Origin of the sequence: Chryseobacterium limigenitum, from assembly GCF_900114875.1 — a bacterium.
Taxonomy (GTDB): Bacteria; Bacteroidota; Bacteroidia; order Flavobacteriales; family Weeksellaceae; genus Chryseobacterium; species Chryseobacterium limigenitum.
This window is the reverse complement of record NZ_FPKW01000014.1, coordinates 1-57671: the sequence shown is the minus strand read 5'-3', so window position 1 is coordinate 57671 and position 57671 is coordinate 1. Positions and strand designations below refer to the sequence as shown.

At 33.0% G+C, this 57671-nt stretch carries 52 protein-coding genes and 13 tRNA genes (1 of these 65 running past the window's edge); 9 read left to right on the top strand and 56 right to left on the bottom strand.

All coding sequences use genetic code 11. From position 1 onward, the window contains the following. On the bottom strand, positions 1–1014 hold the 5' portion of the coding sequence (locus BT156_RS15660; RefSeq protein WP_072411424.1) for a terpene synthase family protein. 3 nt of this gene lie to the left of the window's left edge; the window shows 1014 of its 1017 coding nt (coding positions 1–1014); its start codon is at positions 1012–1014; the stop codon falls past the left edge of the window. A gap of 961 nt (positions 1015–1975) precedes the next feature. Here BT156_RS15660 and BT156_RS15655 point away from each other — a divergent pair. After that, positions 1976–3013, top strand: coding sequence for a M23 family metallopeptidase (locus BT156_RS15655; RefSeq protein ID WP_083582372.1), 1038 nt, complete (start codon positions 1976–1978; stop codon positions 3011–3013). A 99-nt stretch (positions 3014–3112) separates the two neighbouring features. Here BT156_RS15655 and BT156_RS15650 read toward each other — a convergent pair whose 3' ends face one another. The 10 genes from BT156_RS15650 to BT156_RS15605 form a co-directional block, all read right to left on the bottom strand. Further along, on the bottom strand, positions 3113–3358 hold the full coding sequence (locus BT156_RS15650; RefSeq protein ID WP_185116586.1) for a hypothetical protein: 246 nt from the start codon (positions 3356–3358) through the stop codon (positions 3113–3115). Positions 3359–3527: 169 nt separating this feature from the next. Then, positions 3528–4151, bottom strand: a complete 624-nt coding sequence (locus BT156_RS15645; protein ID WP_072411422.1) for a TMEM175 family protein — start codon at positions 4149–4151, stop codon at positions 3528–3530. Further along, positions 4138–4299 (bottom strand): hypothetical protein, encoded by a 162-nt coding sequence (locus BT156_RS22190; RefSeq protein ID WP_170857330.1) that lies wholly within the window; start codon positions 4297–4299, stop codon positions 4138–4140. Before BT156_RS22190 ends, BT156_RS15645 begins: the two co-directional genes overlap by 14 nt. A 526-nt stretch (positions 4300–4825) precedes the next feature. Continuing rightward, a complete protein-coding gene (locus BT156_RS15635) occupies positions 4826–5461 on the bottom strand; it encodes a hypothetical protein (RefSeq protein WP_072411420.1) in 636 nt (211 codons plus the stop codon). Between the two features lie 134 nt (positions 5462–5595). Then, positions 5596–6174, bottom strand: a complete 579-nt coding sequence (locus BT156_RS15630) for a Crp/Fnr family transcriptional regulator (protein ID WP_170857329.1) — start codon at positions 6172–6174, stop codon at positions 5596–5598. A gap of 420 nt (positions 6175–6594) precedes the next feature. Beyond that, a complete protein-coding gene (locus tag BT156_RS15625) occupies positions 6595–7752 on the bottom strand; it encodes an MBL fold metallo-hydrolase (protein WP_072411418.1) in 1158 nt (385 codons plus the stop codon). 14 nt (positions 7753–7766) lie between these two features. Next, positions 7767–8420 (bottom strand): NAD(P)-dependent oxidoreductase, encoded by a 654-nt coding sequence (locus tag BT156_RS15620; protein WP_072411416.1) that lies wholly within the window; start codon positions 8418–8420, stop codon positions 7767–7769. 56 nt (positions 8421–8476) lie between these two features. Continuing rightward, positions 8477–8887, bottom strand: a complete 411-nt coding sequence (locus tag BT156_RS15615) for an Rrf2 family transcriptional regulator (protein ID WP_072411415.1) — start codon at positions 8885–8887, stop codon at positions 8477–8479. A gap of 66 nt (positions 8888–8953) precedes the next feature. Beyond that, positions 8954–9904 carry a hypothetical protein gene (locus tag BT156_RS15610; RefSeq protein WP_072411413.1) on the bottom strand — a complete coding sequence of 317 codons (951 nt, stop codon included), beginning with the start codon at positions 9902–9904 and terminating at the stop codon, positions 8954–8956. Between the two features lie 125 nt (positions 9905–10029). Continuing rightward, entirely contained in the window at positions 10030–10464 is a 435-nt protein-coding gene (locus BT156_RS15605; protein ID WP_072411411.1) for an FKBP-type peptidyl-prolyl cis-trans isomerase, read from the bottom strand. A gap of 175 nt (positions 10465–10639) precedes the next feature. On the opposite strand from BT156_RS15605, the gene BT156_RS15600 reads away from it, so the two are divergent. Continuing rightward, positions 10640–11638, top strand: a complete 999-nt coding sequence (locus BT156_RS15600; protein WP_072411409.1) for a catalase family protein — start codon at positions 10640–10642, stop codon at positions 11636–11638. A gap of 106 nt (positions 11639–11744) precedes the next feature. On the opposite strand, the gene BT156_RS15595 is transcribed toward BT156_RS15600, so the two are convergent. From BT156_RS15595 to BT156_RS15565, 7 genes are all read right to left on the bottom strand, one after another. Then, positions 11745–12785 (bottom strand): TerC/Alx family metal homeostasis membrane protein, encoded by a 1041-nt coding sequence (locus tag BT156_RS15595; protein ID WP_072411407.1) that lies wholly within the window; start codon positions 12783–12785, stop codon positions 11745–11747. 85 nt (positions 12786–12870) lie between these two features. Next, complete coding sequence (locus BT156_RS15590; RefSeq protein WP_072411405.1) at positions 12871–13482, bottom strand: TerD family protein; 612 nt, start codon at positions 13480–13482, stop codon at positions 12871–12873. A 65-nt stretch (positions 13483–13547) separates the two neighbouring features. Then, positions 13548–14345, bottom strand: a complete 798-nt coding sequence (locus BT156_RS15585) for a hypothetical protein (RefSeq protein WP_139255497.1) — start codon at positions 14343–14345, stop codon at positions 13548–13550. 166 nt (positions 14346–14511) lie between these two features. After that, positions 14512–15690 carry a toxic anion resistance protein gene (locus BT156_RS15580; RefSeq protein WP_083582370.1) on the bottom strand — a complete coding sequence of 393 codons (1179 nt, stop codon included), beginning with the start codon at positions 15688–15690 and terminating at the stop codon, positions 14512–14514. Positions 15691–15696: 6 nt separating this feature from the next. Continuing rightward, the gene (locus BT156_RS15575) at positions 15697–16251 is read right to left on the bottom strand and encodes a TerD family protein (protein WP_072411402.1); all 555 of its coding nucleotides are present in this window, start codon (positions 16249–16251) and stop codon (positions 15697–15699) included. Then, a complete protein-coding gene (locus BT156_RS15570; protein ID WP_072411400.1) occupies positions 16241–17065 on the bottom strand; it encodes a phosphoribosyltransferase family protein in 825 nt (274 codons plus the stop codon). Before BT156_RS15570 ends, BT156_RS15575 begins: the two co-directional genes overlap by 11 nt. A 5-nt stretch (positions 17066–17070) precedes the next feature. Then, positions 17071–17739: an HAD family hydrolase gene (locus BT156_RS15565; protein WP_072411398.1), complete on the bottom strand. Its 669-nt coding sequence runs from the start codon at positions 17737–17739 to the stop codon at positions 17071–17073. A gap of 680 nt (positions 17740–18419) precedes the next feature. On the opposite strand from BT156_RS15565, the gene fusA reads away from it, so the two are divergent. Then, on the top strand, positions 18420–20486 hold the full coding sequence (gene fusA / locus BT156_RS15560; protein ID WP_072411396.1) for an elongation factor G: 2067 nt from the start codon (positions 18420–18422) through the stop codon (positions 20484–20486). A 222-nt stretch (positions 20487–20708) separates the two neighbouring features. Here the strand turns inward: fusA and BT156_RS15555 are convergent, their stop codons facing one another. Next, positions 20709–22247: a SulP family inorganic anion transporter gene (locus tag BT156_RS15555; RefSeq protein ID WP_072411395.1), complete on the bottom strand. Its 1539-nt coding sequence runs from the start codon at positions 22245–22247 to the stop codon at positions 20709–20711. Positions 22248–22985: 738 nt separating this feature from the next. Between BT156_RS15555 and BT156_RS15550 the strand changes: the two genes are divergently transcribed. From BT156_RS15550 to BT156_RS22500, 4 genes are all read left to right on the top strand, one after another. Further along, on the top strand, positions 22986–23414 hold the full coding sequence (locus BT156_RS15550) for a helix-turn-helix domain-containing protein (RefSeq protein WP_072411393.1): 429 nt from the start codon (positions 22986–22988) through the stop codon (positions 23412–23414). Positions 23415–23423: 9 nt separating this feature from the next. Then, positions 23424–23759 carry a hypothetical protein gene (locus BT156_RS15545; protein ID WP_072411391.1) on the top strand — a complete coding sequence of 112 codons (336 nt, stop codon included), beginning with the start codon at positions 23424–23426 and terminating at the stop codon, positions 23757–23759. 899 nt (positions 23760–24658) lie between these two features. Then, on the top strand, positions 24659–26167 hold the full coding sequence (locus BT156_RS15540) for a tetratricopeptide repeat protein (RefSeq protein ID WP_072411389.1): 1509 nt from the start codon (positions 24659–24661) through the stop codon (positions 26165–26167). A 1604-nt stretch (positions 26168–27771) separates the two neighbouring features. After that, a complete protein-coding gene (locus BT156_RS22500) occupies positions 27772–27897 on the top strand; it encodes a hypothetical protein (RefSeq protein ID WP_262484312.1) in 126 nt (41 codons plus the stop codon). A 647-nt stretch (positions 27898–28544) separates the two neighbouring features. Here the strand turns inward: BT156_RS22500 and BT156_RS15535 are convergent. The 3 genes from BT156_RS15535 to BT156_RS15525 all read right to left on the bottom strand — a co-directional run bounded on the left by BT156_RS15535 (position 28545) and on the right by BT156_RS15525 (position 31672). Next, positions 28545–28772 (bottom strand): phosphate ABC transporter substrate-binding protein, encoded by a 228-nt coding sequence (locus BT156_RS15535; protein ID WP_072411387.1) that lies wholly within the window; start codon positions 28770–28772, stop codon positions 28545–28547. 568 nt (positions 28773–29340) lie between these two features. Further along, a complete protein-coding gene (locus tag BT156_RS15530) occupies positions 29341–29994 on the bottom strand; it encodes a hypothetical protein (protein WP_083582369.1) in 654 nt (217 codons plus the stop codon). 160 nt (positions 29995–30154) lie between these two features. After that, positions 30155–31672 (bottom strand): TROVE domain-containing protein, encoded by a 1518-nt coding sequence (locus BT156_RS15525; RefSeq protein WP_072411385.1) that lies wholly within the window; start codon positions 31670–31672, stop codon positions 30155–30157. 465 nt (positions 31673–32137) lie between these two features. Here BT156_RS15525 and BT156_RS15520 point away from each other — a divergent pair, with 465 nt between their 5' ends. Further along, positions 32138–32584 carry a VOC family protein gene (locus BT156_RS15520; protein ID WP_072411384.1) on the top strand — a complete coding sequence of 149 codons (447 nt, stop codon included), beginning with the start codon at positions 32138–32140 and terminating at the stop codon, positions 32582–32584. 275 nt (positions 32585–32859) lie between these two features. Here the strand turns inward: BT156_RS15520 and BT156_RS15515 are convergent, their stop codons facing one another. The 28 genes from BT156_RS15515 to BT156_RS15390 all read right to left on the bottom strand — a co-directional run bounded on the left by BT156_RS15515 (position 32860) and on the right by BT156_RS15390 (position 51659). Continuing rightward, positions 32860–33960, bottom strand: a complete 1101-nt coding sequence (locus tag BT156_RS15515; protein WP_228430164.1) for a slipin family protein — start codon at positions 33958–33960, stop codon at positions 32860–32862. Positions 33961–35106: 1146 nt separating this feature from the next. Continuing rightward, positions 35107–35658 (bottom strand): 3'-5' exonuclease, encoded by a 552-nt coding sequence (locus BT156_RS15510; RefSeq protein ID WP_072411382.1) that lies wholly within the window; start codon positions 35656–35658, stop codon positions 35107–35109. A 103-nt stretch (positions 35659–35761) separates the two neighbouring features. Continuing rightward, positions 35762–36307, bottom strand: a complete 546-nt coding sequence (locus BT156_RS15505) for a 3'-5' exonuclease (protein WP_072411381.1) — start codon at positions 36305–36307, stop codon at positions 35762–35764. Positions 36308–36384: 77 nt separating this feature from the next. Continuing rightward, entirely contained in the window at positions 36385–36948 is a 564-nt protein-coding gene (locus BT156_RS15500) for a metallophosphoesterase (RefSeq protein WP_072411380.1), read from the bottom strand. Between the two features lie 56 nt (positions 36949–37004). Next, positions 37005–38018, bottom strand: coding sequence for an RNA ligase, Rnl2 family (locus tag BT156_RS15495; protein ID WP_072411379.1), 1014 nt, complete (start codon positions 38016–38018; stop codon positions 37005–37007). Between the two features lie 12 nt (positions 38019–38030). Then, on the bottom strand, positions 38031–38402 hold the full coding sequence (locus tag BT156_RS15490) for a cyclic-phosphate processing receiver domain-containing protein (RefSeq protein WP_083582368.1): 372 nt from the start codon (positions 38400–38402) through the stop codon (positions 38031–38033). A gap of 11 nt (positions 38403–38413) precedes the next feature. Continuing rightward, the gene (locus BT156_RS15485; RefSeq protein ID WP_072411378.1) at positions 38414–39190 is read right to left on the bottom strand and encodes an ATP-grasp domain-containing protein; all 777 of its coding nucleotides are present in this window, start codon (positions 39188–39190) and stop codon (positions 38414–38416) included. Between the two features lie 24 nt (positions 39191–39214). Then, positions 39215–40027 (bottom strand): ATP-grasp domain-containing protein, encoded by an 813-nt coding sequence (locus tag BT156_RS15480; RefSeq protein ID WP_072411377.1) that lies wholly within the window; start codon positions 40025–40027, stop codon positions 39215–39217. Between the two features lie 99 nt (positions 40028–40126). Then, on the bottom strand, positions 40127–40612 hold the full coding sequence (locus BT156_RS15475) for a ribonuclease H-like YkuK family protein (protein ID WP_066751873.1): 486 nt from the start codon (positions 40610–40612) through the stop codon (positions 40127–40129). 120 nt (positions 40613–40732) lie between these two features. Continuing rightward, a tRNA-Gln gene (locus BT156_RS15470) sits at positions 40733–40805 on the bottom strand. 94 nt (positions 40806–40899) lie between these two features. Next, a tRNA-Phe gene (locus BT156_RS15465) sits at positions 40900–40972 on the bottom strand. 85 nt (positions 40973–41057) lie between these two features. Beyond that, positions 41058–41131: transfer RNA gene (locus tag BT156_RS15460), tRNA-Leu, on the bottom strand. A gap of 144 nt (positions 41132–41275) precedes the next feature. Next, positions 41276–41348: transfer RNA gene (locus BT156_RS15455), tRNA-Glu, on the bottom strand. A gap of 168 nt (positions 41349–41516) precedes the next feature. Next, positions 41517–41603 (bottom strand) — tRNA-Tyr (locus tag BT156_RS15450). Between the two features lie 181 nt (positions 41604–41784). Beyond that, positions 41785–41866: transfer RNA gene (locus tag BT156_RS22185), tRNA-Cys, on the bottom strand. A gap of 170 nt (positions 41867–42036) precedes the next feature. Then, positions 42037–42108, bottom strand: a tRNA-Asn gene (locus BT156_RS15445). 100 nt (positions 42109–42208) lie between these two features. Beyond that, positions 42209–42280: transfer RNA gene (locus BT156_RS22180), tRNA-Pro, on the bottom strand. A 68-nt stretch (positions 42281–42348) separates the two neighbouring features. After that, positions 42349–42420 (bottom strand) — tRNA-Asp (locus BT156_RS22175). 7 nt (positions 42421–42427) lie between these two features. After that, a tRNA-Arg gene (locus tag BT156_RS15440) sits at positions 42428–42501 on the bottom strand. Positions 42502–42596: 95 nt separating this feature from the next. Then, positions 42597–42670, bottom strand: a tRNA-Lys gene (locus BT156_RS15435). Positions 42671–42770: 100 nt separating this feature from the next. After that, positions 42771–42844: transfer RNA gene (locus BT156_RS15430), tRNA-Ile, on the bottom strand. Between the two features lie 96 nt (positions 42845–42940). Beyond that, positions 42941–43013: transfer RNA gene (locus BT156_RS15425), tRNA-His, on the bottom strand. A gap of 854 nt (positions 43014–43867) precedes the next feature. Beyond that, positions 43868–44890, bottom strand: a complete 1023-nt coding sequence (locus BT156_RS15415) for a tetratricopeptide repeat protein (RefSeq protein ID WP_072411375.1) — start codon at positions 44888–44890, stop codon at positions 43868–43870. Continuing rightward, on the bottom strand, positions 44883–46598 hold the full coding sequence (locus BT156_RS15410) for a hypothetical protein (RefSeq protein ID WP_072411374.1): 1716 nt from the start codon (positions 46596–46598) through the stop codon (positions 44883–44885). The genes BT156_RS15415 and BT156_RS15410 overlap by 8 nt, the downstream gene beginning before the upstream one ends. After that, positions 46588–48981 carry a hypothetical protein gene (locus BT156_RS15405; RefSeq protein WP_072411373.1) on the bottom strand — a complete coding sequence of 798 codons (2394 nt, stop codon included), beginning with the start codon at positions 48979–48981 and terminating at the stop codon, positions 46588–46590. The genes BT156_RS15410 and BT156_RS15405 overlap by 11 nt, the downstream gene beginning before the upstream one ends. Next, a complete protein-coding gene (locus BT156_RS15400) occupies positions 48972–49715 on the bottom strand; it encodes a hypothetical protein (protein WP_072411372.1) in 744 nt (247 codons plus the stop codon). Before BT156_RS15400 ends, BT156_RS15405 begins: the two co-directional genes overlap by 10 nt. Then, positions 49688–50821: an AAA family ATPase gene (locus BT156_RS15395; protein ID WP_072411371.1), complete on the bottom strand. Its 1134-nt coding sequence runs from the start codon at positions 50819–50821 to the stop codon at positions 49688–49690. Before BT156_RS15395 ends, BT156_RS15400 begins: the two co-directional genes overlap by 28 nt. Before the next feature lie 196 nt (positions 50822–51017). Then, complete coding sequence (locus tag BT156_RS15390; RefSeq protein ID WP_228430161.1) at positions 51018–51659, bottom strand: hypothetical protein; 642 nt, start codon at positions 51657–51659, stop codon at positions 51018–51020. A gap of 406 nt (positions 51660–52065) precedes the next feature. On the opposite strand from BT156_RS15390, the gene deoD reads away from it, so the two are divergent. Continuing rightward, positions 52066–52776 (top strand): purine-nucleoside phosphorylase, encoded by a 711-nt coding sequence (gene deoD / locus BT156_RS15385; RefSeq protein ID WP_072411370.1) that lies wholly within the window; start codon positions 52066–52068, stop codon positions 52774–52776. A 57-nt stretch (positions 52777–52833) separates the two neighbouring features. On the opposite strand, the gene BT156_RS15380 is transcribed toward deoD, so the two are convergent. From BT156_RS15380 to BT156_RS22385, 6 genes are all read right to left on the bottom strand, one after another. Beyond that, positions 52834–53619 carry a TatD family hydrolase gene (locus BT156_RS15380; protein ID WP_072411369.1) on the bottom strand — a complete coding sequence of 262 codons (786 nt, stop codon included), beginning with the start codon at positions 53617–53619 and terminating at the stop codon, positions 52834–52836. Between the two features lie 61 nt (positions 53620–53680). Continuing rightward, the gene (locus BT156_RS15375; protein ID WP_072411368.1) at positions 53681–54331 is read right to left on the bottom strand and encodes a hypothetical protein; all 651 of its coding nucleotides are present in this window, start codon (positions 54329–54331) and stop codon (positions 53681–53683) included. A gap of 1 nt (position 54332) precedes the next feature. Then, entirely contained in the window at positions 54333–55046 is a 714-nt protein-coding gene (locus BT156_RS15370) for a DUF434 domain-containing protein (RefSeq protein WP_072411367.1), read from the bottom strand. 560 nt (positions 55047–55606) lie between these two features. Then, a complete protein-coding gene (locus BT156_RS15360) occupies positions 55607–56617 on the bottom strand; it encodes a DUF2931 family protein (RefSeq protein WP_228430159.1) in 1011 nt (336 codons plus the stop codon). Between the two features lie 70 nt (positions 56618–56687). Continuing rightward, positions 56688–57302 carry a hypothetical protein gene (locus BT156_RS15355; RefSeq protein ID WP_139255496.1) on the bottom strand — a complete coding sequence of 205 codons (615 nt, stop codon included), beginning with the start codon at positions 57300–57302 and terminating at the stop codon, positions 56688–56690. 63 nt (positions 57303–57365) lie between these two features. Beyond that, positions 57366–57671: integrase core domain-containing protein (locus BT156_RS22385; RefSeq protein WP_228430156.1), on the bottom strand; the 306-nt coding region annotated here is incomplete at its 5' end.

Genomic DNA, 57671 nt, shown 5'->3' with positions numbered 1-57671 from the left:
TTGAACCTGATTCAGCTTTGCCTTTAGTTCTGCTGCCTCAGGAAATTCAGCTGCGGTATAACGGTCCAGTTTTGTAGATATATTTTTCCATCCGCTCAAAACCATGCTCATATAATGTACCCAGTTGATCACCGCGTCATGCCAGATCCCAAAATCAGGAAGATTGGCTTGTAGTTCTAAAAATTCTTTCAGATCTTCATTGTGAAGACGTAAATCTTCAATACAAGCTTCTTTGAGTGACATCTGCCGTTCGTGTTGGATCACTTTTACGATATTGTAGTAAATACTGTCAGTTGCTTCATCCTTCAGTACAGATTGTACTTCATTAAAAAAAGTGACCAGATGACAGGCAAGTGTTTGCAGGCGAATGATTACAGGATGCGCGTGAATCTCCGGTGGAAGTACGATTCCCGTTTCTAACTCCGTAAGCTGTAGAAAGGGATAGAGACAGATAGAATTTTCACGCAATGCAATACATTCGCTCACACTGGGATAGGTTTTATTTTTCTTGTATTTTAATTCCGTTTCTAATCCTGTAAAATACCTGCTGATCATTTGCGTAAAACGGGCAACAGATTCCTGTGGGATAAATTCCAAAAGCTCTTCTCTTAAAGAAGCAAGCATAGGTCCTAAAGGTATTCCTGAATCCTTAGTGGCTATTTCACCTTTCAATACCGCAATAGACTGAGTGTGTACATATCCGATATTTTCCGGCTCACTTTCTTCATAAAGATCGTCATTGTACAAAGTCCAAAGCATTAATCTGCAGATGGGTTTGAACCGTTCAGGTGGTGCTGTTGGAAACCATTGGGCTGCAATATGTGCTGTTTTGGTTTTTTTGTACTTTTTCCGAAGGTCGGGGTTCTGCTCATACAACCAAAGATATTCTCCGTCGATCCATTGATTTTCGGTAATCTGTTGTAAGTGTTCGGCATAGGGGTTTTTTAATGTCGGGAACGGGTACCTGAACTGTTGGCGAAGGAGTTCAAGGGTACCAAAATTTTCATTGTCCATATTGTGTGAGTTTGGTTTAGTTTTTCTACACTAATATAAAACTTTATTTAATAATTATTGCAATTTATTTCACACAACTATGATTATTTATGTTAAAATATTTTTAATTTCTATTATATTGAGAATCACAAATAAATTTCGCCCTAAGGATACTTTCAGTGTAAATTCTTTTAAAGACCTCATATTATTGAATTTTATATTTTTATTATGTATTCAACCCATGATCGTTTAACTATCTAAAAATCAAAGAACTTTATTTGATATCTTAATGGACTTTGATCTGAGGTCGATAAGAAAAATAATCCTCTTCATTATTTAATTCTACAAATTTCTTAATGATATTAAAATCATTTATTGATGAATAAATTTCAAAATTCGAAAAGCAATATTGGTACAGATTATATTCTATTAATTTTTTATCACTTAAAAATTGTATCGTACTATGTAAATCTTTTTGCTCTGAAAAAATATTCTTGATCCAAAATAATTATAATTAGATTTTTACTAATAGGAAATATTATTTCAACACCTGCCTCCCAGAAACCTTTATAAAAAGATACTTTTTCTTTATGATGGGGTTTTAAAAGTAATGGCTTGTCTCATGTTAAAATATCATCTTGTGTATAATAAAATAAAGCCAAGGTATTTCTTACAAAAGATTTACCTCTAGAAATAAAAAATGTAATTAAACAATCTGATTGCATTTTTTGTAAAAAGAAGTTATATTAAAATTTTTCTTTAGGTTTGAAAAATTAAAAAAATGAACACTAAAAATGAATATTTATCGTTTTCTTATAAAAATAAATTTGGTAAAGATGGCATCACTAAATATTGCTATTCATAAAATTTAAACAAAATGAACTAAATACAGTGAATATTTGTCAAAAATAACCCTTAAAACTTATTTTTAATTAAATTTGCAAGCTTAAAACCGTTTTTTTAATATACTAAGAGAAGAAATATGAAGAAATTTCTAAGCAGCAAGAAGAACGTAAACATCCTTCTGGGAGGACTTTTATTAGTAGTTTTTGCACAAGGGATTTTCATAGCCAAATTATTTTCTGACAGAGATGATAAAACCTATGAAGTGAACCTTGTAAAAATAAACACTGAAAAAGACAGTGTAGATTACTTAAAAATGAAAACAGATTTAGGTCTTGTAGATCAAACTGTTGCTCAACTCAATTCATTCTTAAAATCAAAAGACATTTCGAATGAAAAGCTAACAACCCTTAGCAAAGACAGTATTTCAAGTTCTGTTTATCTGGCAAAACAATCTAACCGATATAGTCAGTATTTAATGGACTTACAGAAAAAATTAATGCAAGTTCCACTGGGAATGCCTACTGAAGGCCATATCTCATCAAATTTCGGTATCAGAAAAAACCCTATTCCTTTTAAAACTGTTTACGCATCTGTAAGATCGGGTGCGCCTTCAGAATCTAAACCTGCCGCTGTTGTCGCAGCTGCAAAACCTGAAGTAAAGGCAGAACCCGTTGAAAAAACAATCGAATTAACCGACAGCTACGGAAATAAAAGAGAAGTAAAAGTAATGGTGACGCCAAAATCAGCTCCTGTGGCTTTGGCTCCTGCAAGTACTTCTACAAAGTCTATTGCCAGTAATTCAAGTTCAGGATCTAAGGCTCCTGTTGTTGAAAAAAATAATCCGCCTGCTGAGGCTGATCAGATGCAGTTTCACAAAGGGTTGGATATTGGTGTAGCTTTTGGTTCTGATGTTATCGCAACTGCTGCTGGAACTGTAATTTTCTCAGGACAGAAAGGAGGTTACGGAAACTGTGTAATTATTTCTCACGGAAATGGATTGGCTACATTATACGGACATTTATCTCAATTGGTAGCGAAAGTTAATGAAAAAGTAAAAGTGGGTCAGGTAATTGCAAAATCCGGAAATTCGGGACGTTCCACAGGACCGCATCTTCATTATGAAGTACACAAAAACAATACTCCGGTAAATCCGAAATTGTTTATGAATTTATAGAAAAGCTTACTTTTTATAGAGTTTCGGCGGCACCTTTGGTGCCGCCGAAACTTGTTCATATCAATAAGAAAGAATTACTGTAAGATTTTAATTGTTCATTTAAAATGGTCTAATATACTTCCTTATTACTTTTTCTTCTTTAGCTGTCAGTTCTAATTGTCTTTGTAAATACAAAGCACTGGTAATTACTTCTTCTTTTTTATGATGGTTGTAAACTATCACAGATAGTTTCACCATATACTCCTTTTTAAGGGAAAGAACATTTACAAAAGAAATGATATTACTGTTCTCTTTTGTAGTAGCTGTTAAACCCAAGATTAGTGAAAGATTTAGATTCTGTAACATTTCTATACTCAAATCGCTTTGCGTTCGGGAGGGAAATCGAAGCACAATAGCCGATATTATTACTAAAGTTTAATTGAAAAACTGCCGTTGAGTTTTGCACTTCTGCCTGTCTGACGCAAAACCCGTGTTAAGCGTTAGTGTTTTTCTGTTAAGTTTCCATGTTAACAGATTATGCTGTTATGTTTTCCTCTTTAATGCTTATGCTAAGTATAAGCCATATTCCCCATGAAGAAGCAACAATAATAAATGCTGTTAGCGGGAACCAAAAAGAAAGCAAAAAGGCAAATAAATACAAACCAAAGCCCATGCGAGTAGTCATTATTCCAGCTCTTATTTTTTCTATATTAACTGAAGGTTTAAACAATGACTGAGGATGGGTATAGGTATATTGTATAATATTCCATGCGATATTATTTAATAATGAAGCGGCACAGTATAACGTGATGGCAGGTTGAGCAATATCCGTTTGCAAATATTCGGCTATAGCCATTGTTGGAAACGGCAATATTATAATTGCCATGAGCAATAACCCGTTTGCGTAGGTGAATTGCGGTGATGTCTTTCCAAATGATTTTAATGCGTGTGAATGGTTTACCCATGATATCAATATGGTAATGAAGCTAATGAAAAAAGCTAACCAGGATGGCCAGGAATGAGCAAGTGCATCCCATAATTCTATTTTAGTGTGAATGTTTTCGATAGGTGGTATTTTAATTTCTATAATAAGTAAGGTAATGGCAATTGCAAATACTCCATCGCAAAATGCTTCAAGTCGGGAATTAGGATTGTGCATACTGTTTTATAATTTCTGATTTTACTTTATCGATTTCTTTGGCAATGAAATGCCCCATATTTCCTGCCGAAATTTGTTTGCCTTCACTTTTTGGAAAGTAATTTTCTTGAAATAAATAGTTCCCATCGGCATCGCCTTCTACTACCATTGTTGGGCAAATGAAAAAATAATTGATTTCCAAAGATGCAATATTGGTGTAGGCTTCCTAAATCTCTGCGTAAGGTTTTGCTATCGTGTAAAGTAAGCTCAGAACCGCCAACTAAAATTAAACGTTAATTATCATCACAAAAACATTCTCATTCCAAACCATACATTTTGCCGTGTCGTCTAAAAATTGGGGATTGCTACTAAAAACCAATGCAATATAAAAGTCCATAGATTTTTGAAGGTCTTTTACTGCCAAATTGATAAATACTTGTTTGCCATTTTATATCTTTTTCGTTGTCAAATCTAATATCTCGATTTTTGCATGTTGATAAGTGGTACTCTACAATTTCCGCTAACGTTTAGGGGCTTTGCAATGGTGGGGCAACCGAAGCATAAATCTTCAATTTTGTACAAAAGTTCAATTGAAAAGCTACGGTTGAACCTTGTACAAATGCCTAATCGAAGCCGTTCCGCACCGCTTTTGGCAATACCTTGTGAGTTGCCTTCTTAATCTGTTATAAAAGTGATTAAGCAGTCTTTGTTTTTCTACTGTATCGCCATACAAAATACCACGTAACTAAAATTTGAAAAAGAATAATTGTTGGTAGAATAAATGGATATTCTTGAAATGGTTTCAGTGAGTCGCCACCACCTAACATTAATGGCAAATCTGTAATATTAAATATCACAATAACAGCTAATAACGCTTTACTGCCTTTGAAATACCACCAACAAAATAATCCATACAAAAACTCTAATGCAAAATTTAGCCAAGGGTAATCAAGAATTCCCAAACCCCAAACTGGTGTAGCTGAAAACGGAGAAAGTTGAATGTCTTTTTCATGAAAAATCATATCGATAACTATGTGTGATAATACACCAATTGCGATGGCAGCAGCAAGTTTTCGATTTTTGTAGCCCCAATTAATAATAGCAAATGAAATTAATGCCGCCACCACAGCACCAAATACAGAATGCGAATATGGCAAATAATCAAGGTGTACTTTTCCGCCTGAAATGGAATAATATTCCCAACCCAAGTAATTAAATAATACCCAAAATAATTCTATCAACTGTACTGAAACCAGTAATAAAATCATAGGTGCTGTTGGCACTTTTTTTTTAATGAGCAAGGCTGTTGCTGCGTGATTGATTGCATACATAATTGTAAATCTTATAGTTTGTTAGTAATAAATTTCCTTCGTTCCATTTTCATTTTTTCAATTATTAATTGATGGAACAAAAATAAAACTACCTTAACAATCAAAACGATAACAAAAGATAAGAATTAAAAATACTACTTCTTTAAAATCCTATTTCTAATCCTGCTTAATGAGACAGGTGTAATTCCTAGAAATGTAGCAATTTGATGTTGTGGTATTCTGTTTATCAGATCGGGTCTATTATTCAAGAGATTTACATATCTTTCTTCTGGTGTGTCTAAAATTTGTGAAGTGTATAATTCGTGTAATGAAACAAAGCGCTCTTCTAAAACTTTTCTAACAAACTCATTCATTTTTGGTAATTCAGTATAAAGCTCCTGTGAGGCTTTATCCGAAATAGTAAGTATTTGGCAGTCTTCCAATGTTTCAATTGAATGTCTGCTTGGTTTTTTAGAAATGAAACTGTCATAAGCACCAGCAAACATTTTTTCGGTAAAAAAATAAGCAGAAATATCCTTCCCGTCTTTTGTATAAAATAGACGAATACAACCGCTGATAACAAAGTAAATTTCCTTTGCCGTAATGCCTGCTTCCAAAAGTATGGTCTTCTTTTTTATGTTTTTGGGCACAAAGTATTTCATTACTATTCCCAGCTCTTCGTCCGTGAAGCTGGTTAGAAGTTTTATAGAATTGATTATGTTTTGGTCTATCATATTTTTGGTCTGTATCATCAAATAGGGTTGCTGCTAACATTTCGGAGCCTTGCACTCGGGAGGGAAACCCTGCCCGTAGGCAGGGAAGCACAAAAGCTGAATTTATTACTAAATTTCATTTGAAAAACTACCGTTGAATTTTGCAATCAGTCCGCCAACGCAAAACCTGTGTTGAACTAAACCTTCGGTGGTTTTTCGAAATTCGCTATTCTATTATTGTATTTTTAATTTGATTAAAAATACAATAATAATGGTTAAAAAAATTGCAACAACAATTAAGGAGAACAAATTTTTAATATTGGCAACAACTAAAGTTCCATTCAACGGGCTTTTCCAGATACATTATAAGATAGTAATAATTTGTAAGGCTTTTTTGCTATTGTAGTGTAGATGCTGAATTGGACTAAATCCATTCATCATTTACATTTTTAATCTTCCTTTAAGATGCTCTGACGAACCATCTTTTTTCAGAATATTTGAATAGATGATATTTTTATTATAATCCTGAACATTCACAACATTCATACCGATTTTAGGCTCCTTCCAATAGACCATAAAAACATTTTTAGAAACTTCTACTGCAGTATATTCAACCGTATCCGAAATTCCACCTGCTCCGACAAAAGACATGGTTTTATTGTCTTTAAAGTCTAAAACAAATTGAGCGGTTCCAAAGTTCACTTCCACTTTTCGTCCGATGGCAGGATAAGGTGATCTTAAATCCCAATTCATTTCTCCTAAGAAGACTTTCGCTCCCATCGCCAATTCATCTTTTCCAGGAAGACCTGGATATTTATTAACCATAAAATTGACAATAGATTCTGAAGTTTTATTTTCTGTGACTGCTTTTTTATAGTTTTCAAGATAATTTTTAACAAAATCCAACGAGTTTGGAGAAAGAGTCAGTTTTGCAAAATGAGAAGGTACAACCTGTGTAGGATTTAATGCCTTCATGGCATCAATTTGCTCTATCCATTCGTCAATAGCTTTTTGATTCTGTGTATCGGCCATCCAGAGGTGAGAATCTACAGAAACTGAAATTCCGCCGACAACCGTTTTCAAAGAAGGAATCCAAAGAAAACTATGCGCTGAATCATTAACATTTTGTTTGATCTCTATTTTATTTCCTTCCAAATCAGGAATTGAGTTTACTGCTTCCGGAACAATAATTTCTGAAGGTGCATCTTCTTTCAATTGGGGTTTCCAAACTGCCATTTTATCATCTTTTGAAGCTGAAATAAGATAAGCAGTCTGTGCTGTGGAAATTATTTTCACATTTGGAAAAGCTTTTTTGATAACATCCAAACCGAAATAAAAATCAGGATCGCTGTGCGAAATAAAAACTGTTTTCAGATTCTTTCCAGTCGCTTTTATTTCCTTGATAAGCTGTTCAGCATATTGCTTTTGAAACTGAGCATCAATAAGAATTGCATCTTTATCTCCATAAATGATGGTTGAAGTGATCGGAAAAATCGCTTTCGAACCCGGATTATAAACTTTAATCTTCAAATTTCCCGCAAATACAATGCTTACAAAACCCAATAAGACTATTAATGATAATAATTTCTTTCCTAACATAATGATCTTTTTAATTAATAAGCAGCTGTAAAACGTTCACGAATATGGTTATTTTGCTCTAATTCATCAACCAAAACTACCGCAACATCTTCTACAGAAAGGATGCTTCTACCCTCTTCATTCAAAACAGGAGTTTCTAAAGAAGTTCTGTATTTACCCGTTCTTGATCCTACATTTGCCTGATTCATTTCAATAGCAGGGCTAAAGAATGTCCAATCCAATGTGCTGTTTTCTTTGATCTTATTTAAATAGTCTCTTGCCGCTGTCGCACCAGGTTTGTACGCCTCGGGAAAATCCGGAGTGTCTACAATCTGAACGCCATCCGCAATGTAAAGACTTCCAGCTCCGCCTACTGTAATAAATCTTTTAACACCCGCTTTTTCAACTGCTTTTTCGATGTTTTCAGAACCTGTAAGGAAATCGTTATAAAGATTTGGATTCGTCCAACCCGCATTGAATGTGCTGATCACCGCATCACTTCCTTTTAAGGCTTCCGATAGTTCATCTATGTTATTTACATCGATACTTTTTGCAGACACTTTATCATTCTGCTCCACTTTAGATGCATCTCTTACGATAGCTTTTACCGCATATCCTCTGTTTGCTAACTCGTTTACGACTTGAGTTCCTACAAATCCTGTTGCACCAATTACTGCTACTTTTTTCATAATATTTATTTTAAATTAATTGTAATAAAACTTGTTACATTTATGGATAAAAAATTTTAATCGAACTGATCAGTGAATTCTTTCAATGACTTATTTCCTAAAAACTTTACTACTAATTGATCTGTTTCAACAAACAAATCATTCAGATGATTATTGATCTCTCGGCCGACACTGCAAAAGGGATTCGGGTTATTGTTCTTCTTTCCTAACACTTCAGAATTCTTTACTGCTGAATAAATTTCAGAGATTGTAATTGAACCTGCACCTTTTGAAAGCTGACTTCCACCCTCTTTGCCCTGTCTGCTCGTGATTAAACCCGCTTCTCTAAGAACGCTGATCTCTTTACGAACAACCGCCGGATTTATATTGATGCTACCCGCCATCCACTCAGAAGTTAACCACTCCTGCGGGCTTTTGGCCAGTAAGGTCATAATATGTATCGCCGTAGCAAATCTTGTATTGTTCATCTTAATTACATGGCAAAGATAAACAAATTTTCAAATGTAACAAATTTTATTACAGTTAAATTTTTCTTAAAGAATTAATTTATCCAAATCCAACAGCAAGTAATTGATATTTTGATTGATCGTTCTTGTAGCCGACTGCATTTGATTCAGCATTGCAGCCCGATTATGAAGATCATCAGCTCTGTAATAACCTCCATCACTGAAAATAACCGACTGATCTGCTTCCGTTTTACTATCATCAAACTGATAATGCAGCCATCTTTCCTTCATATTCTGAATAATAGAATGAGTTTCTTTATTCGAAAACTTTTTCTCAGTATACATATACCAAATGAATGGCGGAAAATTCGGAGACTCCAGTTTTTCTTTCCAAATATCTCGTAAAAGATTTCTCGTGTGTACAAATTCAACTTTTTTACCTTTCGGATTTAATGTTGCTAAACCAAAACCTGCTCCTAAAGCCCCACCCCCAATGTCAATTGCACTGCTCCATGCATCATCTTTTACAATTCCTCCTGCGATAGATGCGGCAGCTCCTGCGACAATTGAATATAAAATCAGTTTATTATTTTTAGAATCATTAAGATTATCAACATAATTTCCAATTTGAGCGACACGTTCTCCTTCACAGTCGAATTCTGCGGCTACCGCATCTAATTCGGTTAAAGAAATGGTTATTTTACTATTAATCCTTGTTTTAAGCTGTAAAACTTTAACCTGAGAAGCCAGTGATGAATCTTTTTTAAGTTCCATGATTTTATGCACCTCATTCAGATTATCCAACGCATTTAAAATCAAAATACTCTGGTCAGAAAACATGGGCTTAAGGTCTTTATTCGCCAATAAAATTGAGTCTGAATTATATGAAGGTAATTTATTGGAATAATTATATTGAAAAGGAGCCTTGCAATAGCTGTCTTTCAAGGTAAGAATATTCTGCTTTATTGCCTGGTTTTTCTTGGAAACACAGGAAGTTATTAAACTAAAAACAGTGAAAAGGTAAAATATTTTTTTCATCCAGGTTTGTTTTACTTGCCTACAAGCTAGAATTAAACTTTGCTTGATTAACCCAATACGAATATAACAAAATAAAAAAATTTACCCGAAAATCAGGTAAATTTTAATTTATATGTAAGGTAAAATTATTTAATTCCCAACAATTCCACAATGAAGACAAGTGTACTGTTTGGCCCAATTTCTTTGCTTACTTCCTGCTCTCCGTAAGCCAAATGTGGAGGAATAATCAATCTCCATTTGCTTCCTACAGGCATTAGCTGTAATGCTTCCGTCCAACCTTTAATTACTTTATTCAAAGGGAAAGAAGCCGGTGTTCCTCTTTTTACAGAGCTGTCGAAAACTTTTCCGCCAATTGTAGTTCCATGGTAATGGCATTTAACCATAGATTTAGGACCCGGTTTTACACCGTCTCCTTCGGTAATGATCTCATACTGCAAACCGCTTGGTAATTGCACTACGCTTTCTCTTTTACCGTATTCTGCCATATATTCCCTACCATCATTAAGATTTTTCTCAGCTAATTCTTTTTTACGTTTAAATAATAAATCTGCTACTCCCATAATTTAATTTTTTACAAAGATAAGATTTTGAAGCGGGAAGTTTGAAGCTGGAGAATGGAAGTTTTGGAAGCTCGTAATTACCTCAATTCTACACATCTCCAAAAATTCAAATAAGATTAATATTATCGTAACGTATATCTCGAAAGTTGGCGTTATAATTGAATTTTAAAACTAAATGCCAGATCCACTAAAATATAATAAGAAATTTGACCAATTGTCGGACGAGGAAAAAGAACTCCTCGAAATCAATAAAAAAAGCATTGCCGATTTTGTTGAACAGTCTCCATCAGTAAGCGATGTTGATTATGCTACCCGAAATGCTCATGCAAAAACCTACGCCGTTGCAAAGGGACAATTTTTGATTGATCCCAATATTCCCAATGAGCTGAAACAGTTTTTTGATAAGGAAAAATTTGATTTAACGATAAGATTTTCCAATGCTCATTTAAAAGTTAAAAATAGCAAAAAAGATATTCCTGCTTATGGATTTTCCGTGAAGATAAAGGACGAAAACGGTCAATTGCTTGCCAATTTTCCTTTGGTGAATTTTCCTTTATTTCCTATTAATTCTGTAAGTACTTTTTTGAAGTTATTTACTTCAGTTAATCGGTTTTTCATTAAAAAATGGAGCTCATTTTCATTAATGATACAAATACTGAAAGTGATCCCGTCTACTTTTACAGGCTCTTTTTTAAAGAATATCATTAAGCTTTTACTTCATAAAAATGATTTTTTCCTTTCTTTTGATTATCATTCTGTGGGAGCTTACCGATTGGGAGAAAATATGATCAAAATAAAGTTGAGTCCAAGGTCTGTTGATAAGAATTTCGGAAAGAAATTAAGGGCTAAAGATGCTGTTGAAAGTTATTTTACTTCTCACGAATTTGTTGCGGATATTTTAATTCAAATTTGTTATAATTTGGAGGATCAACCCATCAATAAGCTCAATATTGAATGGAAAAATTCACCATTCATTAAAATCGGAGAAGTAAAAATTGAAAAAAAAGCTCTGCTTGATCCTCGTTCATGCGAAAACGAAATGCTTTCATTCAATCCTTTTGAAAGTAAAGTCTTCTTTCAACCTGTCGGAAAAATACAGAAACTTCGGGATGAGGCATATAAAGTTTCGATGCAGACGAGACTAAAGATCAACAAGTTACTGAAATACAAGTAAATCAATTGTCAATTTTGCTTTTCAAATGAATCGTGAATTTTATTCAAATAAAAAAGGCTCTACAATTTGTAAAGCCTTTCTATTTTTAATGATAATTGATATTAATCTATTCTTCAATTTTATCTTTTTCCTCGTCTTTATCAGGGAATATGATTGATAAAAGAACCGAGATTACCAATACTCCACCCACAATTCCTAACGAAACTGGTGATGAAATGTGGATCCACGGTGCAATTAACATTTTAACTCCGATGAAGGATAGGATAATTGCTAAACCATACGGCAATTTGCTGAACATGTGAATGAAATTTGCCAACAGGAAATACAATGATCTAAGACCTAAAATTGCAAAAATATTAGATGTATACAAGATAAACGGGTCATTCGAGATCGCAAAGATCGCAGGAATTGAATCTACTGCGAAAAGAACGTCTGTAAACTCGATAACAGCAACTACAACCAAAAGAGGTGTTGCCATTTTGATTCCGTTTTGAACGGTAAAGAACTTGTCTTTATCGTAGTTATCAGAAACTTTCCAAAAGCTTTTGATCAATTTTGCACCTGCAGAATCGCCAAAATCTTCATCGTCTCCGTCATCTCCGCCACCCCAGGATTTTATTCCTGCGTAAATTAGGAAGATTCCGAACAAGGTCATTACAACATTGATAGTAACTGCTTTACCAAAAATAGTCATCTCAGGTAAATACGTTAAATTGATAAGACCAACTCCCGCAAAAATGAATATCGCTCTGAATATCAATGCTCCGATAATACCCCAAAACAATACTTTATGATGAAGATGCTTTGGAACTTTGAAGAATCCAAAAACAAGGATAAATACAAATAAATTATCTACCGATAAAGCTTTTTCAACCCAATAAGCTGCTTGATATTGTGTGAATTTTTCCACTGCTAATGCGTGACTTCCCGGACCTAAATCTGAATTGTAAACCCAATACACCACTCCTGAGAAGATCATTGATAATGAAATCCACACCACTGACCAGATCGTCGCTTCTTTCGAAGAAACTTCGTGGCTTTTTTTGTTGAAAACTCCTAAATCCAGAAGTAACATGATAACAACCGTTATCGCAAACCCCCACACCAAACCAGGGTGCAGTTCTAAAATACTTTGATGTTGTTCCACTATAGTATGTGTTATTATATGATAAAAGCAATAACTGTATGATGTACAATTATTGCCCGTTATTTATTTTATTGATCTGAATTCCTTACAAATATTTCTGCTGAACAGTTTTAATCGTTTCTTCTAATTTTCTGTCTGCAGTAGGATCTCCGATCGCATTGAATTTCCATTCTCCGTTTCTCTTGTAGAAAACTCCCATTACCATGGCAACGTGACCTTTGAAAGATGCATCATTAGCGATATCATATTTAGCGAAAACTTCTCTGACGTTTGTTGGAGTTCCTTCGTAAATTCTGATCGACGCAAAAGGAATTGTTCCGAAATCCTGCCCTCTATAACTGTTTAAAACCAATGCAACATGCTCTACACTAGCATCCAACTGACTGAAATCAACAGTAATAACTTCGTTATCAAGACCATCATCTCCGTTTACGTCGCCCGTTAAATCATCACCGCTGTGCTTTACAGAACCGTTTTTTGACTTTAGGTTTCCGAAATAAATTACTTCAGTTGCATTTTTATTTGAATCGTATAAAATACAGCTTCCATCTAAATCTACCGCTTCTCTTGTAACTCCTCCGAAGAAACCTTTTTTCTCAATTGCACCCCAGTTGATCCCAACACAAGCCTGCGTAAGAGCTGTACCGTTTTCTTTCGTAAGGTTTATTCTTTGACCTTTTTGTAAGTTAATAGCCATCTTTTTATGTTTAGTTGTTTATTATTTGTTTGGGCAAAATTTGCCTTTTGCTTTTCAGCTTTTTATTAATTATTTAAATTTAAATTCAACATGGCGCGAAGAATATTCGTTTCTTCATTAATGTCGAATATTTTGCTCATAATATCTACACTTTCAAGATTTCGGAGATAGTCTTTCAAAACGTTTGTTACCGCTTCTGGCAATACACGTTTCCTTTCATTGATCGTATCTTCCAGCTGTTCGTTTTTTCTTCTCAACTGATTAATAATTGAGCTTTGATTTGATTCATTGGGCGTAACATCTATCTTTTCAAGTATTTTAGAATCAATCATATACATTTTCTTTTCTTCAATATTAAAAATGAAATGATCATCCGACTGAAAAACCTTAAAAAGTTCATACTCATTACCCGCAACAATGTAACCGCATATAAAACGAACTTTAAACCCCTGTATATTAAGCCTTCCGAGCAGTTTTCTTTCGATTGAATAATCCAAATACTGATACGATGGAACTGCATTACATTTTAACAGCTCTTCATCAACACCGGATCTGTAAAACTCTGTTGCATATTTTTTATAAAAATACAGAACATTGTCCCACTGCACCCGAAATTTATCTTCTGTAAGGTCGTTATAAAGGCTTTTTAACTGATTGGAAAATACACCGCTGTACATTTTCCTGTCGGTTTCAAAACTATCTGCTCTTCCTTCTTCAAAACCCGAAATATATCTATTATTAACATCAATTTCATTAATTACCGTCAACAGATCATTTTCTTTCTGACGTTTGATTTTCGTCAGCAATTCTATTAAACTGTCTGTATACTGGAGGTGAAAAAGCTCGAGTTTACTATAATCCAATCCCTTATTTTCCCGAAATAAATTGTCGATAATATCTGTTTTAATATAAATCGATATGACATCAATATTTTCAAAAAAATTCGAAAGAAGTTTAAGCTTTGTTAATCTTCTTTTACTCTGAGATAATATGGTTATAGCTTCATCATCCACCTTTATACGGTATTAATTATCCTCTGACGTTTGCTTTTAACTCATGTTCTAATGTCTGTAGATCCTGATCCAGCTTTCTTCTGCCTTCTGCACCCTGCTTTTGGATTTGCTTAACCTCGTTCAAAGTACCGATAAGTTTCGCAGTTGTTTCTCTCAATGTTTCTACAGAAACGATCGTTTGTTCGTTCGCTCTGGCAACATTTACTGAATTTTGTCCCAGACGTTCTGCATTTTTTCTCAAAATTTCTTCTGTTGTAGCAGAAACCTTTTGTTGAATCTCAATATTCTGCTGTTGTCTGTACATTGCAACCGCTAAAGAAAGCTGATTTTTCCAAAGTGGCAACGTTGTCGTCAAAATAGTTTGCGCTTTTTCAGCGATAGAAACGTTGTTGTTCTGAACCAGTCTGATTTGCGGGAGAGACTGCATCATGATCAGACGAACCACTTTAAGATCCGCCAGTCTTCTGTCTAATCTTGCAATAAAATCTCTCTTATCGGCAATTTGATAATCCTGATAAGTCTGTGGAGCAGCTTCCATCTGAGCCAATTCAACTCCAGCTTTTTCCATTCTCAGGTTTCCGACAATTACCAATTCTTCGATCTGTTTGATTGCATTCACATTACTTTCAAAAATAGTCTGTAAAACAGCATTATCCTTGGTAGAAGTAATGATTCCGGCATTTACCTTATAAGCGATCTGATCGATATTATTAACGATCTTATCATATTTTGTAAATAAATTCTCAATCTGCGTCACGATACTCTTCATGAACGGCAGTTTGCTTAAAAAGCTTTTGAATTTATTTTGATTTAATTCATCTACATCTACATAATTAAGCTCCAACAATAGATTATTGATAAGTTCTCCTACTTCTCCGGAATTTGATCTTCTCACATTTCCTAAGAAACTATCACTCTGATTAGACAACGTTCTCTGAAGATCAGCTCCAAAATTGACGATAGATCCCGGATTAGATTCATCGATAGAATCTGCAAGAACCTCGTATTTTTTACGCTCTTCGATCTGTAACTGAGTCAAATTTACATTTCCATCTCTGTCTACGAGTGGAGCCGGAGACATACTTGGAGTTGCAGGCTGAACCGGTGTCGGAGGAGCCATCGGAGCAGGTTCGAATGTCTTTAAAGGTTCAATAGATCCAAGTGGATCAATCGGTTGATTTTCTTGATTATCCATGGTAAATTATTGATAGATTGATACAAACTTGTCCAGACCATCCCTCTGTCCGCTTCCTACAGCTTCAAATTTCCATTCTCCGTTTCTGTTGTAGATTCTTCCGAATTCTACAGCCGTTTCGATTGAGAAATCTTCATCTAATTCATATTTTAAAAGCTCTTCATTCGTTTCCGTATTGAAAATTCTGATGAAAGAATTTCTTACCTGTCCGAAGTTTTGCTTTCTCGATTCAGCTTCGTGAATCGTTACTACCACTGTAATTTCTTTTACAGCATCATCAATTTTAGTTAAATCGATTTTAATTTGCTCATCATCACCATTTCCGTCACCCGTCAAATTATCTCCTGAGTGAATCACCGCCTTATCCGGAGACTCAAGGTTGTTGTAAAAAATAAAATGATTATCAGAGACTAACTTTTTGTTCTCGCCCAATAAAAATAAAGACGCATCTAAGTCGAATCCTGTTCCTGTAGACGTGTTATTGGTATCCCAACCTAAACCTACAGTAAATTTAGGTGCGTTTATGTTTTCTCTTTGTCCTTTTTGTAAGTTAATAGCCATAATATAATTCAGTTTGCGTTAAAGTGTTTATATTGTTTTCGTATTCTTTTATTAAATGATAATTGTTGCTGATCGCAAGTTCCAGCAGGTTATCCATATGTTCTTTTGTTACTTTAGACGTAAGATACTCAAAATTACTTGAATCCAGGCCTAAAATATATTTCACGATCCTTGTATTGAACTGGAAACTTGGCTGCAACATTACTTCCGCAACATCTTTCACTTCTTTTACAGCGTAGTAATTGAAGAAGTTTTCAATTGTAGGATCCAATTCAAAATTCATCAATTCAGCATAATACATGAATAAGAAATCAGCCTTTACATCAAATTCATCCAAGATTTTATTCACTGTAAATTCATGACTTCCCGTTATTTTTATATCGTCTATAAAAATACAAAGTTTTCCTCTTAAAAAATCTTTATCAAGATAATAAGTGTCATTGGCAATCAGATTTTTACGGTCTTCAAAGCTTAAATTTCCGTAATCTGTTGTATAGGTATGATTTCTATTGATTTTTGATAAAATACTCGACTTTTTTCCTTTCTGAAATAAATAAAAATCAAGATATTTTTTGAAATAAAAACATAAAAAATTAGAAGCCGTCGGAATCGCCATGTATGGACTTGGCAACACTACGATTTCTTTATCTGTATTTAAAATTTCTTCGTGTTCTGAAAGAAATCCGTCAAATAATTCTTTTGCAAATTTTTCAGCATACGATTTATCGCCATACTTGAAATAGCTGTATTCTGCGGGCGAAAAAGTAAACTCATCCGCCGAATGAATGTGGTGTAAACTGTACCTTTTATTCATTTCTATTAGTTTTTTAATAAATATGCATTAAATCCAAAATCCTTTGCACCCTTGTAATCTGCAATCGGATTATCTCCGATATGCAAAATCTGATCCATCGGCAGATCCTGATTTTTAACTCTATTTTTTACCTCCTGAAAAATAAGAGGATTTGGTTTAGAAATATTCAGTTCATCAGAATAAATATGGAAATCAATGTAATGATCCAAATTTTCATTGATCAGAAATTTCCTCATCGTTTTTCCTTTGATAAATCCTGTGTTACTTAAAACATTAATTGTTTTTCCCTGATTTTTAATTTCGTCAAAAAACTGATGTAAATTTTCGAAAATAACAACAGGTTTATATTCTAAAAATAACTCTTCGCTTTTCAGATAAAAGTCATTTAGTTTTTCTTTATTTATTTGTTTTAAATCAACATTCAAAGATCCTAGGATCAATAAATAAATTTCAAAAGTATCAATATTCCCGCCCAACACTTCATTGATATTATTACAAAGATCATCATAATATTTTACGACTTTCGCAACTTCTTCAATGGGGTTATTTACGTTAAAAAATGAGGAGAACAGCTCAACTCTTTTTGCTTTAAATTCAGGGTGAGATTTTATTAAGGTAAGCCACAAATCAAAAGAAAAATGTGAGTGATTGTGGATGTCTATATCTGTTTTCAAAATGGTTTAAGTTAAAAGTTTTTATTTAGCTTTTCTTGAAAAAGATGTTTTAAATGGTTACTACTTTCTATCATCAATTCGTGTTTAAAATTTTCAGTTTTCCCAAAGATAAAATTTTTATCATAAACCCAAAGTGTTGTCTCTCTGTTTTATGATATTTTATGATTTTAATTTTATAAACGAATTATGAAGTAATTTCCCTTAAATCAAAAAAAGTTAAAAAAATTTTTGCCATTTAATTTTTTTTTATAATTTCGCAACCGATTAACAATCAACAATGTCAACAAAAATGATAAATATTATAACTTTAAACAATCCTATCAGAGCTGTGTTCTTTGGTAGCACTGAATATTTATCTGAATAGTATCGACCTTTATAAAATAAAAATATAATTAAAGGCCTGTCTATCCAGATAGGTCTTTTTTGCTACCCTACTTTCAGCTTTTTACATTCGAAAAACTTCTGTTGTTCGGTGATAAAGTATTGGAAATTTTCTTTTAAACGCAAAATTTTACATCAACGAATAAATTATTCTAGGGAGCAAAGTACGGCGACAAAGTCGCTGATGAGGCAGCTTCTTAAAATCAATGAAATTGATTCAATCTTTGCGTTAAAAAGCAAAAAATTATCACTCAACTTTATTCCAGAAGTTTAAAAATCAACAATTTAAATTTAACAAAATGAAATACAACACACGAAATATAGGGATAATAGCACACGTCGATGCCGGAAAAACAACATTAACAGAAAGATTGCTTTATTACACAGGAATGATCCACAAAATAGGAAACGTAGACGATGGAAATACAACTATGGATAAAGATATTCAGGAGAAAAACCGAGGAATTACCATTTCATCTGCAGCCATTTCCACACAATGGAAAAAGGATGATAATGTTTTCAATATCAACATTATTGATACTCCCGGACACATTGATTTTGCCGTGGAAGTTGAACGTTCTTTAAGAGTTTTAGACAGCGTTGTCGCTGTTTTCTGTGCTTCTTCGGGAGTTCAGCCGCAGACTGAAAATGTTTGGTTCCAAGCGGAAAAACATGGAATTTCAAAGATCTGTTTCATCAATAAAATGGACAGGATCGGAGCTGATTTCTTTGCTGTTTTAAATGAAATCAAGACTAAATTGAGCGCAGTTCCTCTGGCTTTACAAATTCCAATAGGTTCTGAGGATGATTTTGAAGGAGTTATTGATTTAATCAAACAAAAAGCTTTGTATTGGATAGATGAAAATGGCGAAACGATTATTGAAAAAGATATTCCTGAAAATTATAAAGCGGAAGCAGATGAATTTAGAATAAAATTAATGGAAACATTGGCTGAATATGATGAAGCATTCTTTGAAGCTTTCATGAATTCTGAAACTCAAATTTCTGAGGAAATGATGATTGAAGCGATAAAAAGAACTTGTCAAGCCAGAGCAATCGTTCCCGTTTTATGCGGCTCTGCTTTTAAAAATAAAGGAGTTCAACCTTTGCTTGATGCGATTGTAAGTTATCTTCCTGCCCCGAATCAATTAGTTTCAATTAAAGGAAAAAATCCGATAACAGAAGAAACTATTGAATTGGAAAGAAATGAAGAAGAAACTTTTTCAGGATTGGTTTTCAAAGTAATCATTGATAAGCATATGGGAAAACTGGCAATGGTAAGAATATATTCCGGAAAAATAAAATCCTGCGATACTATTCTCAATGTGAGAACCGAAGAAAATTTCAGAATTTCGAGAATTTTGCAGATGCAGTCGGACAAAACGTTGACCATTGAAGAAGCGAAAGCTGGTGATATTATCGCTTTAACAGGAATAAAAGACGCTAAAACAGGGGACTCTTTATCTTCGATTCAAAGACCTGTAGTTTTGGAAGCAATTACAATTCCGGCTCCGGTTATCCGTGTTTCGATTGAACCTAAAACGAATGCTGATGAAAAATCTTTTGGGTTGGTTTTAGCTAAAATTCAGGAAGAAGATCCTTCTTTGGTTGTCGAAAGAGACAAACAGACGGGAGAAACTTTATTGAGCGGTTTGGGTGAATTACATCTGGAGGTGACTTTAGAAAAGATCAGGTTGAATCACGGAATTGAGATCAATCAGGGAAAACCTAAAGTTTCATACAAGGAAATTTTAACCGAAACTAAAACTCACAGAGAAAAATTGGTAAAACAAAACGGAGGAAACGGTCAATTTGCTGATATTACTTTTGAAATCGGACCTAGAAATAATAATGAAATCGGTTTAGAATTCATTAATAAAATTAAAGGCGGAGTTATTCCCAGTGAATTTATTCCATCCGTGGAAAAAGGTTTCAGAGAAGCAATGGAAAACGGAGCACTCAATGGATACCCTTTAGAAAGCATGAAAATTACGCTTCTTGACGGTTCCACTCACTCCGAAGATTCGGGTGCTTATGATTTCGAAATTGCAGCAAGAGACGGTTTTAGAGCAATTGCAAAACAGTGCAAACCAAAATTACTGGAACCGATCATGCAAGTTGAGATTCAAAGTACTGAAGAGTATACCGGTGCCGTGACTGCAGATATCAACAAAAGAAGAGGAATAATCACTTCAATTGATGAAAGGTCAGGAAGAAAAATTTTCACCGCGGAAGCTCCTTTAGCTTCCACTTTTGGATATATTTCTGATCTGAGAACGCTGACGAGCGGTAGAGCTTCGATCAGTATGAAATTGTCGCACTATGCTTTAGTGCCTGATTTTATTTCAAATACATTAATGACTTAAAAAACGAGGGCTGTGAATTTATTTTGCAGTCCTTGTTTGGGTTATAGAGTGAATTATGAATAGTAAATTATGAATTTTTCTCGCGCGGATTTTGTTAATTGCGCATATTTTTTTACTAAAAAATTTTATTTCCTACAGATTACACAGATGCTTGCGTAATATTTTAAACATCAACTCCAATTAAACTTCTAAATTATTAACCCCTACAATTCTACAACTCTCCTACTTCTCAGGCATTACTTTGTATGTAGGATCATCTTGGATATTGACGTCAATGATTGCTTCTGCGTTTTTTAGCATTTTTCGGCAGTCTTCACTAAGGTGTTTTAAATGCAATTTTTTGTTTTGCTGGGCATATCTTTTCGATAATTTATCTAAAGCATCGATGGCGCTCATATCAACAATTCTGCTTTCCTTGAAATCTACAACTACTTGATCAGGGTCATTTGCGGGATCAAATTTATCGGTAAATGCTGTTACAGATCCGAAAAATAAAGGTCCAGATATTTCGTAATATTTTACCCCTTTTTCATCAACATATTTCTTTGCTCTGATTCTTTTGGCGTTGTCCCAAGCGAAAACTAAGGCAGAAATAATCACCCCAACCAAAACGGCTAACGCCAGATTATGCAGAATAATCGTTATTAAAGCTACAGTAATACCTACGAAAATATCAGATTTCGGCATTTTATTGACAATTCTAATCGAAACCCATTGAAAAGTACTGATGGCAACCATCATCATTACTCCTACCAAAGCCGCCATTGGAATTTTTCCGATAAACGGAGCTCCAACCAAAATGATAATTAAAATAGTAATTGATGCAATAATTCCTGATAATCTAGCCCGAGAACCTGCATTTAAGTTAACTAAAGTCTGTGCTACCATTGCACAACCTCCCATTCCACCGAAAAATCCGTTGGTAATATTGGCGATACCTTGCGCAACAGATTCGCGGTTTGTACTTCCTTTGGAATCCGTAATCTCATCAACCATTGATAAGGTAAGAAGAGATTCTATTAATCCAACACCTGCCATAATCATCGCATAAGGAAAAATAATTTCCAATGTCTTTAATGAGAAAGGAATCTGCGGAATATGAAAACTGGGAAGGCTTCCGCTGATGCTGGCAATATCCGCAACCGTTTTTGTATGAATATTAAAACCTAAAACAATTGCAAAAACAATTAAGATAGCAACCAGAGAGGCCGGAATAACCTTTGTTATTTTAGGAAAAAAGTAAACAATAGCAATCGTCAAAGCAGTTAAACCCGCCATAATATATAAGGTTGTACCTTGAAGCCAACCTACAACTCCGTTGCTGTCTGTGATTTTAAACTGTTCAATCTGAGCCATAAAGATAATGACTGCCAAACCATTCAGAAAACCATACATTACAGGTTGCGGAATTAATCTTACAAATTTTCCGAGCTTAAAAACGCCGACCAATAATTGAAAAATGCCGGCAAGAACAACTGTTGCAAAAAGATATTCTATTCCGTGACTTTTAATTAAAGCAATCAAAACCACGATCGTTGCTCCAGCTCCACCAGACACCATTCCGGGGCGGCCACCTAAAATTGCGGTTACCAATCCCATCATAAAAGCTGCATACAAGCCCGTCAAAGGAGAAAGACCCGCTAAGATTGCAAACGAAAGAGATTCCGGAATCATGGTCATGGCTACAGTAAAACCAGCCAACAACTCATTTTTGTAGTTTATTTTTTTTGAAAAGTCGAAAATATTGAGATAGTTATTCATTTCAACGCAAAGGTATGTACTTGAACTAATTTAAACAATCATAAAATTTGACGCCACAATTCCATCTTAAAATATTCAACAATAAAGTCAAAAAAAATGATAATATTTCACTAACACGTGTATGTATTATGTTATTTTTAATTAAATTTAAATTTTTAACAATATTTATCAATTCATTTTTTGGTTTGATTTTTAATTTTTATATATTTGAATGCAAACAAATTGATTTATTTCCAAAAGCTATTATAGGAGTTATTCAAAATATTTTTTGAAAAAGGCCTGAATAAATCAGGGAAATCAAAGGTTTAAAACCAGATAAATAAAACTGCATCAAAGAGCTTTAATAGGTAATATATTATTCATACTCATAAAAAAAAGGAAGTTTGAAATAGGTATATACGGTTTTTATTAAGCAAATGGAGTGAGAATTAAAAAGAATGATGGTACAAATTTTAACGTACATCAAATTCTTTACTATAAAAACTACCTGAAAACAAGAAATCATTACTCAACAAATAATGATTTTAAGCAAACCATATATTAATTGTATTTAATTTTTGTATTAAATAAAGTCTAAGCTGGCTTTATGTTGTATCACTTAAATTATATTCAAACTGTTATTTATTTTATAAGTTTCAATAAAGAAGCAGAGTGTAAAAACCTCTTTTTAAGAAAATAATAAATACTTATTCATTCTTTTAATGCGCATGTTCAATAAAGAAATATTTATTAAAAGAAATGTTATACAAAGAAATACATATAGGAAAGTTCATCAAAGAAAGGGTTAACGAAAAAGAAATTACAATGGAAAGAATTTGTAATTTTTTGAACAAAGATGAAGATTTTGTTGAAGCAATCTATACAAGCAAATCTGTGGATACGGATCTTCTTTTGAGATGGAGCAAATTATTAGAGTATGATTTTTTCAGACTCTACAGTTCACACCTTATTTTATACGCTCCTCCGTCTGCAGTAAATAAAAGTGCTACTAAATCTGAAAAAATACCTTATTTTAGAAAAAACATTTACACTCAGGAAATTAAAGAATTTATTATTAGAAGAATTCTTTCCGGAGAAATGACTCAAAGTGAAGTCATTAGAGAATACTCAATTCCGAAGAGTACACTTCACAGATGGTTACAGAAAAACGACGATACTAACGAATAAAAAAGCCTGATGCGCCCAAATTACACAAGAATCTACCAGGATATGCTAAGACTGGAGCATCCTGAAAAATTAAAAGACCCAAAAATACAACAGCTTATTAAAAATCTTAATACAAGTGAAGATGTATTAAATTTTAATGAAAGATTATTTGAACAGTCCAAAGAAGCTCAAAAGAATAATCAGAAATTAAAGACTTATGACAAGAAAACGATGCTCAAACTTTTACAATATCAAAAGAAGCACGGCTTTTCTACAAGTTATATGTCTCGAAAATATAAAATAAGCAGAACTACATTGGCGAAGTGGAAAACAACTTTTGAAGAAGAGTTTGAAGCTTTAAAATAAAAAAACGGATGGATTAAATTTCATCCGTTTTTTTTATTTCACATATTATCAATTCTATAACAAGCACTTTAATAGTAAAAAATTCAACTTACAAACTGAAGAAGATATAGGAATTTGGTTAAGAAATTTAATTAATTAAAAGTAGGAATCAAATTTAATTTTCTAAATATCAATCACTTAAATTAAAATAGTATATAAATGGTATACTGTTTTTTTTGCTTTTTCATGAATTTTGTTTCTATTTGCATCAGTAAATCAATAGTGAATGTGATTAAAAAGCTATAACACAAATGATGAAAAAATAATTTTAAAATTTTAATCATATCAATTTAAAAGATCTGCTAAAAAGTAAAAATGAAAGAAAATTTGTCGTATTAAGTCACAACTAAAAACGATAAGTAAAAAAAGACAAATGATGAAAGCGCATCAGTAAAATGCCCCATTTTCTCTGAAGCAAACCAAAAACACACAATGATGAAAATTAATAGCTGAGAAAGGGTAATATTTCTCATCCAAGTATTTACCCTTTTGCTATTAATTTTTATGTATTTCCGTAACTATTCGTACTTACTTACAATAAGAACACAAAATATGAAAAAAATGTATCAATAAAACGCCCCAATTTTTATTAGTACAAATTCTAAACACACACAATGGTGAAAATTAATAGCTGAGAAAGGATGATACTTCTTGTCCAAGTATTTACCCACCTGCTATTAATTTTCTTTTCTTATTCCTTATTATTTAAATTTAACTAAAAAAAATACCTTACATAGTTAACATTATTTCTTAATTACCAAAAATGTAATTAAAATAATACTTTATTGACAATTAATCAAAATATCTATCTATTTTTACCACAATAAACAACATGTACATATTTAAGGGGGAAAAGTGATATGATCAAAGAAAAATCTTTCATAAGAAACACTCTATTTATTTTTTTTATTCTATTCTCAAATTTGATGGCATCTCAAGATAGCCAACTAACAAAAATTGATAAATTACTAAAACAGGCACAGAAAAGCCATACCGAATACCGTGATTTTGAAGAGCTTAAATTAGCCAAAGAAGCTCATATACTCGCAGAAAAGACCAATAATTCTAAATTAATTTCTGAAAGCTGTTATATATTAGCACGGGCATTATGTTCCCTTGAATTACAAAAAGAGAGTCTATATTATATACAAAAAGCTTCAAAACAAAAGTTTATAAAGCAAACACCAATTCTTCAAGCTAAATTAAACGAATTAAAATCATACAACTATTACCGTTTATCATTAAAATCTCAAAGTTCAGCTGAGCTTTATAAAATCCTGGATCTTTTAAAAGGAAACAATGACTATCCTTCCGTTACAATAATATTTAGGACGTATGATAATATCGCCAATCATTACTTCGATGAAAACCAATTGGATTCTGCCTTTATTTATTATGGATTATCTACTAAAGAATTAGAAAAATTACCCGAAAATAGATTCCACAATGTGTTTTGTGAACATTACATAAGTCTCGGAAATGCATTCCTAAAAAGAAGAAATGCAGATTCGGCGTTATACTATTTCAAAAAAAGCTATGAATTAAAACTAAAACATAAAGATCCAATACTTTTTGCACAGTATATGGTATTTGGAAGCTACTATGACGATCAAAAGCAATATGAAAAAGCTTTAGAATTATATCTAAAAGCAATTGAAAACATGAAAAAACATTCTGTGAATACCATTCCGTTTAATTTTATGAATAAAAAAATTTCTGATTTATATGGAATTTTAGGCGACAAGAATAAACAAAATGAGTTTGCAGAACTTTATTCAAAAAAAGAAGATCAGCTCAGTTTGGAAAAAAACAGAAATATTGATTATGCAATGAATATTATTCTAATTGATAAAAAAAATGAATATATTTCTACTCAACAGAAAAAATATGCCTGGATATTTATTGGCATTTCGATATTCATTACCATCTCATTATTTGTCTATGGTATTCTCAGAAACAATCTAAGACACAAAGAAACTACAATCTCTGAATTCACAAATACTTTAAAAGAAAAAGAGAAAACAATTTTAAAAAAGAACGTTGAAACAGAAGAACTTCAACTAAAAGTAAATAATGCATATGCTGAAATAATAGAACTTGCAAAAAATAACAATCCTTCTTTCTATTTTCGCTTTCAGGAGGTCTATCCAGAATTTCAAAGAAAGCTGTTAGAGCATAGCCCCAACTTAAGAACCTCAGAGCTTATACTTTGTGCCTATATATATTTAGGCTTTACAATTAAGGACATTGCGGAGTATACTTTTAAATCGGTGAACACAATTCGTAACAGAAAACAAAACTTAAGAAAAAAATTCAGTATACAAACTGAAAAAGATATGGGAATTTGGTTAAGAAATTTAATGCATTAAGATTCCATAATAAATTTAAAAATATGAAAATCAAAAACTTAATTAAAAGTAGTATATAAATGGTATGCTACTTTTTTTGCTTTTTCATGAATTTTGTTTCTATTTGCATCAGTAAATCAGTTGGACAGTTTGGTTAAAAACATTAAAACACAAATGACGAAAAAATAAAAACACAAAGAACATTAATCTAATTATTCCTAAGATTTACTAAAAAGTAAAAATGAAAGAAAACCTACCGTATTGAGTCCCAAGCCAAGACGGTAAGTTTAAAAAAAACACAATGATGAAAAAAGTATCAGCAAATGCCCCAATTTTTTCTGATGCAACTCAAAAACACAATGATGAAATTAATAGCAGATAAAGGGTAATATTTCTCATCCAAATACTTATCCTTTTGCTATTAATTTTTTGTTTTCAGGAACATCTAAACTTCCCTAACACCCTAATATATAGAATTTTATTTATCTTTTGAAAAAGTTTTATTTACTATATCTTCAATACGATTATTTTATTTTTTCTAATAATCCCCAAAACAATTATACAAATCTAAAGCGCAAAAGTTAGTATGATCAAGAAATATGGAATATGCTGAAGAAATTTAACTCCTAATAAAGAGTAATAAATTATACTTCTATATTTCAAATATTTAAACTAAAATAGTATATAAATGGTATTTTATTTTTTTATGTTTTCATGATTTTTGCTTCTATTTGCATAAGCAAAATCAATCGGAGATTTGATTTAAAAAACTTCCAAACACAAATGATGAAAAAATGCCAGCATTAAAATTGATCAGATCCAACCGATAGAAATTAACACAAATGAAAAAATTACGGTATTAAAATTCCCAAACAAAAACGATACATTAAATGCACAATGATGAAAAATCAATAGCTGAGAAAGGATTCTTATATTGCCCTTATGCTATTAAAAACAAAAAACTAGTAATATCATAATAAGGTTTTGACAATAGGCTCTAAATTAGTTATTTAGAGCCTATTTTATAATTAAGATATCTAAAAACTTAAAAACATCAAGGTTTTCGATTAATAAAAAATTTCTCAGAAAAAATGAGCATAAAAAAAAGATTTATTTTTTTAATTATTATATAAAACATACATCTTATTAACAGCTCAATTAAGTTTGTAAAATATTTAATATTAATAAAATTAAAGGATATCCAATTACCTAAACATAAATTAATAAACTGATTATCAATATTATAAATCAAAATAGTATATAAATGGTATGCCCTTTTTTTTGATATTGCAAGAAATTTGCTTCTATTTGTATCAGTAAAATTAATCAGACATTAATAGTAAGATTTATTAAAAACACAAATGATTAAAAATTTATATCAATAGACAATGCCCCACTTTTCTTTGATATAATTAAAAAAACTCTGATTTTTATTTTACTAAAACACAAGATGAAAAAACATTAAAATGAAAACAAGGGCAATATTCAGATATTGCCTTTTTCTTTTTAATTTGTATTTATTATTTTAAAACATTCAATTTTTAATATATTTTCAAAAAGCCCGATAAAATAATTATTATCGGGCTTTTGTATTAAAAGGTAACTATCAAGAAAAGTACGGGGCAATGTCATTTGCCGGAGTTGAACCGGATAGTCTTGTTGGAGTTGCCAACTTCACTATTCCTCCCCAAAAGTGGACGATGGAACTTTTCTCTACGACACTTTTATTTTTACATAAAACAAGGCGATAAGCAAAAAGCGTAATCGTGCTCTAACCAACTGAGCTACTCTTCCTATTTAATATTGTGTTTTAGTTTGTGGAAGAGACGGGACTCGAACCCGTGACCCCGTCGTAATGAGCGAAGTAACACTATTCTACGGCACTTGTTTTTTATTTTTCCTATTAAAAAAAGAGGCAAAATGCAAGAAAACTATAAAAATATAAACCCTTTTCAGATTTATTCTGGAGTCGAACCAAATTAACCGAAGTAAGTTTTTTCTAACGGCACTCTTTATTTTGTTAAATCAAGTTAAAAAATTATAGAATCTTCGTGCATTTGCTCTACCTGCTGAGCTACCTCTCCTTTTCGAGGGAAAAGGCAGGAATCGAACCTGCGACCCAATGTTTACTCAATCTCGAAGTATGATTCTAGGACGACACTTGATTTTTACATTTAAAAAATTTTAAAATCGAGCAAAAATTTGAAAGAGACTTTTTTTCAATTTGGATTCGAAGGAACTCTTTCTTACGGCATCGATTATTTTTATAAAGTAAGGTGAAAAATCAAACAGAGACTTACTGACAGAGCGATACCAATTACGCCATCCTGAATTTTCAGGAACAGGACTCGAACCTGTATTGCTGTCCCTTAAACGAAGAAATTCTGTTTTACGACACTTACTTTTTATTTTTCCACTGGGTTTTTCTGTATTTTTTCCAGGTTCTTTGAAACTTATCCTGTTTAGAGTTTATAGTTTCAAAGCCATGTGGAAAACAACGCGAACATCCCATTTCGTCTCCGTGTAAAATTCTGGAAACCTGTACATTTGAAATTTTCTTCGGGAAATCAATTAATCCGTATTCATTGATTCCAAAAGATTGTCTTAATGTTTTTAATTTTTTCATAAGTATTGAGTATTAACCTCAATACACTGCTTCTTTAAGACATTTTTTATAATTATTCATGGTTATTGTTTTTTGTTGTTGCAAAATTATTGCGTTAGTACGCATTCTTTTTACGCAGTTAAAATTTATTTTTAAAAACCAAGTAACAAGTTATAAGAGTTTTTGAATGTTTTTCAAATTGGAAGTTTGACGATGAAACTCTATGGTAACGACATTGGTTATTTAAAACCGAGCAATCTAGCGAAAAGACTCATATTCAATTAGAAGTCGAAGGATTTCTTTTCTTACGGCATCGGTTTATTTTTTTAGGTCATTGCGAGGAATGAAATGACGAGGCAATCTCAAAACTTTTTATTTATATTTGTTCGTTTTGCCTTGAAGCAAAAGAACCAAAAATTCAAGACTTGGAAACTCCGGCTAAAAATAATCTATACTCTCTAAAAATTCTAAAACTTGCGCGAATTAAAGATTTGTTCTTCGATTCTAAATTTGTGTCGCGCTTCAAACAGTAGAATTTTCTTAACGTTCGTATAGCTTATTTTCTTAACGCCTACATTTCCTAGGTCGATTATTTTACTCCTGTCATTAATTCTGAAATCCTTTCTGCATTATCAATCTTCATCTTTTTTAGAATTTCTGATATTGTATTTTTAAATTTAATTTGTTGTTGTTTTACTTTTTCGAATTCAATTCTCAAGTTGGATTCCTCAATTTCAAAAATTGGTTGTATATCTAAAAACTCATTTAAATTCAGATCTGAATAATCTGAAAATTGGATCTTTCCATTTTCTTTTTTATAGAAAACAGAAGGGTGGCCGATCCATAAATCCGACCATTCTTTTGACTCATTTTCTAAAATTCTTTGCCATTCTTTAATATTGCTAATATCTCCACAACAAGTTGGTTTTATTAAAATTTCATCATTTTTTTTTAAAACAATTCCGCCATCAAATGGCATAATTTGATCTTCAAAATCACCTAAATCAATTTCTTGAAGATCAATTTCCAAAATAATTTTTAAATTCCTATCATCAACATCTTCAATATCAACAAAATAAGAATCTTTATCTATTGTATCAAAATCAAGATCAATTGAAGAAACAGCTTTTACCCATTTTCTATACCATACTTCAGGATTTGGCGGATCTGAAACTTCCGGCAATTCATATTCTTCTTTGGAGTACTTCAGCGGACTGATTTCTATTACATTAATAAGTTCCATATTAGTTTATTATTTTTATTCCTAGCCCCGATTGCAACGGCATCCTTTTTCTGAAATGGCTTTGAAAAAAAGCGTTGGCGAAAAAGATACAGTGGAAAGCGGGAAATAGCTCCTAAAAAAATTAATGGTTATTAGTTTTTATTTTTAAAAGCAGTGCCTTTTACAGCACTACTTTTTTTATCATTGCTACCGCTGATTTTCGGTCTTCCAAAGCATTCAGTACATCGAAAATTTTGTCGGACCAACCAGCGATAAGGTATACATCATTTTTTCTGACATCTAACGGCTGTTTTCCGTAACCCGCCAAATCAAAAATATACAATTTTGCATTTGGGTTGAAACTTTTGTATTGATTCCAAGAATTTTCAAAAGAATTTCTACCTCCGTTACTATCCCAAAGCTGAGTATCGGTGAACAACATTACTTTATCCACTTTTTCACGTCTGTTCAGCAAATCTTCTATCACCAAATAACCGTTTGTGGAGTAACCAACCTCACCTTCTCTCTTGTAGAAAGCATCTACGTTTCTCAGAATACCGTTTTTAGGCATCGGAACTCTCTTCCAAGTGTCACCAAACATACCTGAGATCACATTTTTGCACTGTGACTGCAACATCATCGACATCAACAAACCGATATCGTACAATAAAACCTTAGATTTCGGAGAAACTGGCTGTTGCATCGAACCCGAAACGTCTGCCGCGATTACCACTGAAGTTTCGAAACCAAAACCTTTGATATTTTTTGCACTCACCATCACCGCATCTTCCAATGCTTCTAAAATTGATGACAGGTAAGGTGAATCGATCGTTTTCAATTCTCTATACGCCGCCAAAAATCTGAATGGCAATTGTTTTGAATTTCTCACCGCTCTTTCATCCGACAAATAGTTACATACTTTATACATCGCATCTGACGAAACGTTGGCTTCTAAGATGTTTCGCAAGTTTCTCAACGTTGCCATATAACCTAGTTTGTTGCTGAAAATCAATTCTTCCCATTTGTTTTTGAAAGCTGATTTTCTTTCTGCTTCATCAGCAAATTTTGTCTGACCCAAAACGGAAAGCTCTACTTCCCAAGTGTATGGAGTTTCCAACGAATCGTTGACGATTTTGTTGAAAATTGCCTGTTGATTTTCGTCTTTTGCTTTTGGATGGACCAAAAACAAGGCATCTTTTAAAGTAACTTCAGCTTTTCTATTGTATTTTGCAAACTGGTATTCATCAAATTTATTGAAAGATTTTACCAAACCTTTTTGAATTTGTTTTGAAAGTTTGTTCAGTTTTTTTGTTTCTGTTCTTTCGTTGGCTAATTGATAATACGCCAGCAATTCTGTGATTTCGTCTGCTCTTTGGATAACGCCGTCAACGGTTTTGCTTACCAAGTCTGTACCTGAGGTTTGCTTTGCCAATTCAGTAGTCAAAACCAATGGAATCGAACGCAAATACATATCTTTTCTGGCATAAACCGCCAATTTCGCAACGAATTCCGGATCATTTTTCAGAATCAGAGATTGAATTCTCGCCAATCTGTCATTTCCTTTTTCATATGAAGTGTTTGATAATCCTGTTGTAACAACAGCACTATATAGCTCTTCTGCAGGTGTCATTGTATAAGCTTTTGCACCTTCGTAGTTTACAACTACTTTATTCTCTTTTCTTAAAAAATTAAATTTCATGGTTACTGTTTTTAGTGTTAAACATTTTGGAGGATTATCACTTCCTCTCTGATTTCTTATGCAAAGTAAGGATGCTATTGCGCAGCCTTTTTGCGTAGTATAATTTTTTATGAAAAAGTTTTGTGTTTTTGTTTGTTGATATTCGCAAAGGCGCTATTTCTCTTACTATTAATATGTTTTAAAGGTGCAAGAATTTTATCTACGATAAAATTGATTGTGTACTAAGCCCATTGAGAGAAATCTTTTAATTGTTAAGATTCCACGTTTCACTGCGTTTCGCTCTGAATGAACAAACGTACCACTGAATCTTTCCGCTTTTGAATTAATTAAAAAATCAGACAACAAGTAACAAATAACTATCAACCAAAATAAAATCTATCTATCATTCATTTTACATAAAGGAATTGCTAATTTGAGTTTTTTGGAAAATCGTTGTCTAGCTTTGTGTACATTAAAATGTAAGCTATGATAAAAGGATTATATGAAACTCACGTACAGGTTAGCAATCTGGAAAACTCTATACAATTTTATACCGAAGTTTTAGGTTTGGAGTTTGCCCATCATGATGGAAACCGTCCGATTGCATTTTTATGGATTGGAAAAAATAAAAAAGCCATGCTTGGTTTATGGGAGCAAAAGGAAAATTTACAGACAAGACATTTTGCTTTTTCTGCCGATAAAGAAGATATTCTGAATTATTCTGTTGAGTTTTTAAAAAATAAAAATTTAAAACCTTACAATTTCTTAAAAGACGGAATTGATGAACCCATGGTTTTTGCATGGATGCCGGCTTTAGCTATTTATTTTAATGACCCCGATGGAAATCAACTGGAATTTATTTCTATTTTGGAAGGTGATGGAAAACCGGAATTGGGAGTTATTTCTTACGAAAAATGGTTGGAAAACAAATAAAAAAGCAACAAACCTAAGATTTAGATTTGTTGCTTTTTTGTAACCTTGATGAGATTCGAACTCACATTCCATATTGGCATTGCGGCTGTAAATACGCTTCCCTACTTCTCCTAAGATTTTCGGTGCTTCTGTAAACTCTACCCATTAGTCCGCGCGGGTCTAACCGGAATATCCGCAAACTCTACGGTAGTAGGTTTTCCTTTTAAGCTACAAGGCTGTTTGTAAAGCAGGCTTCCTTTTATAGAAACCCGCCTTTATAATAATGGTTATTAGTTTTATTTTGCAAAGATCTCTTTCAGCTGAGAAAGGATATTACTGTTTCCGGAAACGGTGATATCTCCAATTTTGTCGGCGATCTTTTCCATATATTCCATTTCTTTCAGCTTCCACAGGACTTCGTTTTCTTCCATCAGTTTTGCGGTGTTCAGCAAACTTCTTGTGGAAGCGGTTTCTTCACGACGCATAATGCTGTTGGCCTGAGCTTTTTTCTCGGCGATCAAAACCTGATTCATGATTTCTTTCATTTCTCCGGTTAAGATTACGTCACGGATTCCGGCATCAGAAGCTTTCAGACCAAGATCTTCGGCTTTGTTACCAAGATTTTCAAGGATTTCTTTTCCTACAGAATCTTTTTTTACCAGCAATTCATCCAACGTCAAAGCTCCAACGAACTCACGCAAAGCCAATTGCATCAAAATATATAATTGCTTATCATATTCTTTATTTTCCATCAACGCTTTTTCAATATTTTCCACCTGAAAACGCACATAGAAATTGATACGAAGCATCGCTTTATCTTTCGTCAAAAGTTCCTGACCTGCAATTTCCATTTGCTGCATACGCATATCAATGGCTTTGACTTCAACAGAAATTTCGTTGTTCCAGAAATAGTAAGTTCCGGCGTCCAAAACTTTGGTTAATTTTCCGTCAATTAACAATAATCCTTTATATTGATTCGTCACCACAAACTTTCTTGTGAAATTTTTCAACTTCATATTTTCCAGAATTGTTTTAGAAATTTTCTCTGTGATCTCAACTTTCGTTAAGTCGACTTTTTGAAATTCCCTGTTCAAAACACCTTTCCAGAAAGCATATTGACCAACATTCAACACTTCTTTGAAGATTCCGTTTTCCTGTACCAAGACAATTTCACCATCTTTCACGTCTACAATTTCCAACATTGAATTCAAGCCTTCATTTTTCAATAAAAGACTCAAGTCTTCAGTTGTTTTAAACTGGTTTTTCATTTCATGAACTTCCACAGATTTATTACCGAAAATCCAGTGATTCCCTTCTTTTAAGATCTCAATTAAGTTTCGGTTTTTGAAAACCAAACCAACCTGATACGCTTTAATTTGTACATTTTTAAACATCATATTTTATTTTAAGTGTTATTAATTTTAATTAAAAAAGAAAAATTCGAGATTCTCTCTTCCAAAAATGGCGGAAGGAAAGTTTTTCATGAAATTTCTTTCATTTCAGAATAGTATTTTAAACTTATTTTCTAATGAATCAGATCTTGGGCGTGTCCCTTGCCATCGCTGAAAGCAACAACTCGGGTCGCTACGTTCACTTCTACTCCTCGTTCATCGCCTTTCGGCTCTTCACTGCGGGGTATCCGTTACCATCGCTCACGCGGAAAATCGTCCTTCTTAGAAAATTCAGTCCAATTATTGCCTATTCATCAACTAAATTTTATTTTCAGAAAAAATCTTTTCTTACAAGCTTTTTCAAAATGTTGATTCAGCAACTGAAAAAAACTCAAATTTTCCCATAACGAATGTTTTTTAATGAGAAACATTCAAAAACTCTAATAAAAAATAGATTTTGAGTCTATTTTCAACCTACAGTGACAGTGTAGTGCTCTAACCAACTGAGCTACTTCACCCGAAGTGAAGACAGGATTCGAACCTGTGCTAAAAATCTATTGTTCTACCCATTGAACTATATTCCCATTTTGGAAATAGAAGGACTCGAACCTTCAACCTATAGAGCCGTGTGAAATTTTTTGGAAAATTCCGAAACCTTCAAGTCAAGTTGAACAGAAAAAAATAATGTTTCTCAACAAAATCTCCTGCAATGGTGCTATACAGAAACACTCAACAAGACTCGCCTGATATTTTGACTAAAATCTGTTTTTCAAAATTTTAGTGTTGTTTTGTTTTGATGATGCAAAGTAATGGCTTTAGTACGCAGTGTTTTTGCGTAGAATATTTTAATGTGATTTTTTTATAATTTTCTTTTGTCTTGAAATCGAAGATTCGACGTAGTCAAACAAAAGAAACAAAAGTTCAAGACTTGGAAACTTTCGCTAAAAATTAAAATTTAATCCTAAAATCCCCAAAACTTGCGCGAATTGAATATTTGTTCTACGGTTCAAAATTTGTCTCGCGCTTCAAACAGTGGGAATTTCTTAACGGATTAATTTTTAATTTTCTTAACGCTACATTTTCCTATGTCGATAAAAAAACTCCCTATAAAAGGAAGCCATTGTTATATTTCTACATTGCTAAATTGTTACATTAATTTTGTTGTAAACACCAATGTAAAATCTTCGCAATATTTTTGGCATCATCTACACCTCTGTGATGTGTACCTTCAAGCTTAAAATTCAGTTCGCCTAAAGCTCTTGCCATTCCTACACTTTTACGAACGGTCGGATGCAATTCTCCGAATAATGTTTTCACATTGATATGATCATCACTCAAAGGATAATCGACATTGAATCTTCTTGCCTGATTTTGAAGCATATTCAAATCATAATTTCCATAACTTGCCCAAGTCACATCTTCAGAATCGTATTCTGCTCTTAGAATATCTAAAGCATCTTCAAGCAAAATGCCTTCTTCATCAAGCATTTTCTGAGTAATGGAAGTCAGTTCCGTACAAAACGGACTTACTTTTGAATATTGAGGTTTCACTAAAATTCCCTCATTTTGCGAAATCTTACCGGTTTTTGCATCCATAAGGCAAACTCCGATTTCTATGATTTCACTTTCCTGACCTCTCGGCGGGCGGTCATCCCAACACGTGGCTTCAAGGTCTATAATTAATATATTGTCTGTTGTTTTCACTTTTTTAAATGTTTTAAAAGGCTGGAAGATGGGTGCGGGAAGAGGGAAGTTTTACAGTACGTAATTCACTTCCTGCCTCCAGCTTCAGATTTCCAGCCCAAGGTTATTCCAAAATTTCTCTCAAAATTTTAGCTGCATTGTAAGCATCGTCTGCTCCGCTGTGATGATTTCCTTCAAAATCCATATTCAGAAACTTCAGGGCTCTTTTTAAACCCATCATTTTATGAAGTCCGTTATATCCTTTGAATTGATGCATTATATTTAAATAATTTTCAGAAAAAGGATTTTCAATGCCGAGATAATCACATTGTTCCATGATCTGCTCTTTATCAAAATTTCCAAAACCCGCCCAAGTAAGAGAAGCTGAATCATATTCATCTCTGATTTTCTCGCAGGCTTCTTCGAAATGAATTCCTTTTTCTTTTATCATTTGCGGCGTAATTCCTGTAAGTTCAGTACAAAATTTACTGATTTTAGACCTTTCTGGAATTACATAAATGCTTTGTTTCTTGGAAATTGCTTTCGTTGTTCTATTTAATTCGCAAATTCCTATTTCTATAATATCGACTTTTTGACCAATTGGAATCCTGTCGTTTTCCCAACATGTGGCTTCTAAGTCGACGATTAATATTTCGTTTGTTGTTTTCATAATTAATTTAATAAATGATAATTGGTAAATGATAAATGATCTTCACATTACTCATTGCCAATTATTTATTACTCATATTAGCTTCTCGGCGCAAAAGGCGGTGTCCATTTTTTCTTCTTCATCAATTTCTTGACTTCTTCGTAAGATATTGGGCAAAAATTATAACAATCTACTCCAACATCAATGCTTAAAGCCATTTCATCATCCGGTAATGTTCCGTGAGAATGCCCGTAGAGTTGCCAAACTCCGCGATGTGAACCATTCCAGGTGCGCATGGCGTAATGAAAAAGAATGATTTTTTGTTTGCCGTTGTCATTCTCCGGTTCATCAATTTTTAATTCGTGATAATCTCTTACTGAATCAAATCGTTTAGGATATGCCAATGCCGCACCTTCATGATTGCCTTTTATTAAATGGATATTTCCGTTCAATCTATCCAAAATTTCTTTAGTAAAATCCGGTTTTCCTAAACTCACATCTCCTAAATGGTAGACCGTATCATTGATACCAACTTTGTCATTCCATCTTTTGATGAGTTCTTCATTCATTTGTTCCAAAGACTCAAAAGGTCTTTCGGAAAATTTTATAATATTTTCATGACCAAAATGATGGTCTGCAGTAAAAAATATATTGGGTTTCATTTTTTTAATTTGTTTTTAATATTTACATAAAAAGTTTCGATAATAAATTACCGAAACTAAACTTTAAGAGTCATCAACTCTTCTTTTATAAAATCAATTACTAAAGAATTCAATTTTTTATTGATTCTTTTTTGTTCAGCTTTTTCTATAGTTGCGAAAACTTTCGGGAAATCTTTTTCGAAATCCTCCAAAATGTCCTGTGAAAAAAGGCCAATCACTTTGCCAATCATTCTGGGTTCAAATTCACCGATCTTGCTGACAACGTTATTCAATCTGTTTGCGGTTGCATATTTTTGGATTTCTTCCCAAATATTCTGAGCATTTTCGCTAAAATGAACTTCCTTTTGATTAGGTCTGTCTTTTTTAACCATTTTAGATTTTTCGATCCATTTCTCATTTTTATTTTTTAAAATGATTCTTGAGCCGTTTCCAAAATATTTGGTTTTCAATGTTTTGACAATAGTTCCTTCACACATATTATTCTCGATTTCAGGTAATCCCAACCAAGCCGGAATTTTAGAATCGAAAACATTAGGAAATTTCAGAGCATCTTCCAAAGTCCCTTGAAATAAGATTTTTGCATAGAAAAATCCGGTTTCTTCGAAAATTTGGTTGACCAAATCTGTATCCAAATAAGTAGTGCCATTCAACTTAATATCAAATCCATAAAATTCATTGTAAGGTGCATAATCAATACCTTTTTGTACTTTCACAGCATCCTTTACAGCTTCTACTTCTTTATGTTTGTAACCACCCCCGAACAATTCTCCGTAGATTACTACAGTTTCCAAATCCGGGAAAATAGTTTTCACTCTTTGGAACACATTAATGACATTTTTTCTGTAACGTTCTAAAATTTGATGGGCGTTATAGAATTTTTCATCCTTTTCGATGAAAGCGGTTCTTTTAGCTATCTTAATTTCCTTTCCATCGGTAAAGAAAGAGAAATTAGCACCGTGAACCTTTTCCTGGACGATGAAAACCTCATCTCCAAAACCCCGCAACCTGATCTGATCGATCACGCGGGCCTGGTAAGCATTTTCTATAGAGTTATATGTTTTGAAAATCATTTTTTTAAATTTTTAATAGTTTTTGAAATTCTTTAAAAGTCCTTCAATATTTTCCTTTCCAACAGGATTCATTGAGTGGCAGTAGAATTTTGGCAAGTCTAAATAGTTATCCATGCAATATTCTACCAACCATTTTGCACAATCGTAGCCTGTCTTTTCAACCAATTCCTGAGAATCCGGTTCAAAATAATGTTCATCGGCAAGGTCGTGGTCAAAAGAAATCATTTCCGGAAGTCCTTTTTCCAAAATCCTGTTGACAAACTGTTCGTAATTTCGAACGATATGCCAATCTTTTCTGAGGAAAATATCCTGTTTTGTATAATGATACGCCTCGATCGGATATCTTATATCATCCAGAAATAGTAATCTTTTTGTAAGTTCCATTGCTATACTTTTTAATTGGAAAAGTAAACATTCAATGCCTTGATAATACTTTTCACATTGGTATTTGGATAAAATCCGGAGCTGTTGATACAATTTATTTCAACAATTTTCCAACCTTCATCCGTTAAACAAATATCCATTACAAAGGCTTCTTCAAGATTGAAAAGTTCGATCATTTCATTAGCGAAACTCAATCCGTCTACTGAAACTTTTTCTTCGAAAGGCGCATTATCATTAAATTTATAATATCCTGCATCGATAATCTGTCCGCCAACAATCCAAAGTCTAGCTTCTTTAATCGTCCGTTTTGCTTCCGAAATCTGAACCAGAGAATCTTCTGTAATTCTGTTGAATTTATTTGCCAGTGATTCAAAAACGAAATCTTTCCATTCCGGTTCGCTGAAAACTTTTCCTGTAAAAATTTTAGCTTCGTTGTAAGGTTTAATAAATTTGAGTTCATCATTTTTCCAGATCAATTCTTCTGAAATTTTGTGAACGGAAACTTTGTAATTGAGAAGGTTTTCACCATAATATTTAGAATATACTTCATACATATGATTACCTCCGTAAAAAGAACCGGGAAACCAGTCTGTATTTTGTTTTGCCAATCGTGCAATCGTCACCGAGCCATACACGAAAACATCTTTTCTGTATGTTTCGAAATCAATTTTTTCTGCGGTTGGAGGAATATTAATTACATTATAATCAATATTTAACTCTTCAAAGGCATCAAAAATTTTGTAATGATCGGGATCTAAATATACATTAGCCTGAACTAAAAAATACATGGTTATTAGTTTTTATGGTTCTTTTTATTTACTCTTTACAATACTTGATAATTCCATTTTTGCATCTTCAGGAAACCCTGAAAGTCCCGGAATATCGTTGTATTCTAAAATAATTTTTTCTCCGTTTTCTGTTTCCAGAACATCAATTGCAACAATATCTGCTTTGATGTTTTCCTGTAATAGTTTTACTTTTTCTATCCATTCTTTTTCCGGCTCGATGAGTTGATATTCTTGGGTTAAAGAATTAGCTTTCCAATATTTGCCCTTTCTTTTCATCGCCCATACTTTATCATTTATAGCCAGATACCGAATGTCATATTTATAGTTAATAAATTTCTCTGTCGTCACATAATCCTGATGGATAAACAGTAAATCTTTCAGTTCTTCCCAGTGTTCATCGGTAGACACCAGACTTTTCCCGTATCCACCGTGATGATTTCCAACTTTAACCACAAAAGGAAACTGCATTTCCATATTTTTCAGTTGAGTTGTATTGGTTGCTACATTAAAATCAATAACAGGTAATCCAAGTTTTTTCAACCTATTTAACATCGATAATCTTTCATAACCCATTAATAATGTTGAAGCTGAATTCACACAAGGAATCCCAGAATATTCAATTAATTCCAAAATATTTCTGTGTTTAGCTTCAGGATTTACAGCTCCCAATCTCCAAAAAATAACATCCGGTTTGCAGACACCATCAGCATCAATTACGTACAATTCAGCATCTTTTACGATAAATTCTGAATTCTGAACTTTCTTCTGAACTACATTAAATCCTGCAAAATAATTGCTCCAGTATTTTTCTCCGTTGATGATTAAAATTGTTTTCATTTTTTTTATTTTTTTTGGATGGAAGTTGGAAGCGGGATGCGGAAGTTAATATCATACTGTTAAAAACTTCAAGCTTCTCACATCCCGCTTTCCTCTTTATTACACCATCATATCAGCACAATTGGAACTTGCAAATGCATAAGGTTTTGCTTTAAACACATATCCCATTCCCAGAATATATCCCATTGCATCTTTCAAAGCAACGTTGGATTTAAAATCAGGATCCGTGTTAATGTCTGCGTGTACCTCCATTTCCACATCATAAGTTTCCAGAATAGAGCAAATTGCATAGGCGATTTCTACGGATTTGTTGACCTCGTTCAACATTCGCTCTTTGATACTGATATTCTGTATTTCTCTTTCTTTTCTGATAAAGGTAAACGCTCCTTTTCCTTCACGAATAAAGACCACTGCCGTAGCATAATTAATGGCGTCACCATAAACGTGGGAGTCTGAACCCACACACACTTTAAGTCGGTGTCCATTTGCCTGTTCGCGGATGATGGCTTCTTCTACCAGCTGTGTGATAGAATGTTGGAAAAATTTTCCTGTCATGTTTTGCCATGTTTGTTGTTGCGTTTCCATTTTTTCTACATGTTTAAGTTTTATACTTTTTATAATTCATAAATGATCATTGATAAATGATTTTTACTTGCGGTTGCTTTTCTAATTTCTAACCTCTAGTTTCTAATTTCTATTTTTCTGTTGATTCATCAGGACTTGAACCTGAACAACAAGAGTCAAAGTCTTGTGTGCTGACCAATTACACTATGAATCAGTTTAATTATAATTGATAAATAATAAGTGATAAATGATATTTTTCCACTGCAAATTCATTATTTATCATTAATGAATTATCATTTATCTTTCTGCGGAACAGACAGGAATTGAACCTGTACCTTTAGTTTTTCAGACTAACGTGCAGACCTTCTACACCACTCTTCCAAAATTTTTTGTAAATGATAATTGATAAATTATAAATGATACTAACACTATACTTTATCATTGATGATTTATCAATTATTGCTTGTACGGGAAAAGGGACTCGAACCCTCAAAACCTTGAGCCTAAATCAAGTGTGTCTACCATTTCCACCATTCCCGCAAGTTTTTATAAATGGTAATTAATTAACTATCATTTATAAGATTAGGTCTGAGAAAAACTTGTCTATATTTATAAAACTATGCCTGTTATATTTGTAAAGAACTTCTGCGCTTGACAAACTTTTCTCTTTCCATTTAAACCTAGTACTCTATAAGGGAATCGAACCCTTATTTTCTGCTCGAAAGGCAGGCGTCCTGAACCGTTAGACGAATAGAGCATTTTTCTTGTCAATAGTCAATTTACTTCGTAGTCAATCTTTACATTCACTTGCATAGCAAAATTCACTATTCACATTTCACTTTCTTTGACCATCTGACTAGGAATCGAACCTAAACAACAAGAGTACATTTCCTGCATGCTGCCATTACATTATCAGCGGTTTTTGTGGTGGAAGTAGTAGGATTCGAACCTACTCAGCAATGAAGCAACAGATTTACAGTCTGCCCCGACTCTCCAACTTCGGCGTACTTCCTTTTTTATAAATGATAATTGATAAGAGATTAATGATTTTCATTCTAACTTCTAATCTCTAACATCTAACTTTTTTTTGTGAAGAAAAACAAAGCCTGTCATTATTTTTTAGTTTGATATAAGAACTTCTTCGCTCGACAAACTCTTTTTTTCTTCGGAACTAATCTCATTTTAGTTATTTGAGATGGTTATGGGATTCAAACCCACTCAGTTTTCACAACGGTTTTGCAGACCGCCCCGACTCTTCCACTTCGGCGAACCATCGTTTTTTTTTACTAGTTGTTGGTTGCTAGTTGATAGTTTTTAGATAATATCACATCTCTAATTTCTAATAAAAAATAAAGCCTGTCTTAATTTTTTGTTTGATATAAGAACTTCTTCGCTCGACAAACTTTTTATTTTTCTCTTTGAAACAATTAACATTTAGTTAGTTGCGATTCTGGAAAGATTCGAACTTTCAACTTCCGGTTTAACAGACCGGTGCTCTACCATTGAGCTACAAAATCATTTTAATTTGTGAATGGTCAATTGTCAATTCGCTTTTGCTGTCAATTTTTAAAATTCACTTGTGAAACAAAATTCACCATTGACTATTCACTTTCTTCGTCTGGAAAGCAAGATTCGAACTTGCGGCCTCCCGCGTCCAAGACGGGTAAACAACCACCGTTATCTTTCCAGTTTTACAGATTCATTTCAAAATTCTTTTCCGAGAGACAGTCGGATCGGAAATTATCCATGAACCTTTGCGGTCTATGCGAGAATCGAACTCGCAGTGCCTGAGCGACAGTCAGGCAGGTTAGCCATTACCTCAATAGACCTTTTTTGTGATTCCGACAGGACTTGAACCTGTAACCCTGGGTTTAGAAAACCCATGCTCTATCCAATTGAGCTACGGAACCATAGTTATATGAATAGTGAATTGACAATTCGCTTTGCTCGTCAATTTTAAATTCACTTACGAAGTAAAATTCACCTTTGACCATTCACTTTTTAGTAACCCCAGAAAGATTTGAACTTTCAACCCCCGGTTTAAAAGACCGGTGCTCTAACCATTTGAGCTATGAGATTGTTTTTTAATTTGTGAATAGTTAATTGTCAATTCGTCTTTCTTGTCAATTCTTAAAATTCACTTGTGAAACAAAATTCACCATTCACTATTCATCTTTTGTAATCGCAGAAGGACTCGAACCTTCAACCTTCGGCGTATCAGACCGATGCTCCAACCAATTGAGCTATGCGATTGTTTTTAAACTTGTGAATAGTTAATTGTCAATCACTTCGCTTGTCAATTTTAATTCACTTATGAAATAAAATTCACTATTGACCATTCACATTTTTGGGTTTCTCCGGGGATCGAACCCTGTTCTCCGGTGCCACAGACCGACGCTTTACCAAATAAGCTAAAGAAACCATAAAAAAAGCGCCTCTTTTTGGGAGGCGCTCTATATTTTGACGTATCAGTTCATTAACTGACGCATTTATATAAGCACCTTTTATCCACAAATTCACTATCAAGAATACATGCACATCCCATCGGCTCTTGTCCGTGTAGTCTTGAATACTGATTAGATATGTTATGTAATTGTTTCATTATATTCTTGTTATGTTAAAAAGTTTTTGAAATGTTGAAAACTCTGTTGCTTTCAATTTTCGGTTGCAAAGTAAATGTGATTTTTTTTAACTTGCAAATTTATTTTTACTTCAACTGACTGAAAATCAATTAATTAAATTTAAAATTTAGAGTAGAGAATTTCTGTCCGTACTATTTTACAGATATCTTAATTACCTAAATGACTGTCTCTCATTGGGTTTACTTATCACGCTTATTTATCGTATTAAATGTTCATTTTTGATTAAATAATTTTCACTTTTATGGTTATTTTTTTTCATTCTAAATAATTTCTGACCTAAAAACACAAAAAACGCCTCGATTGTCGAAGCGTTTTTGTGGTATTTTGATTAAATTTTTACGAGTTTACAGTAAATAATTTCCAAAGCAAGCACATTTCGCTTCATTCCATATCATCCATTCATATCCAAACGATCCCTTTATTGACAGGCGATCGCATAGATTCAAACTGATATGTGCTCTTTGTTTTGTCATAATTTTGTTGTCGCAAAGATAAATCTTTTTATTAATTTGTTGATAATTTTGTCATTACTAGAAGCAAAACGCCGAGGCAATCTCAATAAAAAACAGGTTATTTTGATATAGATTGCTTCACCTTCGGTTCGCAATGGCGGGAATTTACTATTTAATAATCATCAATTTCTAAACATTTTATTTCTCCCAGTTTTAAATCTGGAAATATCTTTCAGAATAATTTCATCTTTTGGGTTAAAATGTTTCAGCTCATTGACAATCTCGGAATGGGTATTTACTTTTTCTGCTATAATTTCGTAAGCTATATTTCTTGTTGTTGACTGCAGTTTTTCATCTTTTTTAAACTCATACTTCAAGGCTTCCAGATAAATATTCTTTTTATCAGATGGAGTTTTCTTATATAAATTTTGAATTTCGCTGTCCAGTTTTTTCACATCAAAAATATTAGCGAAATAATTATTAAGGCAATTGAAAGCATCTTTATTTTCCTCCCAACCTTTTAATAAAATCTGTTGAGCAGCTTCCGGTGTTTCCATTTTTTTGCGATAAATTAAAGAAGCTTTTACCATCTGATTATTGTTTACATAATCATCAACTACCATTTGATAATAGGTATGCGCATTTTTTATATCATGAATTTCAATGTACAGATCGCCAACTTTTTCTTTTTGTTCTAGTTCTTTATACAAATCGATAGCTTTTCTGTATTGTTTTGCTTTTTCATAACAGTTTGCAGCTTCAGATTTATTTTTTAATTTTTTAAGATAAATTACAGCTGCTTCATTATAAAATCCGCCATCTTCCAATGTTTGAGCGCCACGATAATGATCACGAAGAAGATTCATGTACACTTTTGCTGCTCTTTTGTAATCTTTTTCGTCGATATATTTTTGTGCCAGGTCTTCATATTTACTTCTAATCTTGTCAAAAAGTGAATTTTCCACATAAAAACTTCCACCTCCAGCTCCACCTCTACGGCCGGATGCTTGTTTTTCTTTTTCCTTGTCTTCTAAACGGATCAGGACAATGAAAATGATGAAAGCAACGATCGCAAAAATCACTAAAGTCCCAATAACACTCCAAAAACTCTGATGAAAAAGCTGCGCCAAAATCCCTATAACCTTGATGATCACCAGAATAAAAAATGCCGCCATGAATTTGTCTATAAACTTCTGCCTATTCATCTTTATCTGATTTTAAAATAGTTTTATCTTCACTGAAAAGCCTGTAAAGAAGCAATACAACTCCAATAATGAGAAGCCAGACAAACCAGTTGTAGCCGAACATTTCGATCAAAGGGTAGAAAATATACGCTAACAAAGCGACAAGCACGATAATTAGAAAAATTTTAATTCCACTTGGGACATTATCACCTCCAATATTTAAAGATTTTCTTTTTACGATAAAAGAATACAGCCCGACAACTCCCGTCATGAAAATTATTAACCAAATAATTTCAGAAAAAGAAATGTCATATTTTGAATAAGGTTTTTCTTTTTGCAATGTCTCCACTTTTTTGGCTTTATTCGGATCAATTGGTGGTTCGATGTATTCTTTTGTTCCATAAAGTCGGCCTAAAGAATCTTTGATCAAAACCTGTTTCTTTTTCAAAATAGTTTTTACAATTCCCTGATCGGCTGGTTTTCCTGAGCTTATTTTGTTAAGAGAATCTGTGATTTTTTTCTTGTATTTTTCTTCGCTTTGAGCTAAATATTTTACGATTTTTTTGCTGTAAACTTTCTTTAATGAATCTTTTGAAACATCTGTTTTATCATTAAGTTTGAAAATTTCATCCTGAATTTTATTAATCGGTTTACCTCCATTCTTTAGATATTCTTCATAACTTCTTTTGTTATCCTGATCACTAAAACGTACTAATGCTTTCATATGTTCGTCCATCAACCCACGTCTTTCCCTTCCGTACATAGAATCGATCTTCATATCAATATCCGTAACACCGGATTGGTAGGCGACAATAGGATTCATCATATTTTTATCGACTTCAGAAACCTTTCCTGATGAAGGCATCGGAGGGTTTTGTACAGGTTTTTCTTTATTCAGAAAAATGAATAATCTAAACAGCCCGATCGCAATCAAAAACACAAAAAATATCCAACGGTATTTTTGAGAATAAGTAGATTTTTCATCATTTGAAGAATTTCCACCGAATAATTTACCTAGCCATGAATTCTGAAATTTAAATTTACCAAAACCGTCACCTCTGGAAGTTCCCATCACATCAAGCGGAACACCCAACTCTACCGCTCTGTCGGGATATTTTTCGATATAAATTAAATACTTCTCAACTTCTTTTTTGTTTCCTGCCATTACTTTTTTCAAGTCAAAAGGCAGGTTTTTCATCCATTCTTCCTCGGTCTGCGGTTTTTCAAGAGCTTCCAGAATTTTTTCATCATCCATTTCTACGGTATAGCTCTCAATTTTTTGAGGAATCTTTACACCATTTGATGGTTTTCGGACAACAATATTTGATTTTTCAGGATCTTGGATTAATGAGATCCAGTCGATTTGTTCTGATAACTTTACCAAACCAAATTCCGGATGCATAATGAGATAGTCAGCATCCATATTTTGCCAGTCTTCAGGATTTATTTTAGGATAGAAAATCGTGTTTTCTGGAATGAATAATTTATTATCAAAACATTGAAAATAAGAATTTTTTCCAATTTCGTTTGGAGCATTTTTATCAAAAATTAAAAAACATCCATACAAAATATTCGGTTCGTTGGAAGGAATCGGAAAAGACTGAATTTGCTCTAAATCAATTCCTAAAATTTCCATCTCGTGAAGCCAAATCGATGGTGAAGAACCTTTTATTAAAAGTCCTTTTTTAGGATAATTATTTTTCGGAAAAGGTTTAATTCTAAGCTCCATATTCCAAAATTTGATTGATAAATTTTTCGAGATATTCAGAGTACATATCTTCCATTTTTTTCACTTTCAATAACGTATTTTCGGGCAGATAATATTCTGATCCACCGAATTCTACATTGGTCGACAACGACAAGAATCCCTGTTCTGTGGATGGTATATAAAATGTTGGAATATTTCCGTTACTGCTTTTGAACGTCAACATTCCACGGGAATCGGTAATGATCTCGCTTCCATCGGGAAAAGTGAATTTATTTTTGTTTTGTTCCGCAAAAATTTTAATCTCAAACTTGTTTTTGATGAAATTTATTGAGTTTTCATAATTCTTGTTTAATTCATTTCCGGAAACGACTAAATTACCTTTTGTATTGATTCCAATTTTACTGAAATTACTTAAAATTTTAATTCCATTATAATTTAATCTTGAAATTTCTGCCAATGCTTTTGTATCATTTTTTTGAATTTCTGCATCGTTTTTTACAGATTCAATAGAGATATTTCCATCAATATTTATTTTGAAAATTGAAGGCACATCTGCATGAAATAAGTAAAAACTCCTGCCAAAATAAATCAATCTTGAATCTGCAGGAATATTCTGTCCCGTTACATTAAGATCTGAATATTCTTTAGTATTTACATTTAATTTAGAAATCAACTTTTTATCCGGTTGATATTGACAGAGAATGAACTGCTGTTGCTTATTTTTCGCCAAAGCAAACTGTCCTCGCGGTTTTAAAGAAATATTTTCAATCAAAACCTCACTTCCATGATATGTTTTATAATAATCGTAATAATCTCTATTGTAATAATTATCAGAAAGATAAGTTTTTAACAACTGCTTTTTATTGCTTAAAATGAAAAATTCTCCTTCATATAAAAATTGAGCAATTTTATGAGTCGGCGTTGGAAATAAAATCGGATAATTTAACGGAAGATCTGTTATTTTGCCACTTGACGAAGCATCATTATCTCTATTTTTTCTTCTCTGTGGCGGATTTGCCCATAATTCTTTTAAAGGAAGAACTATTTTCTGAACATGTTTTCTTGCTCCCTTGTGATGTTTATAGAAATTTAATTCTCCATCAGCCGAAGTGGTGACTAAAAATTTTAACCGGTCCCTATTTTCGTGAATCGTTCTCTGAATATTTTCGTTCATCAAATTTTCCTGATGGGTAATGAAGAAAACTTCCAGATCTTTTTCTTTATGTTCCTCCTGAAAAAATCTATCCAAAGCTGATGAAACTTCTAAAACCGGACTTACCTGATTTAAATTATCAACCACTTCTTCCACTTTATCTAAAGAAATCGCCACATTGGTCTGCCCTAAAGCAAAAACTTTACATTCAGAATGTGCTTTCGGATGTTTAATCACAGCGATGGCAGAAGCAAAAGCTAAAACCTTTGGCGTTCCCCAATTTTTAAGGGAAGTATCAATTAAAATTATTCTTTCAAAAATATTTTCCTCGGGCGGAATTTCACGCTGAATATACAAAGCTTCATTATTGGCAACCCTATTCATGAAAACCTCATCTTCATTGGCAAATTCAGATAAAAGCATTCTTGATAATTCTCCTTTGTTGGTCATATCAGAAATACCTCCAATTGGCTGTTCTCCGGGAGAAAGATGCCTCATAGGAATTTTAAGACCGCTCCAGATTCTTTTGATCAAGCTCCCAACCTGAAAAGTTTTTGGATCTTCGATGAGTTCCTGAATAAAGTCTTTATTGTTTTCAATAGTGGTTTCCTCTTGTATAACTTCATCCTCCAGCTCGGGAATATCATTAAAACCTTTCATAGCTTCGATGATTATGGCTGCTGCAGGAAATTTTCTGTTTAAAGATGCTAAAATTCTCAAGTCACTCGAAAATGTACCCACCGTAAGAGCAATTTTCTGAGCAGAGTTGGCTATTTTTTGTGGATTTCGTAAATATTCATTTAATATATATTCAGATTGCTTTACTGAAACCGCGTCAAATTCATTGCTAAATATTGTCTGTAAAAGAAGAATTCTATTTCTCCCTTTTTTATAATTGTTGGGTAAAGATTTTAGTGTTTCTAAAAATTGAAATGCCGGTTTTATCCAATCTCCAACATATTTCTGCATTGTCAATGGATTTTTTCGCATTTCGATTTTAATACCTTTTAAATCTAAATACCCTTCATTTGTTGCATATAAAGCTAATAAAAGAGGATTTAAAGCAGGTAATCCTATTAATTGAAATTCCTTCAAGACCTCAATTATATAAGCCCTATAAGCAATTGTACCTATATTTGGAATCGAAATAAGATTATTTTCATTATATCCAGTATTATCAGGAACATCTTGATCAGTTGTCCATTCCCAGAAATAATTTTCATACGATTGGAAATATTGCTTTAAATCCATTCCTGTGCTTTTTCAGTGAGACGAAATGAACTTACAGACAGTTTTCGGAAATCATTTTTATTAATTGAAATATAAGTTCCGTCTTCATTCCACACAAGCCATTGGTCTAAACTTTCATTATACTTTTTTTGAAGTAATGAACTCAAATTTTTAAACTCAAAATCAAAACCTGTCGGCAAAAGATGTCCGTCTTTCGTCCAAAATGTTTTCCCAGGAAAACTTAATAAAGGAGTTCCGAGAAATAAAGCTTGATCTTCCATCACAATCCATTCAATTTTGTCTAATTTGAATTTTGGAGTCGCTATAATAAAGTCTTTAATTTTAGATATTGAACTTAATAAAGCTGTTGCAGAATGTTCTTCTTCACTTGATTTTAAGTTTACTTTTACTTTTTCATCAACTCCAAAAAAATTATGATTTGATGGTGGAAATGTTAAACGTAAAGCTTTATCAATTGGCAACCACAGCAAAGCCGTTCTCACCTTCTTAGTGGGAACCAAAGCATCTTTTCGGAAGAGTAATCCGTCTCTTAATTCATATAATAAAAAATTAGGCAATTGCTGAATTTCCGCAGAATCAGCTTGCTCATCGGTAAAGTTTTTCAACCAGATTACATCTTCTTCCAAAGCGATCTGAACATTTTTCCAGTCACGAATTGAACCCAGAAAATCTTCATCAGCTCGGGGAAGTTCTGCCCAAAATTCTTTTATACGGTTTGAAGAATCTTCTGCCATAGACTTTCAATTTTTTTTTGAATGTATTGTTTTTGTTCAGGATGTCTGATCCAGTCGCATCGGGTTTGGAGGTATCTTAATTTATCTTTAATCACATTTTGCTCTTCAAAACTTAAAGTACCGCCTTCCCATTTATCAATTAAGATCTTTACATCTTTCATGACTTCCTCCGGATTTGGGGTCTTGTTTTGCAAAGCCTGAGGATGAGACTTCGGATCTTCATCTTTTTCGATGGTTCTGTTGATAATTCCTTCCAGAATCTCGATCTGTTCTTCGGTGTCCCAAATGTGTTTTAATACCCAAAGATCAGAAAGTATTGCTTCATTTCTTCCACAAATTAAAGCACTTGCTGCAATTAAATTTTGCAGTTTTACGGCTCGACGGTCGGAAATTGCGATTCCTGTATTTCTAAGACTGATAATTGTATTTAAATAGACTTCATAAATCGGCTTCAAGTCAATACTTCTGCACAAATTTTGAAGTTCTCTGATCTCGTCAGAAAGAATTTCAGGAGTGTCAGTTTCAACATTATTTTCCAGTTTTCTTCCGGCTAAAAGTACTTGCTGAAGAAGATCCGGGTGTACATAATCGACATTTATTCTGATCAGAAAACGGTCGAATAACGCGTTCAAAGCTTCATCTTCAGGAAGAACATTACTTGCCCCCACAAACATTAATGCAGGAAGATTTTTTGTTTCTTTTCCTCTTTTGAAGATCTTTTCATTCAAAGCCATCAAAAGTGAGTTAAGAATGGCAGAATTGGCATTGAAGATCTCGTCCAGAAAAACCATTGACGCTTCCGGCATCATCCCTTCTGTGTTGGTTAAAAGTTCGCCATCTTTTAATTTTCTGATATCAAAAGGTCCGAAAATTTCGTTTGGCTCAGTGAAACGGGTTAAAAGATATTCAAAGTTTTTTCCGTCTTTCACGGTTTTTGCGAGTGTTCTTATAATGGCAGATTTTGCCGTTCCCGGAGGTCCGTACAAAAATGCGTTTTCTCGTGCTAATAAACAGATTCCTAACAGATCGACTACATCGTTTTTGCCAACGAAGGTGTCTTTTACGTAATTAAGAACTGTGTTTAATTTATTTATATTTTGAGTCATTGATTTCTCAGTTTTTATATTTTTTTTCTAATGTAAAGAGTGCTTTCTTTCCTGAATAATGCTTTTTTTAACGCAAAGCACACAAAGTTTTTTGACTACTAACTGTTTTTAAGTTCGCAAAGGCGTTTGACTACGTCGAATCTTCGATTTCACTCAGCAAAGAACACAGAGATTTATTCAATTATGTCAATTTTCTTTAACTGTTTACATTTTTTAATTCTCTCCAGAATACGTCTTTATGCATACCAAATTCTGCAATCAATAATTTGTTAATAAACGGAATTTCTGCCAATTTATATGCTTTCTTTTCTACAATTCTTTCGAGATATAGTTTTCGATAGGTTTTGTCTTTTAATTCTTCTTCCCAATTTACTTTTTCTACATCAATTTCAGATCCGACTGCTGAATAATGAAATTGTGATAAAATATTTTCCAACATTTTAATCAAAGGATCTTCCGCATCTGCAATTTGTAATCCGTCAACAATTTGTGGTAAAAATCTTAATGATAAGTCTGCCGACAAAATTGATGAAACATCCCTTGTTCCTTTATATGGTGGAATTAATTGACCTAAATCCTTTGCTGTATCTCTACGAATCAAATACAATTGAGCACTGTGATATAATACTTTTCCTGCCCAAACTGCTGTTTCTTTATTACAGTTTATTTGATCTGATAAAAATTCCAGTCTTTCTTTTTCAAATTCGGTTTCAAAATAATCTGCAGCGTCTTGTTCTTCCTTTTTTGAAATTTCTTTTATATCTGAAAAAATCGTTATACATTCATCTTTTCGGAGAAGAAATAAAGTGTCTAAAAACGGGGAGGTGTTTTCCATCATCTAACAAAAATAAAAATATTATTCGTTATTGGTGAATTAAAAAAATATTAATATTCAATTTTAAATCTTGGGTTTTAACGCAAGGTTCGCAAGGATTTTGTCTATGATAGTTGAGAATATTTTTTATGCGTTAAAGCGTTTCGCTCACCAATATTTTTTTATTACTAAATTTTCATAAAATTGCTTCACCTTCGGTTCGCAATGACAAATTTTGAAAGAAAGACAAAGACCCTAGCCCCGATTGAAACGGCATCCTTTTCTGTTGCGGCCGGAGCGAAGCTGAGGCCGTAACAGAAAAGATACAGTGGAAAGCGGGAAATAGCTTCTGAAAAAAAATATTAAGCATCATACACTGACCATTCACTTTTCACAGATTTGCTATCTTTGTGCCATTCAAAATAAAATTATGAGTATTCACATCAGTGCAAAAAAGGGAGAAATTGCTAAAGTTGTATTGCAGCCGGGGGATCCGCTTCGCGCACAGTATATTGCAGAAAACTTTTTAGAAAACGCAAAATTAGTAAGCAAAACACGCGGTATTTTTTATTATACCGGCCTTTATAAAGGTAAAGAAATCACTGTAGGAGCCAGCGGAATGGGATTTCCAAGCATTGGAATCTATTCTTTTGAGCTGTACACAGAATATGAAGTGGAGACGATCATCAGAATCGGAACTTGTGGTGCATATACAACAGATTTGAAGACTTTTGATATTTTAAATGTTGAAAATGCAGCAAGTGAAAGTACCTACGCAAAATATGCATGGGAAATTGAGGATGAAATTCTTTCTCACCAGGGAAATATTTTTGACACCATTAATGCAACTGCGGAAGAATTAGCTTTAAAAACTAAAGCCATCAACGTTCACAGCAGTGATATTTTCTACAGAAAAGATCAGGCTGTTCCTGCGATTGCAACGAAATATAACTGTCCGGCCGTTGAAATGGAAGCATTTGGATTATATGCCAATGCAAAATATTTAGGAAAAAATGCCGCGACGATCCTTACGGTAACCGATATTATCCCGACTCACGAAAATATTTCAGCTGATCAAAGAGAAACAGCTTTAAAACCAATGATCGAACTCGCTTTAGAAGCTGCCTGGAAAAGCATCTAAGAGAAAAGCAATATTATAAAATAAAAAGAGCTTTACATTAATTTGTAGAGCTCCTTTTTATATTCTGAAAAATTTTCTGGCGACTTCGGTGGTTTCATCCGCGACCTCGGAAATGCTTATTTTCTTTAATTTGGCGATTGTCTGTGCAACATAAGGCAGGTAGGATGGCTCATTTCGGCGGTGTTGTGTTCTTGGTATGTTTTTCGGCAACATGAAAGGTGCGTCTGTTTCGATCATCATCCGGTCAAGCGGAATATATTTGATAACATCTTCCAAATGTTTAAACCTTTTATCATCGCTGATCGCTCCCGTAAATCCTAAATAAAATCCTTTATCCAAATAGGTTTTTGCTTCATTTAAAGTTCCTGTGAAACAGTGAATAACAGCTTCGGGAAGTTTTGAAAGATATTCATCCGTAATTTCATTGAATCTTTTAAAGGCTGATCTTTCGTGAAGAAAGAGAGGCTTATCAACTTCAATGGCTAATTCCAGTTGAGCGCCATAACATTTTTCCTGAATAGGTCTTGGTGAAAAATCGCGATCAAAATCCAGCCCGCATTCTCCAACTGAGATAACTTGGTCTTGTTTTAATAATTTTCGAAGTTCGCTGATGCTTTCATTATTAAAAGATTTTGCGTCATGAGGATGGATTCCTGCGGTTGAAAATAAAATTTTGAGATAATTTTCTGCAATCTCTGCAGATTCTTTGCTTCCGCGGACGCTTGTTCCTGTGAGGATCATTTGCTCTACTCCATTGTCCAACGCGCGGTTGATAATTTCTTCGTGTTCGTTGTGGAATTGTTTATTGGTCAGGTTAATGCCAATATCGATGTAAGTGTTCATATTTTAAAATTTTAGCTGACAAAACTAAAATATAAGTACGCAATCTTTTTACGTTGTAAAATTATTCATTAATAAAAATTTCTAAAAAACCAATCAATTGAGTTCCGCCGTGGCTCCATCGGATTCCGTGACCATCTTTTTCTCTTATTTCGTAGACCAGCTCGTGTTTGTAATGAAAGAAAACATTCCACCATGTTTGATTATTGATGATATAATTAATTTTCTCCATTACTTTTTGCTGTTTTTGTTGATTGTTTCCTTTTACTTCGCCCCAGAACTGATCATCGATTCTTCCAACATGCTTTTCCCAGGCACGTTGTGCAATGGTGATCTCATCATTAAAAAGTTTCTGACAACTTTCAATTAAAATATCCTTAGAAGGCGGAATTGCAGATTCATCCCGAATACTCGCTGAAGTTAGTCTTTGTCCTAAAATATCCAGCCAATATTCGAACGGAATTTCCTGTAATCTTTGCGTAATAACCTCATCCGAATCATTCGTTTCAAGAATATTGATGAATGTAGAGAAACTTTTATCACGGTCAATTTTTATTTCTTCATTAAAATAAGGCAAATCCCAATCTAAAGCTTTGTCTTTATATTTCTGAATATTTTTTGATAAGATTTCCAGATGTTCTGACGATAAAATCGGATAGTATTTTTCTTTCCAAGATGTTGACAGCAATGGAATATATTTTTCGAACAGATTCATTTTAAAACATTTTAATCAGATTATCAGAAAGTTTTTCTTCCTGAATTAAATAATCAATTACATTAAACCATTTTTTGCAGTGATCTAAAATCCACGCGTCGGAAGAAGCTATGATTTCGGCATTTTCTGCTAAAAATTTATCGGGATTGAATTGTAGATCAACTTCCCAATTGAGGTTATTTTCCTGAGCAAATTCGAGAATCATCTGTTTAATTCTCCCACTATTGGAGACGGGTTTATCGAAAATCCAGACTAATTTTTGAAGCTTTGCCTTTTGAAAAAAAAGAGCAACCAATTCTATAGATTTTTGTGTTTGATTCACTCTTTTATACGTTCCATGAACACCGGAAAGATCGCGATAACAGCCGTCAAGACCTTCAAAAATATAGGCTTCGGAAAGCAGACTTTCCAACAAAATCAAAATATTAAAGCCATCAAAATAAATGATCTTATCTTTTAAATATGAAATTTCAACTTGTTTTAATCTTCGATTTTGGATTTGATTTTCTGATGCTGAGGCACCACGCAAGGCCTGAATTTGTCGGGGTTTTAATCTATAATGGTTTCCTATCAATACAGAACCTGCCTTTTCAGCATAATCTCTGCTTAAAAGATAATTCATATCCTTAACCGCCAATTTTAATTTGTCAATTTGCTTTTCTGATCCGAATAGTGTGTCGTCGCCTGTATTTTTGCCGCGGTTTCTGTTGTTCATGGTCAAATGTAAAAATATTTATTTAAAATTTGAAGCATGAATTGTTGATAAAGATTATTAGGTTCTATTTTGTTTTAAAATAAAAATGAAAGAATATTTAATACAAAAAATACAGGAGCACAAAAATAATATATAGGATCATATTCTTTCAAATCATTATTTATCGCACTAAATACAATGTAAATAAAACAAATAGAATTTGAAACAAGAAAAGCATTCATATTATTCTTTCTATACATCCAGTATAATAAATTATCAACAACTAAACTATAAATTCCCATAATTGAAAAGAAGCAGAATATCGCCATAAAAATTATAATATCGGCTTGATTTTCATATTTATAGAGACTCATATGCAAAATGAATGACACTATTATTCCAATTAAATAAACGAGAATAGTTCTGATAATATTTTTTTTTAATTGTTTTACACATTATACTTTGATTACTTACCTATACTAGAAATTTTCAATAATTAGAAAATCAATCAGAATCTTAACGAATCTCTAGAATAAATGAAATTACTTTTTCAAAAATTTAAAATAATCAATACTTATGCTTTATTTATAACTTTCTTTATAATCTCCTGACCATTGATAGATACGAATGCTATCCGTTTCTAAAGGCTTTCCATTCAGTAAAATTTCAACAGAATTGTTATCTTCTGCAATCTTCACCTGCATATCGATCTTGCTTCCTGCTTTTTTAAATGCTTCATTGGTTTTTTCCCAATTGAAAAAAGCGCGGGCATTTAATTGCTGCTGCTTTTCTTTTCCCGTTTCCCAGGTGAACACCATTTCTCGTGGTATTGCCCTTTCTTTGTAAGGCATATCTAAAACCCAAGGCCGTAATGCCCCTTCTTTTTCTCCGTTATAAGTATAATTGAGAATTTCAAATAATCGAAATTTAGGATTTGTAGAGCTTACAACAGGTCGCCAATGATAACGTATTCTATAATCATCCCATTCTTTTGGACTTGCATCGGGGATAAAATATTCTTTTTGGAATTCAACATATTGTTCAGGACTTAAACGGTATGTTCGCAGATATTTTTCTTTGGCTTTGGCTATTTCTATAGGATCTGTAACAAGTTTTGCCTGATAACGACCCAGCTCAATACGTGTATTCCCAAAATTCAGCCATACCACAACCATACCTTTAGGAGCAAAACCAAAAACCAAGGTGGAAAAACTGTCATACGAGTTCACTCCATTGGAAGCCTCATATCCTCTGCCTAATCTTTTATATTCCTGAGTTTCTCCTTTCAAATCATCCCAAATAGAATACGCACGCTCCATATAGTCTTTTATTGTGTCCAAAGGAAAATCCACATTCAAGTGATAATAGGCATTTTCATAATCTGCATAATAAGTAATATCTGCCCCTATAGGTGTACCATACTGTTCCGTCCAGCTTTTACCAGAATCTCCCCATCTCCCGGAGGAGCTGCCATAAGGTAAGCCTGCATGGATTCCTTCTAACGTTTTGATATTATCAAATACAGGGGTGATATCATATTTATTATCAGGATGGGAGATTTCTACCTGAAAAGGCTGTTTTGCATCTTTCATTTTTTGACATTGTATGAGATTGACACATATTACAAAACAAAAGATGCGTTGCAGTATGTATTGTATTTTATTATCCATATTGTATATTTCTTGTACGTTCTTTAGCATTTGAGACTTTACCTACTCTCGGTCCATATCCTGTTTTGGTTGCACTGGCAGACCAGTGTAGATATTGGTTTCTCAGTATTTTAAGCTTTTCTAAATCTACAAAATCTTCATAATGTAAAGTCTTTATTTTTGAAAGATAATCCCCTGAAGAATTGCTTTGGTTATATTCTTCTATGTAGGTATTGCGTAATATACTACAGGCATTCATATAATTTTTCAATTGATTGTAGATTTCAGTTAAAAAAACATCAGAAATTTTATGCTTGTTAACACGTTTTTGTTCATACTTCACTCCAAATTGTTCTTGTTGTGAATAATGAAACATGGTATTCAAAGAAATTTTATCATAAGTACTAAAAAGTCTTCGTGTGCCCACTAATAGGTACTTCGTATTTACCCCATATTTATGTGGATAAGTAAACTTGTGCACTACAATCTCTTCCGGCTTATACCAACCTTCCTCTATAAGTATGTTTCTGAATCTTTCACAGTTTTTACCATCATTCTCATGTTCTTCATATAAATCTACTTTTTCTTCATTATTATTCACATAACAACCTCCGATATCAGAATGCACACCCGGTAACACAAATTGTAATCTGAACTTGCAACTATTTTTGAGACAAAATTTATATACTCTTTATGCTACATTTTTAGATTGATTAGACATTAAATTTTGATACTCTTTTATGGTTAAATTTCCTAAAGCCGAATGCCTTCTGTGAGTGTTGTAAAATGTTTCTATATATTCAAACACAGAGTTTTTAGCATGATCTCTAGTTTCATATTTATTTTGATAGACAAGTTCGGTTTTCAGAGTTTTGAAAAAGCTCTCAGCTACAGCATTGTCATAACAATTTCCTTTTCCGCTCATGCTTCGAGTAATGTTTTTTCCGACTATTGATGTAAATTCTGTACACGCATATTGTATCCCTCTATCTGAATG

Bases quoted from the DNA above. Each gene is read 5' to 3' on its own strand.
- BT156_RS15570 (WP_072411400.1), bottom strand. From the start codon at position 17,065: ATGAATAAAAGGTACAGTTTACACCACATTCATTCGGCGGATGAGTTT.
- BT156_RS15380 (WP_072411369.1), bottom strand. From the start codon at position 53,619: ATGAACACTTACATCGATATTGGCATTAACCTGACCAATAAACAATTC.
- BT156_RS15540 (WP_072411389.1), top strand. From the start codon at position 24,659: ATGATCAAAGAAAAATCTTTCATAAGAAACACTCTATTTATTTTTTTT.
- BT156_RS15500 (WP_072411380.1), bottom strand. From the start codon at position 36,948: ATGAAACCCAATATATTTTTTACTGCAGACCATCATTTTGGTCATGAA.
- BT156_RS15505 (WP_072411381.1), bottom strand. From the start codon at position 36,307: ATGAAAACAACAAACGAAATATTAATCGTCGACTTAGAAGCCACATGT.
- BT156_RS15535 (WP_072411387.1), bottom strand. From the start codon at position 28,772: ATGAAAAAATTAAAAACATTAAGACAATCTTTTGGAATCAATGAATAC.
- BT156_RS15655 (WP_083582372.1), top strand. From the start codon at position 1,976: ATGAAGAAATTTCTAAGCAGCAAGAAGAACGTAAACATCCTTCTGGGA.
- BT156_RS15605 (WP_072411411.1), bottom strand. From the start codon at position 10,464: ATGGGAGTAGCAGATTTATTATTTAAACGTAAAAAAGAATTAGCTGAG.
- BT156_RS15610 (WP_072411413.1), bottom strand. From the start codon at position 9,904: ATGAAAAAAATATTTTACCTTTTCACTGTTTTTAGTTTAATAACTTCC.
- BT156_RS15620 (WP_072411416.1), bottom strand. From the start codon at position 8,420: ATGAAAAAAGTAGCAGTAATTGGTGCAACAGGATTTGTAGGAACTCAA.
- BT156_RS15395 (WP_072411371.1), bottom strand. From the start codon at position 50,821: ATGACTCAAAATATAAATAAATTAAACACAGTTCTTAATTACGTAAAA.
- fusA (WP_072411396.1), top strand. From the start codon at position 18,420: ATGAAATACAACACACGAAATATAGGGATAATAGCACACGTCGATGCC.
- BT156_RS15480 (WP_072411377.1), bottom strand. From the start codon at position 40,027: ATGAAAACAATTTTAATCATCAACGGAGAAAAATACTGGAGCAATTAT.
- BT156_RS15630 (WP_170857329.1), bottom strand. From the start codon at position 6,174: ATGATAGACCAAAACATAATCAATTCTATAAAACTTCTAACCAGCTTC.
- BT156_RS15550 (WP_072411393.1), top strand. From the start codon at position 22,986: ATGTTATACAAAGAAATACATATAGGAAAGTTCATCAAAGAAAGGGTT.
- BT156_RS15390 (WP_228430161.1), bottom strand. From the start codon at position 51,659: ATGATGGAAAACACCTCCCCGTTTTTAGACACTTTATTTCTTCTCCGA.
- BT156_RS15650 (WP_185116586.1), bottom strand. From the start codon at position 3,358: ATGTTACAGAATCTAAATCTTTCACTAATCTTGGGTTTAACAGCTACT.
- BT156_RS15485 (WP_072411378.1), bottom strand. From the start codon at position 39,190: ATGTATTTTTTAGTTCAGGCTAATGTATATTTAGATCCCGATCATTAC.
- BT156_RS15415 (WP_072411375.1), bottom strand. From the start codon at position 44,890: ATGAATAGGCAGAAGTTTATAGACAAATTCATGGCGGCATTTTTTATT.
- BT156_RS15635 (WP_072411420.1), bottom strand. From the start codon at position 5,461: ATGTATGCAATCAATCACGCAGCAACAGCCTTGCTCATTAAAAAAAAA.
- BT156_RS15360 (WP_228430159.1), bottom strand. From the start codon at position 56,617: ATGAAAGATGCAAAACAGCCTTTTCAGGTAGAAATCTCCCATCCTGAT.
- BT156_RS15520 (WP_072411384.1), top strand. From the start codon at position 32,138: ATGATAAAAGGATTATATGAAACTCACGTACAGGTTAGCAATCTGGAA.
- BT156_RS15475 (WP_066751873.1), bottom strand. From the start codon at position 40,612: ATGGAAACGCAACAACAAACATGGCAAAACATGACAGGAAAATTTTTC.
- BT156_RS15590 (WP_072411405.1), bottom strand. From the start codon at position 13,482: ATGGCTATTAACTTACAAAAAGGTCAAAGAATAAACCTTACGAAAGAA.
- BT156_RS15405 (WP_072411373.1), bottom strand. From the start codon at position 48,981: ATGGATTTAAAGCAATATTTCCAATCGTATGAAAATTATTTCTGGGAA.
- BT156_RS22500 (WP_262484312.1), top strand. From the start codon at position 27,772: ATGTCATTTGCCGGAGTTGAACCGGATAGTCTTGTTGGAGTTGCCAAC.
- BT156_RS15575 (WP_072411402.1), bottom strand. From the start codon at position 16,251: ATGGCTATTAACTTACAAAAAGGACAAAGAGAAAACATAAACGCACCT.
- BT156_RS15615 (WP_072411415.1), bottom strand. From the start codon at position 8,887: ATGAACAATACAAGATTTGCTACGGCGATACATATTATGACCTTACTG.
- BT156_RS15645 (WP_072411422.1), bottom strand. From the start codon at position 4,151: ATGCACAATCCTAATTCCCGACTTGAAGCATTTTGCGATGGAGTATTT.
- BT156_RS15410 (WP_072411374.1), bottom strand. From the start codon at position 46,598: ATGGAGCTTAGAATTAAACCTTTTCCGAAAAATAATTATCCTAAAAAA.
- BT156_RS15375 (WP_072411368.1), bottom strand. From the start codon at position 54,331: ATGAATCTGTTCGAAAAATATATTCCATTGCTGTCAACATCTTGGAAA.
- BT156_RS15515 (WP_228430164.1), bottom strand. From the start codon at position 33,960: ATGATGTTTAAAAATGTACAAATTAAAGCGTATCAGGTTGGTTTGGTT.
- deoD (WP_072411370.1), top strand. From the start codon at position 52,066: ATGAGTATTCACATCAGTGCAAAAAAGGGAGAAATTGCTAAAGTTGTA.
- BT156_RS15400 (WP_072411372.1), bottom strand. From the start codon at position 49,715: ATGGCAGAAGATTCTTCAAACCGTATAAAAGAATTTTGGGCAGAACTT.
- BT156_RS15530 (WP_083582369.1), bottom strand. From the start codon at position 29,994: ATGGAACTTATTAATGTAATAGAAATCAGTCCGCTGAAGTACTCCAAA.
- BT156_RS15545 (WP_072411391.1), top strand. From the start codon at position 23,424: ATGCGCCCAAATTACACAAGAATCTACCAGGATATGCTAAGACTGGAG.
- BT156_RS15600 (WP_072411409.1), top strand. From the start codon at position 10,640: ATGCCAGATCCACTAAAATATAATAAGAAATTTGACCAATTGTCGGAC.
- BT156_RS15495 (WP_072411379.1), bottom strand. From the start codon at position 38,018: ATGATTTTCAAAACATATAACTCTATAGAAAATGCTTACCAGGCCCGC.
- BT156_RS15580 (WP_083582370.1), bottom strand. From the start codon at position 15,690: ATGGATAATCAAGAAAATCAACCGATTGATCCACTTGGATCTATTGAA.
- BT156_RS15555 (WP_072411395.1), bottom strand. From the start codon at position 22,247: ATGAATAACTATCTCAATATTTTCGACTTTTCAAAAAAAATAAACTAC.
- BT156_RS22190 (WP_170857330.1), bottom strand. From the start codon at position 4,299: ATGGTAGTAGAAGGCGATGCCGATGGGAACTATTTATTTCAAGAAAAT.
- BT156_RS15625 (WP_072411418.1), bottom strand. From the start codon at position 7,752: ATGTTAGGAAAGAAATTATTATCATTAATAGTCTTATTGGGTTTTGTA.
- BT156_RS15370 (WP_072411367.1), bottom strand. From the start codon at position 55,046: ATGAACAACAGAAACCGCGGCAAAAATACAGGCGACGACACACTATTC.
- BT156_RS15490 (WP_083582368.1), bottom strand. From the start codon at position 38,402: ATGGAACTTACAAAAAGATTACTATTTCTGGATGATATAAGATATCCG.
- BT156_RS15525 (WP_072411385.1), bottom strand. From the start codon at position 31,672: ATGAAATTTAATTTTTTAAGAAAAGAGAATAAAGTAGTTGTAAACTAC.